Genomic DNA, 57,671 nt, shown 5'->3' with positions numbered 1-57,671 from the left:
GCCTGTCGTGTGTCCTGTAGAATGGTTTTAAAATCACTTCTCTAGGATAGGCCACATCTGTCAATTTGAATGTGTTTTTCTTACCTTCAACAGGAACCAGCCAGTCTGCAGGATTGACATCCTTTGTCATCAAAACCGGCACGTACATTGGATCCTGGGACTTCGGATCCGCCACTGGTCCTAAATCTCCGGACAGTACCACAGGTCCGTTAAAAACTGCCACTCTGTTCTTGTTATCAGGCATTGTTTCAAGCCTTAAAGAAAATGGGAAGCTGATCTCCACCACATCTCCGTTTTTCCATTTACGGCTCACCTTAACAAAACTACCCGGTTCGCTATTGACTTTTTGACTTTCACCGTTTACTTTAATATCAATACCTTTCAATGCCCAATGAGGATAACGGATCTGCAGTGCCAGTTCTACAGGCTTTTCGCATTCAAATTCCAGCCGTGTACCTTCTTCTTCGGGAAATGCCGTCAGCTGTTTAACTTTCAAACGTTTATCTTTCCAGTTTAATTCAGATGCAATAAATTGTACCAGATATAGTTCCTCGTTATTGTGATAATAAATATTCTTACTGTATTTTGAGTGATTTTCCATACCTGTTCCTACACAACATGTAAACCATTCCGGATCCTGATAAACTTTGAAACCACCCATATCCAGAGACAAATTATAGATTACATGACCCGATTCAGGATGCTGTGAAGACCTGATATGGTTGAACAATGCACGTTCGTAATATTCCATTACCGCAGGATCAGCTGTCCATTCGAACAGATGCTCTGACAGCTTTAACATATTATATACATTACAGGTTTCTGTAGTATTGTTACTCAGTTCATTGTTCAGTTTGTCCGGATAAGTCAGGTATTCATGATTGCCATTACCACCTGTTACATAGCTGTGGTGATGTACCATAATATTCCAGAAATTCACAGCTCCGTCGTGATCCAGCTGATCCCCGGTCAACTCATATCTTCTGGCCAGTCCAATAAATTTCGGAATTTGTGTATTGGCATGTTTCCCTGCCAGGATATCTTCGCCCTGTTCAATAGGATCTATGATGGCTTTATGCTGAAATACTCTTGAAAGCTTAAGGTACTTTTCATCTCCTGTATAGTTGTACAATTCTGCCAGTGTTTCGTTAATGCCCCCATGTTCGCAATGCAACATTTCCTGAATCTGATCGTCATTCAGGTCCTTAACAATGGTTGCCAGCCAGTCTGCAAATTTCACATTAATTTCGAGGGCCTTCTCATTGCCAAACACCTTACATACATGATCAAGTCCGTCCATCACTTTGTGTTCGGTGTAAAAAGGCACCCAGATACCATTGAGGTCGAAACCCTGAGCCCTGATGTTACCCTTGGCCACTTCATCTTCCAGAATTCTCTTGCCATTCGGGAAAGCCCCTATATAACCGTCGCCATCTGCCTGCTGACATTCATACAACTCATCAACAATGTAGTTGGCTCTACGCTTAAACTCTTCATTTCCTGTCGATTCATACATCAAGGTTATAGCCGAAAGATAATGTCCCAGACTATGACCGGCTATGGTTTCATCTTCCCATCCTCCATAATGCTCTGCTTTGGGTTTCAATCCGGCTTCTGATCTGAATTTAGCCAGCAAACGATCCGGTTCATAACTTAACAAAATCTGTTCATTCAGCTCTGTTGCATGCTTAAACTGTCCGTCTAAAAGCGTTACATCTTCTATTTTGAACGGCAATACTTTAAATGTAATCTTTTCCAAACCATTCTTTTTAACCGGCTCAGGAGATTTTGAGCATGATAAGAATAATCCTGTAATACTAACATAAGTAAGTACTGCTAAAATACTTAGAATCCTGTTCTTCATTTATAATCAATTTGATAATAATTATTGTATCATTATTTTGTTACTACTGTTCCCTTTACTGTTTAGGTGGACAAAATATAAACCATCTTGAACCAGTTTAGAACAATCAATGGTGCTATTCCCAGCACATATTTTATCAAGAATGCCCCAACCATTTAAATAAATTATTTTCATTGCTGGAGGCTTATCTAAATATCCCTTTAAAAGTAACACCAAAATATCATATGCTAAAATTTAATAGTAATGCAAACTATGCGAAAAAAAATGGAATTCATCCGAATAAATGTTGAAAATTCTGAAATATATGTACAAGTTCACATTTTATATAATTAAAAAATAAAAAACTATTCTTCTATTTATCAAATAGTTAACAATAAAGGCTAGTGAGTCTACATAAATTAATTATTCAATCAATAAAGCATATATTGGTGATCTAATAGAAGAATAATTTTGGGAACTGATTTCATTGAATTAGTGACGTAAGAAACAAAAGTGGATGAGGACTAAATTATCCGTCACCCACTTTGTTTAAAACTTCAATATCAAAATCAAGTAAAGATTAAAATCTTTATTTATTCTAATGTAGCAGTGATAATGAATCTGAAATAGTTATTTTCATTGGTAGTATCTCTATAACCAACACTAATTTTATAACTTGATCCAGCAGTCAATCCCGGAGCTCTGCCGATGTACAACATCTGATCAACAGTATTGGTTTCTGCGTAAATATTGAACCCAACCAATTCAGGATTCCAATTTGTCACAGCCCCAACATCATCAAGCCAGTATCCAGGAGGAGTGGCAGTGTAATCACTTGTAACATCCCATACGATGTTATCGGGATCTGTTATATCAATCGCATACATACGGATAGTACCACCATTTGCATCCAGGTTATTCAGGAAATCTTCTACACTTAATCCAAAAATCGTATTAATTGTTTCAGCGTACGTATTAAAGTCTATTCCAAAACTACTATAATCTCCATCAGGTATACTAATACTGGTAATAACTACTGTAGGATCTATAACAGACAGGTTAAATGCAAACCGGAGATACGTATCATAATCCGGCCCCGCTACAGCAAAACCAACGTTAAAATACAGCTCAGTACCTGCTGAAACATTTTCATTCATATTTACTATGAATGTTTTAGCTGTTTTATCAATATCAATACTGGCGGTTTGTGCTGTAGTACTAATACCTCCTGCTGTGTTATAATACCATCCGGTTGTCCCCTTGGTCATTGGGGTTTTGTCCCAAGAACTCCAGGTAGCACTTACACTTACATTATAAAACACAATGGAACCGTCGGCAAGGCCACTTATAACCTGATCCAGACTCATGTTCATTTTCTCCAAAAATTTGTCGGCATAGTCTGCCAGATTGATGGTCTGTGGTTCAATATGTCCTGCTGCAAATTCAAGATTTGTTGTGATAGTTGCTTCAGGATCGGTTCTTAAATACGGATTCTCATCCGGGGCGTACACATGTTTGCTTGTTGCATCCTCAATATTGTCTTCGCAGGATGTAAACACAATAATGAAGCAAGTCATTAAAACATATATTAAATTTCTTTTCATGCTGTTTAAATTTTAAAACGAATTTTACGTGTTTTACTCTCCATATCCCGGATTCTGAACCAGGTTAATATTACCATCCATGAAATCCTTTGGAATCGGATAAATATTATTATGAATATCTGAAGGATCTGCCAATGCATTTTTGCAGAACCATGATTTACCGTTGTAAACATTCTCGTTGGTTCCCTGGATATGAAAACGAATAAGGTCCTGACGGCGATGATGCTCTGCAACAAATTCCCAGGCCAGATCATCCAGTAAACCGCCTAATTCAACATCATCGCCTCCTTCGGTTGTTGTGATCCATACATCCTCCTCACCCATTTTGCCCTGATTCTCAAGATGTCCGTACTGGTAGACGCTACCTCCTTTTAACTGAGCCACAGTCCGAATAGCTTTCTCCGGATTGTTTTTAAACGCTCTGCTTCTTACTGCTGTAACCAAATCTGCAGCATCCTGTTCAGTTTCTCCTTTATAACCACCCAATCTAAGAAGACACTCTGCTTTTATCATATAAGCATCTGCAAGACGGAAGAACGGAACATCATCATAGCTAGAACCGTAATCTCCTGACAAAATCTCATACTTAATTAAACGTCCTCCTTCGAAAGGATAACATCCAGGATTATCAATACTGTGTATGGACTTGGTATAAATCAATGGTTCACCATCCACCATAATAGGAGAACCGCTTACATCATATTGCTGACCCAATGTCCAGCAGGCCTCATACCGCCCATCATCTTCATCGTATGTATCTAAGAACTGTGGTAAAACAGTACTCCCACCTGTAGCCCAGCCATTAAAATTCCATACAGCTCTACCAGCGGTGTGTATCCATTTATTGGCATAATAGTTTCCTCCGGCATAATTTTTGGCAAACGGAAGACCAAATATTACCTCAGGACTGGTAGAAATATCTTCTCTGAAATTATCCGAATAAGATGGAGCGAGTGCAAACTTTCCACTCCCAATAATTTCATTTATTTCATCAATAGCCTTGCCATAATATGAATTATCGCTGAATTCATTAAACCATGCGTTATGGTTCAAATACATCTTAGCAAGAACCATATTAACGGTGTAATCATTAATGAATCCCATATTCACTTCAGATCCACATTTCCCTTTAATATCATTCAACTCCTGAATAATAAAATCCCATGTTTGCTGCGGAGCAGCCTGATTCGGGAGCCAACCAGCAGGATGATCATACGTTGTATCCAAAGGAATATTCCTGAATAAATCGAACAGTATATAATAATATATTGCCCTATACCCTCTAAGTTGAGCTGATGACGATTCAGAAGCCTTGACGGCTTCATCTGCCAATAACTTATTACAAGAGTTTATTCCCACATATGAATAATTCCAGGCTGTCCAAAAGTGACCGATTTGAGAATGAAATTCGTGTTTGTGCATAGAAACATAGAGATCTCCCCAACCAATACCTATACGATACGGAGTACAATACAAGTCTGATGATTCTTCCATAATGTCGCAATACCCATTCCATTGCCAGTATACGTCACGAAGGCTGCTGTAAACAGGAGCAAATAAACTAGCTGCATCTTTTTCCGAAAATTCATATTTTTCCGCTGCAATGGTATCATAAATCGTCTCGCTCAGGTCTGTACAACCAGAAAAAACGATAACCATTGCCCCTAATACCGATGCCAATATAAACTGATATATTTTCGTTTTCATATTATTGTTTTTTAAAAAGTAATATTTAGACCAAATGTAAACGAACGGATTGACGGATACTTGTCCCGCCAGTCGATACCTGATGAAAGCACATCATTATTTGACAATTCAGGATCTAAACCACTGTAATTAGTTATACAGAATAAGTTATCACCCGAGACATAGGCCCTGATTTTTCTTACATATTTATTTCCTTTCAAAGGAACATCATACCCAAATGTAAGGTTGGTCATTTTGACAAAATCGCCATTCTCCAGATAATAGCTTACAATGGTTTGTTTTTGAGAAGAAGACAAGGTATATTCCCCTCCATAAGGTGCATCAAGAACAGATTCCAAACGATTATAAGCAATTGAATTATTTTCATAAAATGCTCTGGGTTCATTTAATATCTGAAATCCCAGCTGACTGGTCAAAAGAAAACTCAGGTCAAAGTTTTTATACCGGAAAGTATTGCTCCATCCAAGGTAAACTTTTGGAATAGCATTACCAAGATACTGACGGTACTTGTCATTATTTAACATGTTATCATTAAATTCCTCAGCCTCTCCTGTTTCAGGATTTTCAATTAACCATAATCCATTTTCGGAAACACCTACTGATTTCAAACCGAAAAAGTTACCGATTGATTTTCCAACCTCAAGCCGCTGAGTTGGTATAGTGATAGGTTCACCAAGCCACGCTTCGTCATGTTGATTTGCTGTTTCATACAGATCATTTGAAAGGCTCAGAAGCTTATTGTCGTTAAATGATGCTGTAACTGTAGATTCCCATTTGAATTCCATACCTTTTACAGGTGATCCATTAATGGCAATTTCTACCCCTCTATTACGCATTTCGCCAACATTGGCCAGAGTTTGGTTGTACAAATTTGGTGGCGTTGGTACATCGAACCACCAGAGCATATCAGATGTTTTCTTTGTATAAACATCCACCGATCCACCGATCCTATCATTCAAAAAACTAAATTCGAGCCCAACGTTATATTCCGTTGATTTTTCCCATTTCAGATCCGGGTTTGGATTTGATGCAATTATAAGGCCGGGATTCCACTGTCCATTTTCATAATAGTATTGGCTACCTAAACTGTAACGAGTTAATGAGAGGTAGGATGATTGCGGTATCACACCGGTAACACCAAAACCAGCACGTAACTTCAGGTTGTCAATCCAGTTAAGTGATCTCATAAACTCCTCATTACTGATTGTCCATCCTAACGAAGCAGACGGGAAGTTACCCCATTTATTATTTTCCCCGAATTTGGAAGAACCTTCATGACGTATACTGATCAAAGCATTGTATTTGTTGGCATATCCATAACTCACACGGCCAAAGAAACCAATTAAGGTATTATCATTTTTATAGCTCCCCATACCTGCGTCACCTTTCTTAAGAGCAGATCCAACACCTATATTATTGTACTCAAAGAAGTCATTCTGAAAATCGAAGTTATTCGCGTTGAATCCTTCATTTACATTATATTGATAGCTGTAACCAATCAATGCATCCAGCCTGTGCTCGTTAAAATGTGCATTATATTTAGAGGTCAGATCAAGGTAATCGGTACGCGAATCAGCAAGTGAATGGTAAGCATAGCCTGTATGATTTTCCATTTTCTGGCTGTAATATTCAGAAGTGTAATATCCTTTATCATGCCCCTTAGAACGCCGAGTGGCGAGCATCAAATTGGTTTGCCAACCTTTAACAGGTTCAAAAGTAATGTTACCGGTAATGCGGGTCCATTCTGAATCATAATTGCCTTTGCGTTCCTTTACCATACCAACAGGATTGTAGTAATAGTTAACCTGGAAGTTTTCAAAATAACTGCCATCCTCATTCCATATTGGCTCTGTTGGATTATGTATTATAGCCTGTCTATAAATATTTGATGCGCCTCCGTTACTGGCGTTGGTAGCACTGTTTTCATGTAAACCTTTAACCATATTAAGGTTGATTTTTAACATGTCATTCAGCATCCAGTGCGAAAGGTCAAAACTTATTCGCATTTCCTTATTATAGGTATCAATAATCACACCTTCTTCATTGCGATAATTAAAATCACCGGAGTAAGTAGTTTTACCTGTTCCTCCGGAAATATTCAGGTTATGATTATGCGTGAATGCATTCCTGGTCACTGCTTCCAGCCAATCGGTATCATAGCCTTTATCTTTAAAGCTGGTTAACTGCTGACGAATTTCATTTGGCCCCATAAAGTCAAGGGTCTTCCCGAAACTTGAAACAGACGTATAGCCGGAATAGATGGCTCTTGTTTTCGTATCACGCTTTCCTGACTTTGTTGTAATCAGAATAACGCCATTCGCTCCTCGTGTACCGTAAATTGCTGCTGCTGATGCATCCTTTAATACATCAATAGAAGCAATATTCTCTGGAGCAACAGTCCCCAGATTTCCTTCTATCCCATCGATCAACACCAACGGAGAATTACTTCCTTCAAGTGATAAAACCCCACGAAGACGAATAGTTGATTCGGCATTCGGGTCTCCATTTCCCTTTGTGATAGTTAAACCGGCCACTTTACCTTTTATTAATTCAGCTGCATCCTGAACTTTACCCTGAATAAAGTCCTCTGATTTAACACTGGCAACAGCACTGGTAATATCGCCTTTTCGTTGTGTTCCATAGCCAATTGCCACAACCTCGTCAATATCAATAGATCCTGATTCTAAAGTAACGTTAAGTACTTTCTGATCTGAAATCCTGATTTCCTGGGTCTTATAACCAATGTACGAAAAGCGGAGAATGTCGCCCTTTTCAACTTCAAGACTGTATTTACCATCCAAATCTGTGGCAGTACCATTAGTTGTGCCTACTACTAAAATTGTGGCTCCGGGAATTGTATTCCCTTCTGTATCCTTTACGGTTCCTGTTACTGTCATTGTTTGGGCAAAAACAAAAACCGGGAAAAATGCAAGTAGCAGAACAGAGAAAAATACTTTGTTTTTTCTTGCTAGAATTGATTTCATTTCACATCGTTTTAAATTTTGTAATTATAACTACCAATTATTAATTTCTGGAAAACTATGGCAGTTAAAGGATTTAAGTTACATTCATTAGTTTTTCATTTACGTCGAATCATATGTCAACTGCGACAATAAAAGAAAATACGGATTGTTAATCTGACTTTTTCATAATCGAATATTTTGGGTTAGTTAATAGTGATTCCACTCCATTTTAATGCAGCAAAAGAATTGCATCGATGTTTCATCAGATGCAAGTAACTCTAAATCAAACTGGATTACTTTAACGGATGTGCAAAAAACTTTAACAGATGTAAAAAATACGTAAAAGGGGTTAATTCCTGGTTTATATTAAACCTGTTACTACAATTAAAACATAAAGGACTAAAATAGAAAAAAGACAGTAGACTTAAAATGTAAAGCAGTTCCTCTAAAATCAGAAATAAAAAAAGCGATCAGAAATCTGACCGCTTTTAATGTATTGTGTTACCAGCTTCCACCGGCTCCGCCGCCGCCACCCATGCCGCCGCCGAAACCTCCGAAGCCACCTCCGCCTCCAAAACCACTTCCACCGGAAAAGTTTCCAAATGAACCTCCTCCTCGGCCACTACCCATCATTCCAAGTAGTAACCAGAAAGGCAGGCTGCTTCTGCGTCGTCCTCCAAACTGCTGCATGTTATTTCTACGGTTCGATCCAATAATGGCAAGAATTGCAATGATTAAGAAAAACAATCCACCAATCCCCCTGCCACTACCACTGTTTCTTCTGGCTCTATCAAGATACTGACTTCCCGTGAATTTTCCCGTAGTCAGCCCAATGAGTGTATTCGTAGCTTTGTCCAGACCTGCATAATAATTATCATCCTTAAAAAGCGGGATCATATCATATTCCACAATTTTTTTGGCTAAAGCATCCGGTACCACATCCTCAAGGCCATAACCTGTTGCGATATAGACCTGGCCTTTGGCATTATATATTTTAGGTTTTACGACGATTACAATGCCGTTATCTTTGCCTTTCATTCCAACGCCCCACTTTGTAAGTAAACGCGTGGCATAATCACTTATGGCATAACCATTCAGTGTATTGGTAGTTACAATTGCAATTTGAGTGGATGTCTCACTGTCATATCTCACAAGCTTTTGTTCCAGTTCTTGTTTTTCACCGTTGGATAATATCCCGGCAAAATCATTCACAATTTGTTTGGTTTTTGGCTTGTCAGGAATGCCATCCTGGGCCAATGTATTTAAACTCCCCAGAAAAAAGATAAAACTGAGTACCCAGATAGAGTGCTTTATTCTATTTGTTTTATTTTCCAAAAGATATTTCATCAGATAATTCGTTTATATCGTCTTTAGATACCGGAAAAAAGATTTTAAGTTTTTCACCGGCCATTGTTATAGCCTTTTCAAGACCTTCCGCGTATTTACCATCTTTAAATGCTTCCACCATTGCTTCCTTAGCATCTTCCCAGAAATTTTCAGGAACCTTACTGTTTATACCGGCATCGCCTATAATTGCGAGCTTCCTATCGTTCGTAGCAAGATAAATCAAGACACCGTTTCTAAGTTCCGTTTCATGCATTTTCAGCTTTTCGAATAATTCTGCGGCACGATCCAGTACATCCCCCTTACAGGTACTATCCAAATGGACCCTGATCTCTCCGGACGTTTTATTTTCTGCTTCGGCTATTGCGCTAACAATCCGCTTCTGTTGTTGTTCTGTTAAAAAACTTCGTGCTCCCATGTTTAAAATTTTACTTCAGGTGCCTGTGATGCGCCTTCCTGAGCCGAGAAATAAGGTCGTTTCTCCAACCCTGCCATATTGGCAAAGAAGCTGCCTGGAAAAGTTCTGATAGACGTATTAAAGTTTTGTGCGACCTGGTTAAACCTTCTCCTTTCTGTAGCAATTCTGTTTTCAGTTCCCTCCAACTGAGCCTGTAGTTCCAGAAAATTCTGATTAGCTTTCAGATCAGGATATTTTTCAACTACCACCATCAAACGACTTAATGCAGATGATAAGGCTTCCTGACTTTGCTGGAACTGTGCAAGTTGACTTGCGCTCATATTATCCGCGTTAATATTGGTACTTGTGGCTTTTGCCCTGGCTTCTACAACAGCAGTCAGAGTCTCCTGCTCATGTGCAGCATAGCCTTTTACCGTATTCACGAGATTTGGTATCAGATCCATTCTACGCTGATATACATTTTCAACCTGAGCCCATTGAGCTGATACGGCTTCATCGGCAACTTTTAGTTTATTGGTTTTTCCTACACCCCAGGATACCACTATAAAAATAAAGACTACTACAGCAATAATAGCGATTAACGATTTTTTCATTTCTTAAGTTTTTATTGTTTGTATTGCAATTTACAAGAATTATTCCAAATAACGCTTCCCGTCAAATTGTCTCAAATTGCTTAATACCTTTAATATTGTCGCTTTGATTAAATTATACTACTCTTGCCTTTTTTATTTATTTCAACCAAATTTTAACATCTGAAAACTGAATGGTTATTTTATTACCTTTGCATCAGATTGGTGTCTGGTTCATTTTCATGAACCGGATTAAAAGGGAACCCGGTGAAAATCCGGGACTGTTGCCGCAGCTGTAATCCCTGATGTGTTTCAGGCAATACTCGGCCACTTTCATCCTCCGAAGTTTTAACGCTGGAGGATTGTAGGGAAGGCGCCTGAAACGGGAAAGTCAGAAGACCTGCCAGTTGAATATTAATACATAACGGTCGGGCAAACCTGCATGTATTACTTAAAAAGCAATGTTTAATTACAAATTTCTTTTAACTGCCATAACTGGCCTTTTACTGTTCATTTGGAACACGAATGTTTGTGGACAAATGTTTTTTGTTACCGATACGCTGGAACTTGATGCATTTACCATTGAACAACCGAGGCAGCATACCTTCGACATAGGCAACAAAAAAGTCTATGCCGACACTCTTTTATTGGAGCAGTTTTCCGGATCATCACTTAACACATTATTAGGTACCCTGGCTCCGTTGAACCTAAAATCAGGTGGTACAACAGGCGCTGTTTCTACATTATCCCTGAGAGGAGCCGGTGGTGCTAGAACATTAGTAACATGGAACGGAATTCCCTTAAACTCCCTGACATCAGGCGATGTAAACCTCTCTCTTTTAAACACCTCAGCCTTTAATGAAATTCTTCTGAACTACACTGCGCCTTCTACTTTATACGGAGGGAATTCATTTGGTGGCGTACTGGAGTTAAACAATTATCCAAAATTTAACCCTGAATTATCTGCCGAACTAAGTCAGTATTACGGGAGTTTTAATTCTGGTTCAACTACAGCAGGACTGAAGTATTCGACCAGGAAGTTTTTCAGTCAAACCAACCTTTGGAATTATCATTCAGTGAACAACTTTCCGTACTTCGATAAGTACTATTATAAAACCATGAACCGGACATATGCCGATCATTCAAATTACGGATTAATAAGCAACAACAGCATCCGGATAGGATCGGAACAAATGATAACTGCCGGAATCTGGTATCAGGATAACGTGGCTAAATTACCGCCCGAAAACGGTACGCACCCCAACCTGAAACGCAGTAATCAGTCCGACCAGTCATTCAGAAGTTACCTGAAATGGAATATTGAACACCGCGACCTTTATGTAACGGTTAAATCCTATTTTCTGGACGAATTTTTGTTATACACGCAAAAACTCGCACCGGAAGATGTGAACTTCTCCATTTATTCTGAAATTCATCCGGTTAAGCTCGGACTTGATGCTGATGCACGTTATGTTTTCAGCGATAATCTCACAGCCGATTTTGGTTCAAGCGTATATCATAATCTGACAAAAGGGACGAATTATACTTCCGCTCCTGCAGAGACAAATCTGGCATTATTCTCCGCCTGGCGGTTTCATCTGGATCAACTCAGAATGGTGGCATCTGTACGTAAGGAATTTCATACCCAGTATGCTCCACCTGTCAGGTTTGGTTTTGGGGCCGATTACGGCATACTGAATGATGTATTAAAATTTCGGATCAACCTGAATCAAAAATACAGGGTACCGACATTCAATGACAAATACTGGCCTGGAAGCGGGAATCCAGATTTAAAGCCTGAAAAGGGCTACACGGCAGAAACAGGAGTTAATTTCACGAAACGGACGAGGGGAACTTCAATATCGGCAGACATATCTCTTTACCGAAATGATATAAATCAAATGGTTGTGTGGATACCAGCTGAAGACGGGCTGTGGCGGCCACAAAATTACACCTCGGTTTTAAGCCGGGGAATAGAAACCCGTGCCGGAATTTCCACCGTTTTGTTTCGATATTTACACTTCAAACAAGCTGCATCCTTCGACCTTAACCGGTCACAAAATGATAACTCAGATTTACAACTTATCTACACCCCAAAATACCGGGCAAATGCCACAACAATTTTGCAATTCAAAAATGTGAGCTCAGTACTGAACTTCTCATATTTGTCACGCAGACGGTATGATGAATCGTCTTTTACTTTGCCGGAATTTTACACATCCAACATTGCGATTCAATATGACATTCAACTAAATGCTTTTATCCTGTGTATTTCGGGGAAAGTAAATAATGTAATGAATCAGACAGAACCTTATGTAAAGGACTTTCCTGTACCGGGCAGGAATTATCTTCTCGGTTTGAAATTGAAATTTAATCATAAATATTAATCACAAATACAATATTCAATCATGAAAAAGTTAATTCATTTATTTTTAGTTGTACTCGTAGCAGGGCTTGTGGCCTGTGAGTCAGAAAACCCTCAACCTGAAGAAATCAGTGGATTGGGAAATGGAGCCTTCATTCTGAACGAAGGAAGTTTTGGTGCAAATAACGCGTCACTGTCATTCTTCAGCAAGGACTCAACAACCATGACCAACAACATTTACAAAAGCCTTACCGGAAACGAATTGGGGAACATTCTGCAAAGTATGACTATCATTGGAAATAAAGCATACCTTGTACTTAATGCAAGTCAGAAAATTGAAATACTTAACCTGAGTACATACGAGAATACAAGAATTACCAATTTAAGCTACCCCAGGTACATGATCCAGGCCGGAACTGACAAAGCTTACATCAGTAATGGTAACGGGTATAACCAGGATTACATTTACGTATTAAATACCGCAACAGATGTAATCTCGGATTCTATTAAAATTTCTACCGGCCCCGAAACATTTTTGAAAGATGGTTCAGATGTTTACGTCGCCTGTAAAGGCGGATACCTGACCGATAGTACTGTATATGTCATCAACGCCAATACAGATGAAATTACAGATACAATTCCGGTTGGTGAAGTTCCGGTTGAAATGGTTAGGGATGCGTGGGGAAGCATTTGGGTATTATGTAACGGAAGAATAGTATATGATACAGACTGGGTCACCGTTTTGAAGACCGTTCCGGGTTGCCTTAAAAAAATCGATCCGTTAACAAAAAGTGTGGAAAAAACCATCACATTTTCTGCTCCTGTTGCCGGCTTCAGTACAAATAATCTTGCCATCAACAACGAAGGAACCAAACTTTACATCAACGATGGAGATGTAAAGGAATACGATATTGAAAATGGTGTTCTAACCTCGCTTATTTCCAACACAAACTGGTACGGCATTGATGTTGATCCGCAAACCGGCTATATCTGGGGATCTCTGTTTTCAGGGAAAGTTCAGGTTTACAACACCGGCGGCAACAGACTTGCAGAGTATAATGTTGGAATATCGCCTAACGGAGTTGTTTTTGTAGAATAGTTTTTTATTATCAGCCCAACCTGCCTTGCAGGTATAAAAAAGCCTTAAGGAAATTCCTTAAGGCTTTTCTTAATTCATACCGTTATATTATTACTCTGCGGCTTCCTTTTTAAGGTGTTTATTAAAGAAATTAATCATCGCTTTATAAAAGTCGAACCTGTTTTCTTCGTTGTGGAATCCATGTCCTTCGTTTTCTTTAACCATATATTCCACATCTACACCACGTTTTGTTAATGCTGCAACAATCTGATCTGATTCGTCAATATTTACACGTGGGTCATTCTTACCCTGAGCCACAAATAATGGTGCTTTAATCTGATCCACATGAAATACCGGCGATACCTCAGCCATCATCAGGCTGTCTTTAACCGGATCACCCACCATCTCATACATCATATCCATCATTGGTTTCCAGTATGGTGGAACGGTATTCATAAACGTGAACATATTTGAAACGCCTACATAATCTACAGCAGCTGCATACAGGTCCGGAGTAAAAGTAACACCGGCAAGAGTTGCGTAACCACCATAGCTACCACCATAAATTCCGATTCTTGTAGAATCAGCTATTCCCTGTTTAATCAGCCATTCCACACCATCTGTAATGTCATCCTGCATGGTTCTTCCCCATTGTTTAAACGATGCTTCCCAAAATGCTTTCCCGTAACCTGTTGAACCGCGGAAGTTCATCTGAAGCACGGCATAACCGTTATTAGCCAGTAATTGTACCTCCGGATTAAAGCCCCAGTTATCGCGTGCCCATGGTCCGCCGTGAGGATTAACAACAACAGGAAGATCTTTTGGCTCATACCCTTTGGGTAAGGTCAGATAACCATGAATGGTCAGTCCGTCTCTCGATTTATATTCAATCGGTTTCATGTCGCACAGCTGAGTCGGATCCAACCATGGGCTCAACTCTGCCAGTTCTGAAAGATCGCCGGTAGTTTTATCGAAAAAGTAATATGCACCCCTGGTTTTATCGCTGAATGTACGAACCATAAACTTATCTTCTGCTTTATTTTCACTGGTGAACCGGACTTCAAGTCCAGGCAATTCAGATTCAACCTGTTCAACCATTTTCTTGTAACCATCATCCAGAAAATGAATATTACGTTTAGCGGTGGTGTAAGTTATAGCCAATAACTTTTTATCTTTTCTGGAGTATGAAATACCTGAAATATCGGCTTCGTCAGTAGCAAAAATAACGGAATCCTCTTTTGCATTGGCTATATCATAAACAACGGCAGCTGTTTTATCTCTGCCAAGATTTGACAAAGCATAAACCTTCTTATTGTCGAACGTAAAAAGCACCGGGCTTAAGGTTTCCTTGAAGTTCAAAGTAATTACCGGTCTAAATGGCTCTTCTTCAGTATCTCTGTATAAAATAGTCTGATTTACACCATCCGTGGCTACTGCTATTCTTAGTTTGCCGTCGTGGTCTGTCATCCAACCCATAATATTTCCCGGGTTTTCAGCAACCATCGTCATCTCACCAGTTACAATATTTAATCTGTATGGATCAAATACTCTCGGATTTCTCTTATTAAGGCCTATCAGGATTTCATCATCTATTTCTTCCAGGTCGTCAATAATCTGTGTTCTTACACCATCAAAAACAGTTAAACCTTTAAAATCATTTCCATCGAGGTTAACACCATAAAGGTGAAAGTTTTCATCACCACCTGTATCCTTCAAGTAAAGAATTCTTTGGTTGTTTGCCCACATATAACCTGCGATATCACGTTCCGTTTCATTGGTAATTCTGGTCGCACTATCTTCACCAATTTTTTGTACAAATACATTCATACGACTTTCGAACGGAGCCATATAAGAGAAATACTCCCCGTTTGGTGATAATTTAAAAGATGATTTTTCCGGATTTTTAAAAAAGTCCTCAACCGAAATTTTCTCTGCTTTCTGAGAACCAGGACTACAGGCCGTAAAGCCAAGCAAAAATACCATAGCTGCACTGATTAATGTAAGTTTCATGTGATTAATTTTTAGTTGATAATAAGGATATTCGATTAATAAAGTCTTCAATTGTCTATATTTGGGATTAGATATATAAAAGTCTGATGGTTAAATGCTTAAAAACGTACAATTAACCTATAAACACAAAGTTAAGACAATGAGTTCATTAAAGTGTAATAAAATCGGCGAATAAATGATTTTTAAAGGGTAAAAAAAACCCTGCGTTGGCAGGGTTTTAAAGTATTTTTCAGCAAAGTTTATACATCGATATTTGCATACGTAGCATTCTGTTCAATGAATTCACGACGAGGACCTACATCATCACCCATTAACATTGAGAAAATATGGTCCGCTTCTGCAGCACTTTCAATGGTCACCTGCCGAAGGGTTCTCATTTCCGGATTCATGGTAGTAGTCCAAAGCTGTTCAGCGTTCATCTCACCTAAACCTTTGTAGCGCTGGATATGCACACTCCCTTCATTTCCACCACCATAGTTTTCCACAAATCTCTGACGCTGAGGTTCGTTCCAGCAATATTCTTCAACCTTCCCTTTTTTACATAAGTATAATGGTGGCGTAGCAATATACAGATAACCACTTTTAATCAAATCTTTCATATACCTGAAAAAGAAAGTCATGATCAACGTTGCGATATGGCTACCATCCACATCGGCATCGGTCATGATCACTATCTTATGATACCTGAGTTTATCCACATTCAGCGCTTTACTGTCATCTTCGGTTCCAATTGAGACACCCAGTGCCGTAAAAATATTTTTTATCTCTTCGTTTTCAAAGATTTTATGCTGCATGGCTTTCTCCACATTAAGGATCTTACCCCTTAAAGGCATTATTGCCTGAAAACGCCTGTCACGCCCCTGTTTTGCAGTACCGCCTGCAGAGTCTCCCTCAACGAGGAATATCTCACACTGAGACGGATCCTTTTCTGAACAGTCCGCGAGTTTACCAGGTAAACCTCCTCCGGTTAACGCACCTTTGCGCTGAACCAGTTCGCGTGCCTTACGTGCCGCGTGACGTGCTGTTGCAGCAAGAATAACTTTCTCAACAATGGCTTTAGCCTCCTTCGGATGTTCTTCCAGATAGTTGGATAACATCTGACTTACCGCCTGGTCAACGGACAAGCTGATTTCTGAATTTCCAAGTTTTGTTTTGGTCTGACCTTCAAACTGAGGCTCAGCAACCTTAACAGATACGACTGCTGTTAATCCTTCACGAAAATCATCACCATTGATATCGAATTTTAACTTGGCCAACATTCCGGACTTATCGGCAAAGTTCTTTAATGTTCGGGTCAAACCACGACGAAAACCTGTCAGATGTGTTCCTCCTTCAATGGTATTGATGTTGTTAACATAGGAGTACACATTTTCTGAAAACGAAGTATTATATAAAATGGCAATCTCAACCGGAACATCATTCTTTTCTGTAGAAATATGAATAACCTCTTCTATCAATGGCTCCCTCGATTCATCAATAAAGGTTACAAATTCTGACAGCCCGTTCTCCGAGAAAAAAGACGTGCTTTTAGGCTCACCATTCTCATCCTTATTCCTAAGATCAGTAAGTTTTAATTTAATACCGGCATTCAGGAATGCCAGTTCACGTAAACGCGCAGCAAGTATATCAAATTTGTATTCTGTTGTAATAAAAATTGAAGCATCTGGTTTGAACGTGATGATGGTTCCGGTTTTATCGGATGTTCCTACTTCCTTAACGTTATATACCGGCTTCCCAATTTCATATTCCTGAACGAAAACCTTACCATTTTTATGTACTTCGGCCTTTAAATGTGTTGAGAGTGCATTAACGCAGGATACACCTACACCATGCAAACCGCCTGATACTTTGTACGAATCCTTATCAAATTTCCCTCCGGCATGTAATACAGTCATTACGACTTCGAGGGCTGATTTTCCCTCTTTTTTGTGCATTTCTACCGGTATTCCCCTTCCGTTATCTGTTACAGTAATAGAATTATCTTCGTTTATTATAACATCAATGTTATCGCAGTGTCCGGCAAGAGCTTCATCAATTGAATTATCAACAACCTCATAAACAAGATGATGCAGACCTTTTACACCCACATCACCAATATACATCGCAGGTCTTTTGCGCACTGCTTCCAGGCCTTCTAATACCTGAATGCTTTCTGCAGAATACTCTTTACCTTCAATTTTCTTTTCAATATCCTCACTCATAATAAGTTGTAGTTTAAACAAAAGGAACTATTTTCCTTTTTGTGCATCAAACAAAGATAACAAAACTTACCCTCCAACCGCCTTGATAAAGGGTTAAAAAGCAATAAATTTTCCACAAATTTTCCACTATTGCGACTGACTTAAAAAAGTTACCAATAAGGCCATAATAAAGGGATGGACAGAGACTTAGCAGCGAATTAAGAATTGCTTATGAATAATGTATGACACCACATCAGTCGGGTTTAAAAATAAATCTTTACTTTTGCCGCGTTGCAAGGTCAACAGGCAATTAAAAACTTGCATGTTTAACTAAAAATTAAATTATGTCATTAAAACGTAGTATTCAAGATCTGAGAAAGCGTAGAGCCCTTGTACAAAAGGGTGGTGGCGACAAAGCAATCGAAAAACAGGCTGCTATGGGAAAACTGACCGCCCGCGAACGTATTCTCGCTCTGCTCGACAAGGATTCATTCAACGAATACGACCTTTTCGTTGAGCATCAGTCTCGCGATTTCGACATGGACAAAAAAGTTCTTCATGGCGATGGTGTAATTATCGGAACCGGTACAATTTATGGTGCTCCTGTATGTATTTTTGCTCAGGACTTTACCGTTGCCGGAGGATCTCTTGGTCTGATGCATGCCCGCAAAATCACCAAGATAATGGATCATGCCCTTAAAATGAGGGTTCCCTTAATTGGTATTAACGATTCAGGAGGTGCCCGTATACAGGAAGGTGTAAACTCACTTGCCGGTTACGGAGAAATTTTCTATCGCAATACAATGGCTTCCGGTGTAATTCCTCAGATTTCAGTAATTCTGGGACCTTGTGCAGGTGGTGCTGTATATTCACCAGCACTGACAGACTTTGTATTTGTAGTAGACAATATATCCAAAATGTTTATTACGGGCCCAAGCGTGATTCAGACTGTATTGGGCGAAGAAATTACCATGGAGGATCTTGGAGGTGCACGTGTACATGCCGAAATTACTGGTAATGCTCATTTCTTTGCAGAAAGCGAACAGGAATGTTTCGATCAGATTAAAAAACTCATTACTTATATTCCCTGGAATAATACAACGAAAGCAAAAGCATTTCCTCCTAAAGATCCAACTTTTGAGAGCAGGATTGATGAAATTGTTCCCGGCGATCCGAAACAACCTTATGATGTGCGCGATCTGATCAAAGCAATTGTAGATGATTCTGATTTTATCGAAATCCAGGAACTATGGGCTTCAAATATTGTTATCGGATTTGGCCGCATGAATGGCGAAACTGTTGGCTTCGTAGCAAATCAGCCTCTTGTGCTTGCAGGAGTATTAGACTGTGACAGTTCAGATAAAGCAGCCCGTTTTATCCGTTATTGCGACTCGTTCAATATTCCAATCGTAACTCTTGAGGATATGCCAGGTTATCTACCGGGTGTAGACCAGGAACATTCCGGTGTTATTCGTCACGGAGCTAAAGTACTTTATGCCTATTCAGAAGCAACTGTACCTAAAATTACAGTTATCATTCGTAAGGCTTATGGTGGTGGTTACATTGCCATGAACTCACGCCACCTGGGAGCAGACTTTATGTTTGCATGGCCAACCGCTGAAATCGCCGTTATGGGTCCTGAAGGTGCAGCTAACATCATCTTCAAAAAAGAAATCATGGAAGCTGAAGATCCGGAAGGAATGCGCATTAAGAAAGTTGAAGAGTACCGTGAAAAATTTGCTAATCCATATGTGGCCGCTGCAAAAGGATATATCGATTCAGTAATTGAACCGGAAGAAACACGGGAATTACTCATCCACGCTCTTGAAGTTAGTAAAAACAAAGAGGATCATCGTCCGGCTAAAAAACACGGGATTCCTCCATTCTAAAATTTAAAGCTTGATTTATTATGGATGACAAACAAAAGTCAGAATTGAAATCTTTTAGGATCGGCGATACCGTTTATCACACCAAAACGACACGGAAATTTAATAACCGTAAGGTTTGGGAATATCCTGATCCTACCAAGATTGTTTCTTACATACCCGGTACTGTAGTTGCCATTGAAGCAAAAGAAGGCCAGAAATTAAAGTTTGGAGATACCATTTTGGTTTTCGAGGCCATGAAAATGCATACAAAAATTACAATGCCTTACGATGGAGAACTTGTTAAACTACACGTTGGGTTGGGCGACAAGTACCCTAAAGAATTTATTCTAGCTGATATTAAGTAATCAAATTTATCAGAATATGTAATCCCCGGTTTTTATGAGCCGGGGATTTTTTGGTTTTGGGGTTTATTTTAATTCATTTACCTTTGACAGGTATAAACACAAAACCCATAAGTAATGAAAAAGGTTGCAATTATCCTTTCAGGCTGTGGCGTTTACGACGGTGCAGAAATTCATGAATCTGTTTTGGCAATGCTGGCATTAGCCAAAAATGGCCTGGATTATTCAATTTTTGCTCCTGACAAGGTGCAGGCTCACGTTATTAACCATTTAACCGGAGAAGTGATTCCTGAATCCAGAAATGTGTTAATTGAATCAGCCCGGATTGCCCGAGGCGATATTTCGGCATTAACCGAACTTGACCCGGAAGATTATGATGCATTGTTGATGCCGGGAGGATTTGGTGTTGCTAAAAACCTGAGTTCTTTTGCGTTTGACGGGGCTGACATGGAGGTTGATCCCCAGGTTGCGGCCATTGTTAAGGCATTTGCTGAAAGCAAAAAGGTGATTGGAGCTCTGTGTATTGCTCCAACGGTAATCGCGAAAGTTTTGTCAAAGGTTGAGGTCACCATCGGTGAGGACGAAGAAACGGCACATGCCATTGAAACTATGGGAGCCAGACATATTCCTGCCGATTATACGGAGGTTGTCGTGGATAAAAACTATAAGGTTGTTACCGGACCATGTTACATGCTTGACAGTACTATTTTGCAGGTTGCAGAAAATGCCGAGAATGTGGTAAAAGCCATGATTGAATTGATGTAATTAATGTCTGAAAGCTTTCGTTTTAAGCAGTTCGAAATTGATCAGGAAGGAGCAGCTCAGAAAGTTGGCACCGATAGCGTACTTTTGGGCTCCTGGATAAAACAGCATTCGTGTAAATCAGTTTTAGATATAGGTTGCGGAACAGGTATATTGGCCCTGATGATGGCACAACGTTTCCCTGAAGCTCTAATAGATGCTGTAGAAATTGATGAGACAGCCTACGGATGTGCTGTGAAAAATGCAGAAAATTCTGTTTTCCAAAACAGAGTATCTGTTTATCACCAGAAAATTCAGGATTTTAATCCCGACAGAACTTACGACCTGATCATCACCAATCCTCCATTTTTTTCCGGCGGACATAAATCACCAACCTTACAACGCTCAGTTGCCCGGCATAATGATACGCTTACCCACGAAGAATTACTTTCGGTTAGTGCCTTATTGCTTAATGAAAAAGGGGCTTTGAATCTTATCCTTCCGGTTAAGGAAGCCGATAGTTTTAGTTTAAAAGCTGTTAAATACGGGTTATATAAAACCGGAATCTGCAATGTAATTCCAATACCTGATAAAGCTCCCAACCGGGTAATGCTTACATTAAAAAAAGAAACCACAAATCAACTTTCTGTTGAAAAAATCGTTTTGAGAAATACAGACAGAACATACAGTGAAGCGTATAAAAGTTTAACCAAAGATTTTTATTTAAACTTATGACGATTGATGTTGAAATATCAGCGGAACATGTAAATACAGCCAAAATCAAAGGAAAAACAGTTGTGGTTATTGATGTACTGAGGGCAACATCAGTCATGGCAACAGCTTTAGCCAACGGCGCAAAAAAGATTATTCCGGTAAAAACCGCTGAAGAAGTATTCCGTATAGCAGAAAAATACGAAAAGCCGGTTAAAGCCGGCGAACGTCATGCAGATAAAGTTCCGGGATTTGATGCAGGGAATTCTCCTTTCGAGTTTAATAACGAAAGCATACAGGGCAAAGTCATTATAATGTCGACCACCAACGGAACAAATGCCTTGCTAAAAACCACTGATGCGCAGGAAGTTATTATTGGTTCATTTATAAATTTAGAGGCAGTGGTAAATTATCTGGATCAGAACACAAATGACATTGTAATTTTATGTTCGGGGACAAATGGCGAATTTTCTTTGGATGATGCATTGTGTGCCGGAGCTGTTATAAATAAGTTAATGACCCAAAAAGATTATGTACTGACAGACATTGCAACGGCACATTTGCACCTTTTCAAAGCCGAACCGGATCTTCATAAAGCACTTGCGGAATGCAAACACTACAAAATTCTTAAAAAGAAAGGATTGCAGAAAGATTTGGATTATTGTCTTTCCCTAGATGTTTTAAATATTGTTCCTGTTTGGATCAACGGGGAAGTAAGGATATAAAAATACAGGAATACAGTTATACTGATTCCTGTTCATTTTCATGCAGATTTTTATTCTGTAATATACTTATTCAGAATGATGTGGGCAATTAATCCTACCACCATCAAAACGGCGGCAATAGCAAGATTCATATTGCTAGTTGTATTAAGAAATGCAGGAATAATTAAAAGTAATACACCGATTACCACTATAAAAATTCCTAAGTATTTAAGAAAATTTTTCATCAGAAAATGTATTTATGTTTGCGAATTAATTTGCTTTACAAAAAAACAACAAATCGGTTAAAAATAAAACTTTTAATTCATTTTATTTGTGAACGTAACAGAAGGGCAGGATATTATTTATGACAGCATTTAATAAATTAAGGTTTTCACTACAGGAATGGTATCAAAAGAATAAACGGGATTTGCCATGGAGACAAACTTCTGATCCGTACAAAATATGGATCTCCGAAATTATTCTTCAGCAAACGCAGGTAAAGCAGGGAATGGATTATTACCTCCGGTTTGTAAATCAGTTCCCTGATATTAATACACTTGCAAATGCAGATGAACAGGATGTTTTAAAACTCTGGCAAGGTCTGGGCTATTACAGCCGTGCAAGAAACCTTCACTTTGCGGCAAAACAGATTACCGAAAAATATAACGGCGTATTCCCAACGGATTATAAATCTGTTTTATCCTTAAAAGGTGTCGGAGAATACACTGCTGCAGCTATCGGCAGCATAGCCTTCAATCTTCCTTATGCAGTGCTCGATGGCAATGTTGCCCGGGTCATTTCAAGATTATTCGCCATTACCGAGCCGGTTAATTCCACGAAAGGGAAAAAGGTTTTAAATGAGCTGGCAGCAGAACTGCTGGACCGCCATGAGCCGGGAGAACACAACCAGGCCATGATGGAATTCGGAGCATTATATTGCATTCCTAAAAATCCGGACTGCAATGGCTGTGCTTTAAACGATGGCTGCGAAGCATTTCATAAAAATATGGTGGATAAACTACCGGTTAAAGAGAACCGGATCAAACAGCGCACCAGATATTTTCTTTACCTGGTATTTGAACATCAGGGACAAACCTGGATCACCAAAAGAAAGGGGAATGATATCTGGCAGGGACTGTATGAATTTCCTTTAATTGAAACGGACAATCTGGAGGACGAAACAGTTCTGATGACAATAAGTAATTATGCCAAAAAAGAATCAGAAAATAATGAAATTACTTTCCTTTCTGGAATGTATAAGCACATCTTGTCGCATCAGGTTATTTTTGCACGTTTTGCAGTAATAAACGATAAATTTCCCAAACAGGCTGAAGATGTGGTAAGGATAAAAAAAAGCGAGATAACAGGTTTTCCTGTATCCCGGCTTATTGAACGTTTTCTTGAAGACCGAAAGCTCTAAACTTCCGAAAGAATCTCGTAGAGGTTTTCAAATTTGGTCTTGTAATCTTCTACGGAACGTCGGATCACCTCGTAAGCTTCTTCCTTTCCATACGTATGTGTAATTTCCGCCTGAATAGGTTTCCCCGGCAAATCTTTGTATGTAAGAAAATAGTGCTGAAGACGGTCGATTACTTCACTGGAACAATCACTGATATCGTTATATCTGCCATACACCGCGTCGTTATCCAATACCGCAACAATTTTATCATCGGCTTCATTACCGTCAATAAATCTGAAACCACCAATTGGACGTGCATCAACCAGAATGTCGCCATGCGAAATAACCTTTTCGGTTAAAATACAAACATCCAAAGGATCCCTGTCCCCATGGACACCTTCTCTCCCCGTTTTTTCACGGCAATATTCCCCCACTTTTTCACTACAGTATGTCTGTGGAATAAATCCATAAAGCGCAGGGATAATGTTAGAATACTTCTGAGGCCGGTCTATTTTCAGGTAACCCGTTTTTTTATCCAGTTCAAACTTTACTGTATCCGTAGGAACCATTTCTACAAAACAAGTTAGTTTTTCTGGTGCCTCCTTTCCGATTTCTACTCCATGCCATGGATGAGATTTATACCTTAAACCCATCAGGCGGCCAATCGGATTCATTACTTTATCCATATAAATTTTATTAAGGTTTTAATGTTCACCATATAAACACCCTTTTAAAAAAAGTGTTCAGGCAATAGCAGCTTAGAAATGATTATTCCAAACTAAAATTAATACGGAATTAGTTAATTGCAAATACGTCCAAAAAAGGGTATTGAAAGTTTGATTGCCAGTGGCTCACTTTTTTGAAAGCGGGACTATTGTGATGCTAAATCTGATCTAATTTTTGCCACCAGTTTTTCAAATTCCTCTGTTGTGAATCCAGTGGTTTTATAGATTATATTTCCATCCTTATCTATCAGAAATGATCGTGGAATATACTTCGTAGCAAACTTTGCAAATACATCTCTGTCAGGATCGGGATAAAAAGGCATATCAAATTTTTTCATGGCTTTGAATTTATCCACTTCCTCCCAGGTATGTTCCCGCCCAAACACCATAAGGTCAAAATCGGGATTATTTTTATACACCTTCCATATCTGTTCCTCTACATGTGGCAATTCCTGTATACACGGACCGCACCAGGTTGCAAAAAACACAATCAGTACATATTTGCCTCTGTAGTCCTTAATATTTGCATTTTTTGTTTTGCTGACCGCAAATGTAAAATCCGGGACCCTGTCTCCTACTTCTACCTCTTTATCCTGGCCATATGCAAATACAGGAATCAGGAATAATAACACGAATATCTTTTTAATCATATGCTTTGCTTTATGTTGCTAAAGATAGCCAATAAATTTTCAGAATATTTTACCTTTAGATGGTTTAACAGAGTTCAATGCTTAATTTAGCTCAAAAATAAGTTATGGGTGATAAAAAATACCACTGTATGGAATGTGGTTGGGAAGGTGAAAATGTGGAATACGATCCGGTAGATACATGTATGGGTGCTGATGAAACAGAAATGTGTCCCGAATGTGGCAGTGTAAATATGCTACCGGTTTTTACTCAACCGAAACCGTGAAGTAAAATTTGCTCCCTTTGCCAACTTCGGACTCCATCCATATCTGTCCTCCCATTAATTCAACCAATCCCTTACAAATTGACAACCCTAATCCGGTTCCCGGAAGTTTATTTCTTCCTGTATCTTCTGCCTGACCGAATCTCTCAAAAATAATCTCCTGGGACTCCTTGTTAATTCCGATTCCGCTATCCGATACCGTTATTCCCAAATGCGTCTCATTCAGGTGATAATCAAGTTTCACATAACCGGAATTAGTGAATTTTATACTGTTATTGATAAGATTAAACAACACCTGCTTTAGTCTGATTGAATCTGTGTAAATAACAGGATCATAACCATTAGTAGAAATTTCAAACTGTACTTTATCTCTCTTCTCCCTGTAATGATGACTGTTTCTTATGGTTTCCTCCACTTCGTTTAACAACGAATTAATCTTTACTTTTTCCTTGTTAATTTCAACCTGACCTGATTCTATTCTTGCCACGTCAATAATATCGGATAGGATATTCAAAAGGTATTCGCCGTTTTTGTGAATTAAAGTGCTGAAGTCCTTTATTTGATCCAACTCCAACTCATCGTTGGAGATAAGTTCTGCAAATCCGAGAATAGCATTTAAAGGAGTTCTTATTTCATGCGACATATTAGCCAGGAAAGCCGATTTCAGTAAATCACTTTCCTCTGCTCTTTTTCTGGCTTCAAGCAACTCGGCCTCATACTTTTTACGATGTGTTACATCGTGAGCAAATCCCTGTATTAAAGTCTGGTTATTTTCGTTAATCAAAACATTGGAGCGGGTATACAGCCAAATGATTCTGCCATCTTTAGTCCTTACTTTATATTCACGCGATAATCCTTTTGAACCTTCATCGGCCACCCGCTGAATGATCTCAATTATCTCTGAATGGTGTTCAGGACAAACAACATCCAACAGATTCATTGTAAGAAGTTCTTCTCTTGAATAACCTAACACATCGGTTCCGGCCACGTTTACATCTACCAGGTTCCCTTTTGCATCGTGCAAATACACAACATCGAAGTTCCCGTTAAAAAGTGCATTATACCTCTGAAGCAAATACAAATATTCACTTTTAGGTACAACATCATCCTTAAACATGTTATAATCTTCACTGAAGATTATCGGCGAAACCGGCATATTATTATTTTTGTGTCAAAATAGCAAAAATATATGATTATTAATAAACACACATATTTAATTATTTGTATTTATAATCATTTTATTTAATATTATTAATTATCAGTCTCTGAGCGCATTGAGCCGACGTCAAACAAAAACGCATCACATGAAAAGTTTTACAACAAGGTCTTTAAACGTAGATTATCCTAAAAATGAACCATACAATGCATTGCAAATGCCGGTTTATAATGCGGTAGCTTTTGAATTTGATTCAGCGGAAGATATAGCCGATAATTTTCAGGGGAAATTACCGGCGCATGCCTACAGCAGAACCGGAAATCCAACTGTTGAATACCTTGAATTGAAATTGAAAACACTTACAAACAGCCATCAGGTCATAGCTATGGCATCAGGAATGGCGGCAATATCAACAACAATACTCACATTATGTGCTGCCGGAGATAATATTATTTCGGGAGCAAATCTTTTTGGACATACCTATGCTTTTTTCAATCAAACGATTAAAGCTTTTAATATCGAAAACAGAATTGTAGACTTCAAGAACAAAGCTGATATCATGTCCCGGATTGACCAAAATACGCGGTTAATTTATCTTGAATCAGTCACTAACCCTCAACTTGAAATTCCCGATTTTAATATGATATCGGAACTTGCCAGGGAGAACGGAATAATATTGGTGGTGGACAGTACGCTAACTCCTCCGAATATCTTTTCTTCAATACAGCACGGTGTTGATATTGAAGTGATGTCAACAACCAAATATATTTCGGGTGGCGCAACGTCTGTTGGTGGTGCAGTTATTGATAATGGCACATTCGATTGGAATAAAAATCCGAATCTGAAAGCCTATTCTGAGAAATTTGGTCCAAATGCATTTGCTGCAAAACTACGTAAAAACATATTCCGTAATATTGGTCCATGTATGTCTGCCCAAACCGCACATTACCAGATACAGGGTCTGGATATTCTTGAACTTCGTCTGGAACGCTGTTATGAAAACTGCATAAAACTGGGTGAATTTATGGAAGCAGAAACTTCAATTTTCCGCGTTGACTATCCCGGCCTTAAATCATCTGCATATTACAATCTGGCTCAAAAATATTTTACCGGAGTTCCCGGAACAATTATGACTTTTGATCTGGAATCGGAAGAAGCATGTTTCAGGTTTATGAACAAGTTGAATATTATACGACGTGCAACAAATTTAAACGATAACAAATCGTTGATTATACATCCGTGGTCAACAATTTATTGTGAATTTTCTGAAGAGAAACGTACAGGAATGGGTATCAGACCAACAATGATGCGCTTATCAGTTGGTATTGAAAGCAGTAAAGATTTAATTGAAGATATCCGTCAGGCACTAAGTTAGGTCAGAAAGGATAACCGATTGCAAGATTCAGTACCATATCGTTAGTAAACGATGGTGAACTCACCCAACGGTTTCCGGCAGGGCGGGCCGGGTCATATCCCCGAATTCCAAGATCCACACGGAAAACGAAAAAGCTGAAATCGAGCCGGGCTCCAATTCCATACGCCATAGCCAGCTGATTATAAAAGCTATTGAACCGGAACACGCCACCGGGCTGATCTTCGTTGTAATCCCTGATAGTCCAGATATTTCCGACATCAGAAAATAAAGCTCCCTCAACCACCCAAATCAGCTTAAACCTGTATTCCAGATTGAACTGCAATTTCAAATCTCCGGTTTTATTCATATAAATTGAATTGTCATCTTTAAATATACCGGGGCCCAATTGCCGTACCTGCCAACCTCTTACCCCATTGGCTCCTCCACCGAAATAGCGTTTCTCAAAAGGCAAAACATCACTGTTGCCATAAGGAAGGCCCAGACCAAATGCAGCGTGATAGACAATTGCATTCTTATTATCTATTCGACGGTTGTAGGTGCCTTCCAAATCAAATTTTACATATTGCGAATATTTGATGCCAAGAAAATTATAACCATTTTCGGGTCTAGCCGTTCCGGCTATCTGATCATACAAATACATGAAATTACCCGAGCTCTCGAAGCCAATTCTGAAATATTTGGAATCGCGGTATTTCCTAATATCCTGATCGTTAAATGCCACGTTATAACCTGCTCCCAGAATCACGTGATTCTCATAACTGTATTTCAGAAATGTTGGATTTATGTACTGCTTAAACGTATCAGTCATAAAAGGGATACTGACATAATTCAGATCAGGAAAAATAAACTGATGGCTCCAGTTACTTTTATTTTTTAAATTATACTGGGTTCCGAGACTGGCGATATAGCGTTCATAATCCGGACGCCGCTGAAAGTTAATCGAGGCCTTAAAGCTTGTATTCGATTTTATATTATCCACAAAGTAACTACTCAGAAATGGAAACAGAAAACGCGGATATTGAAGTGTTGTCTCAAAACCAAGTTCATCAGAATTAAAAGATGTTTTATCCTTTAATCCGGTCTGGGTTTCACGTGCCACACTAAACTTGGTATTGAACATCTCACCTCCTTTAAATAAATTTCTATGGAAAAGATCCAAGTTCAATGATGCGCCAATATTACCTGACTGATTTATAGCTTCAGGATTTACAGAATATCCTACTGCATTATTAAACGTAATCTGGATAAAGCAGTCCAGTGTTGGTTCAATAGTTTTATTTTCATTAAACCTGATATTGACATATCTTATGATAGGAATTGCTGCCAGCAAAGCATGCGTTCTTTCCACATTGCGATAGTTAAATAACTCTCCTCGCCTTATCAGATTATTAACAGACAGAATAAGCGGTTTAATTTTTAATTTATCCTGATACAGGATTTTTAGGCCGTTATACTCTGCTGTATCGAATGCTTCATAATAGGTAGCCGGTTCCTTTAATGCTTTTTGGGGATCAAAATCAGTAATAAAATAAATATCCCTGATGGTATATTGCAGATGCGTGGATTCCACCTTTTGGTTCAACGCATTAACTATTGTAGGATTACGCAAGATAAGTGTATCAACAATACTTAAAGGTTGTATGCTGCTGTCAGCCATATAATAGATGTAATCCCGGGAAAAATTGTAATACCCTTTTTGGCGTAATAAATTGGTAATTCGGTCACGCTCCTGGTTTAATATATCAACATCAAAATTGTCACCATCCCTTATCAGAGTATTTGCTGAATCTGCATCAACTAACGATTTTATATTTGGATCATCAATTCGCTCTTTATGATCCAGAATGGTAAATGGTTTATTTGGCGTTACATCGTAAATTACTTTTGCCTTGTGCTTTTTTTCAAGAAATATGGTGGTGTCCTCAACATCTGCATATAAATATCCCTTGTTATTAAGGTATTTTTGCAGCTCCTGCGCTGACCTTTCAACCAAAAATTCATCGTAAATAACAGGTTCCTCTCCTATTCTGCGGAACCATCTGTTCCACCACCTATCCATATTTGACCCGGACATATTATATAATCCAAGATGGAATTTAAAAAGACCTAAGATTTTAAGGTTCGGCTTTTGTTTGAGATAGGGTTTCAAATCTGAAGGATTCATTTCGAGTTCCTCAAAATTGATTTTTACATCGCTTAACAGATATTCATTCTCAGGCACATACTTGGTTGGTTTACATGCACCTAAAAGCAAAATGAATAGTAGTATTAAGATGTATTGTGGTCTCAAGCCCGACAGTTTTTTGTAAAAATAATGAATTTATTAAAGCTTTTACCTCACATAACTGATCGTAATTGTTGTTTTAATGTATCCCTGATCTCAAAGAAATTCTGTTGTAATATAATCATGTTGTCCACCATGAACCTAAAAATCTCCGGCCAATCCGGAGGATTAAGATAATCAACCCCCGTCTTTTCCACATAACCTCTCCCCACTTCCTGTCCGTTTTCCCTGATAAACGCAAAATTCCATATAACATTTTCAAGGTCCTGCTCTAAAATTACTTTAAAAGCTTCAACGTACTCATACACATCCAACCGACGAGCCTCATTTCTGTGGTTCACTTCAATTGCCACCCTGATCCATTCACGTCCCACATCAAACTTAAGATCTACATGGTTAATACCTGTATTATGCAGAACGAAAGGCACCTTCTGTCTTTTGAGTTTAGGATGTTTTCTGCAATATTCGTTGAATTTCTGCCAGAATTCAAGTTTAATTTCCTTTTCTTCTTCTTTACTGTACATCAGGTAATTATTCAGCCATACTATTCCATCCCTGCGCAATTAGGGGAATTTCCTGATCTCCTCTTGTTACTAAGTACGCTCCAAGCTCCGGCTTAGTAATATGACCAATCACCTTAACCCCTTCAATCATAACTACTTTGTCATAATAATCTATCGGCACGGTGAATAACAACTCGTAATCCTCTCCACCATTCAGAGCTGCAGTTACCAGGTTCATATTAAACTCTTCTGCAAGTTTTGCTGTCTGGTAATCAATCGGGATCCGGTCCTCGTAAACTCTGCATCCGCATTCGGATTGCTTACAAATATGTAATAATTCTGACGAAAGCCCGTCTGAAATATCCATCATCGAAGTGACCGGAATTTCTTTCTCACGCAGATTTTTGATAATATCCAACCGAACTTCAGGCTTTAGTTGTTTCTCAAGCACATATTCAAACCCTTCAAAATCGGGCTGAACACCTTTAACATCTTCAAGCACTTTTTTTTCGCGTTCCAGAAGTTGTAAGCCCATATAGGCAGCACCTAAATCTCCTGTTACACAAATAATATCCGTGTCTTTTGCTCCCGAACGATAAACAAGTTCATCTTTCTCTCCCTCTCCAATGCAGGTAATACTAATGGTTAAGCCGGTTAATGATGCCGAAGTATCACCACCGACCAAATCTACCTGGTAAGTTTCGCAAGCCAGCCTGATCCCACTGTATAATTCCTCAACCATTTCAAGGGTGAACCGGGAAGAAATGCCGATTGATACTGTAATCTGTTTTGGTGTAGCATTCATGGCAACAACATCCGACAAATTAACAACCACGGCTTTATACCCAAGATGCTTTAAGGGCGTATAAACCAGATCAAAGTGAATGCCTTCCAGCAGGAGATCTGTAGTAACAACGACCTGCTTATTCTTATAATCCAAAACAGCAGCATCGTCGCCAATACCTTTCAACGTTGATTTGTGGATTGGAACGATATCTTTCGTCAGATAATCTATCAATCCAAATTCTCCTAAATCTTTGATGCTTTTTTTATCAGCCATAATCTATCCTATAAATATCACTTCCTGATGAAGTGTTATTCCAAAATTATCTTTTACTTTTTGTCTTACGTGATCAGAAAGTGCTACAATATCATCAGCTGTTGCTTTGCCAGTATTTATGATAACCAAAGGTTGTTTCTCGTGCACCTGGGCTCCCCCAATTTTATATCCCTTTAAATTGCACTGATCAATAAGCCATGCAGCAGGAATCTTAAACCCGTTTTCAACTTCATACGATGGAATATCCGGGTTTTGTTCTTTTAATACAGAAAATATATCATCAGAAACCACGGGGTTTTTAAAAAAGCTTCCTGCATTTCCAGTCTTCTCAGGATCGGGCAACTTACTTTCCCTGATTTCAATGATGGATTGCCTGATATTCTGCAATGTCGGTTCACCGTATTTTTCTTTCAGGTAATTTGAAACATTGCCATAATTAAGAACAAAACCTGGCTTTTTTGAAAGCTTGAAGGTTACCCGTGTAACAATATATTTATCTTTCAAAGCATTCTTAAAAATGCTGTCCCTATAACCAAATTCACATTCTTCATTTAAGAACTTACTGATTTTACCAGTATTAAAATTCACGGCTTCCACAACATCAATCACATCCTTCGCCTCCACACCGTAAGCTCCAATATTCTGAACCGGCGATGCCCCTACATGACCTGGAATCAGTGAAAGATTTTCTACACCGCCGTATTCATTCTCCACACACCACCCCACAAATTCATCCCAGTCTTCCCCGGCTCCTACACGTACATAAACGTTGTCGTGATCTTCATATACAATTTCCTTACCTTCAATTCTGGAGTGAAGGATCAAACCGTCAAAGTTCTTAGTGAACAACACATTGCTGCCACCACCAAGAAAAAACACCGGATGTGACTTCAGATCTGTTTCCGACAAAAAGTCCACCAGATCATGCACCGCCTCATATTCAAAAAAATAGTTTGCGATAACATCCAGGCCAAACGTATTGTATTGTTTTAACGAAAATTTCCGATGCAACATACTAAGTTATATATACAGAAAAGTCTGCCCCTTATAGAGCAGACCTTTAATATCCTTTTGTTTAATATTAATAGCCCTGATTCATTGTAATCAGGAATTCTTCGTTACTACTGGTTTTTACCAGTCTGTCTTTCAGGAATTCCATTGCTTCCAGGGAAGTCATATCGCTTAAGAACTTACGCAGTATCCACATTCTGTTGAGGAATTCAGAATCAAGCAACAAATCTTCGCGACGTGTACTTGAAGCAATGATATCCACAGAAGGGAAAATACGACGGTTTGAAAGTTTGCGGTCAAGCTGCAATTCCATGTTACCGGTTCCTTTAAACTCTTCAAAAATTACATCGTCCATTTTTGAACCGGTCTCGGTCAACGCTGTTGCCAAAATAGTAAGTGATCCGCCTTCTTCAATATTACGTGCAGCACCAAAGAACCGTTTTGGTTTGTGTAATGCATTTGCATCCACACCACCGGACAACACTTTACCTGATGCCGGAGCTACAGTATTGTAAGCACGCGCCAAACGTGTAATAGAGTCTAAAAGAATAACTACATCGTGACCACATTCAACCATTCGCTTGGCTTTTTCCAACACAATGTTAGCAACTTTCACGTGACGGTCGGCAGGTTCATCAAATGTTGATGCAATAACTTCTGCATTTACGCTGCGTGCCATATCTGTTACTTCTTCCGGACGTTCGTCAATCAACAGGATTAACAAATAAACTTCCGGATTATTTTCCGAGATAGCGTTGGCGATGTCTTTCAACAGCACTGTTTTACCGGTTTTCGGCTGAGCCACAATTAAACCGCGCTGCCCTTTACCGATGGGAGAAAACATATCCACAACTCGTGTTGAAATATTGGAATGTTTTCCACCACATAAGTTGAACTTCTCATTTGGGAACAACGGTGTAAGGTGATCAAACGGAACCCTATCACGTATCTCATCAGGTGAGCGTCCATTGATGGTACTGATCTTTATTAACGGAAAATATTTTTCGCCCTCTTTGGGAGGACGGATAGTTCCGGTAACTGTATCACCGGTTTTTAACCCAAATAATTTAATCTGCGACTGCGATACATATATATCGTCCGGTGAATTCAGATAATTAAAATCCGAAGAACGCAAGAATCCGTAACCATCCTGCATGATTTCAAGAACACCGGAACTTGAAATAATTCCATCAAACTCAAAGTTCTTGTCTAATCCATCAGGAAGATCCTGTTGCTTTTTCTCCTTAGGCGCAGCAGGTCTCGTTTGCTGAGAACCTCCATTCCCATTATTATTGCTTTGCTGACGGGGCCTGTTATCCCCGTTTTGTTGCCAGGGTTGAGGCTTAGTATTGCCATTACCATTACCCGGTCTCTCTTTATTTGCCTTTTTAAATGAAGAAGTTGTGATCTCTCTTTTTTTCTCAACCTTTGGAGGTGCCTTGTAATCATCGTTACTTTGAGATTCATAACGCGTGTTGATCACAGGTTTGGATGATTCCTTTTCTTCTTTGGTATTTTTTTCTTCTTCAGGTTTAACGGCATTTCGTTTAACAAACTTCCCTTCAGAAGTTGCTGAAGCAGCAGCTTCTCCAGATACTTTTATTCGTGTTCTTCTGGGTCTTTGCTTTTTATCTGCATCTGCTCCGGATCCTTCTGAAGCCTTTACAGCCTGAACATCAAGAATTTTATAAATCAAATCCTGTTTCCTGTATTTTTCAACACTTTTGATATCCAGGTCTTTCGCAATTGCCCTCAAATCTGGTAAAAGCTTATTGCTTAACTCAATAATGTCATACATAATTAAATGATTATATCACTAGTAAATGAAAGGATAAATAAATTTATATGATTATCTTAGAAAAACGTTGTGAGTTTGAATCAAAAACGTTGTAGTCCTGTGGGTGCAAATATAAATCAAATTAACAATTGTGCAAAACTTTTTTAGCAACCCGACGGATTTTCAAATAAGGTTTAACAAAACTTATATCTCGTAATCATAATTTCACGTTACAATAATCTAACAACATCCTGATTTACATTTTGTTTATATCGATGCATATTTTCATTTAGCAGCATTGTAAATCAGAATATTTTGTTTTTTTAAAAATTGTCTTACTTTTGCAAAAGAAACAAACAAAATGACATTCTTCGAAACAAATACATGGTGGTGGCACAGATTATTTCTTAAATCCGGGAAATAAACTGGTCATTCTATGTTAAAAATATAAGACCTGTCGGAATTCCCGGCAGGTCTTTTTTTTTAGATTTTAAATTACAACATATATGAAGTCGATAAAGATTTTAGCACACACACAGGCATTACCGGCAGGAATAACCGACACGGAAACTCCTGTCAGCATTTACCTGAAGTTGCGGGACAAATTTCCCAATACATCACTGCTCGAAAGTTCAGATTATCACGGGAACCGTAACAGCCGCAGTTTTATCTGTTTCGATGTCAGAGGAGGATTTGAGGTCAACCAAAATCGGATAAAAATCCTATACGCTGACGGATCTAAAGAAGACAGGGAAATTACCGGTTCAGTTAAAGTTGTGGATGAGCTCAAAAAGTTTCTGGATTCATTCGACATTTTCAGATTGGGTGAAGACATGAATAACAACGGTATTTTCGGGTACAGTGCTTATGACGCAGTTCAGTATTTCGAAAACATCAAATTCAGTTCGCCCGAACCGGAAGGATACCATATTCCTGAGATGCGCTATTTCTTTTACCGTTATATTATTACGTTCGACCATTTTAACAACCGGATATATCTGACCGAAAACCTTATGGAAGGTGAGGACAGGACACTGGACAGAATTAAGGTGATCCTGAACGATAAAAAACTGGGCGCCCATAAATTTCACCCTTCAATGGATGAAGTCTCCAACCTGACAGATCAGGAATATATGAATATGGTTACGCACGGAAAGTCGCACTGCTTCAGAGGCGATGTTTTTCAAATCGTACTTTCAAGACGGTTTTCTCAAAAATTTAAAGGTGATGAGTTTAATGTGTATCGTGCTTTAAGAAACATCAATCCCTCTCCTTATCTGTTTTATTTCGACTTTGGCGGATATAAAATATTCGGATCATCCCCGGAGGCGGAAATTAAGGTTGAAAAAGGCAAAGCAATTATTAATCCGATTGCCGGGACCTTTAAAAGAACCGGAAATGACGAACAAGACAGAATTCTGGCAGATAAACTTTGTAAGGATGAAAAAGAAAATGCCGAGCATGTAATGTTGGTAGACCTGGCAAGAAATGATCTGAGCCGTAATTCGGATCATGTTATAGTTGAAACCTATCGGGAGGTTCAATATTATTCTCACGTGCTTCACCTAGTTTCCGAGGTGAGTGGCAAGCTGAACAAAGGCACGAACCCTATCGAAGTTTTAGGAAACACATTCCCGGCAGGAACATTATCTGGAGCACCAAAGTATAAAGCAATGGAACTGATTGATAAATATGAATCTGAAGCAAGAGGCTATTATGGTGGAGCCATCGGTTTTCTTGGATTCAATGGCGATGTGAACCATGCCATAATGATTCGTTCATTTTTATGTAAAAACAATACACTTTATTATCAGGCCGGTGCAGGAATCGTTTCAGAATCGAAGGAAGAAAGCGAGCTTAACGAAGTTAATAATAAGCTGGGGGCTTTGAAGAAAGCAATAGAAACAGCCAAAGAAATATAGTTAGAGACACAGGTATCAGGACACAGGTATCAAGATTAACTAAAATAATTTAGGATGCATAATTATCTGGAGTTAAAAATATGGCAACAAGCCAGAAGTTTGGTAAAATCTATTTATACTTTAACAGAATCAATAGATCAAAATCAACAATATGTTTTAATTAGTCAGATGCAACGTGCAGTTTTATCTATACCATCAAACATTGCCGAAGGTGCAGGAAGACATACAAATAAAGAATTTGTTCGATTTCTTTCAATCGCAAACGGCTCAGCATTTGAATTAGAGACACAATTATTTTTATGCATTGATCTGGGTTATGTGTCAGAAGAAAATATTAACCCTATCATCAAAGATCTTAAAGAAATTCAAAAAATGATCTATCGTCTCAGTGAATCACTAAAACAGAATCTTGAGTCTTGATTCCTGATACTTGATACAATAGTTAAATATATAAATTATCAAAAGATGAAAATATTAGTGCTTGATAATTACGACAGTTTTACATACAACCTGGTACATTATTTAAAGGAATTAAGTACTGCGCAGGTTGATGTATATAGGAATGATGAAATTTCAGTTGAGGAAGTCGGGAAATATGATAAAATACTTCTTTCTCCCGGACCTGGCATTCCTGACGAAGCAGGAATTCTTAAACCCCTGATTAAACGATGGGGTGAAAGCAAGTCCATTTTTGGTGTCTGTTTGGGATGTCAGGCTATCGCAGAGGTTTATGGCGGAAGCATCTACAACCTGAACAAGGTTTACCACGGTGTGGCAACTACCATGCGAATTACTGATAAAGAAGAATTGCTTTATCAAAATGTTTCAGAAGAATTTGAAGCGGGTCGTTATCATTCGTGGGTTGTAAGCAAAGAAGACCTTCCCAAAGAAATGCATATTACCTCTGTTGATGACAAAGGTGCAATTATGGGAATACGCCACCAGGCACATAATGTCAGAGGCGTACAATTCCATCCTGAGTCAATACTAACACCAGAGGGAAAGAAAATGATTAAAAACTGGTTAGAAAATTGCTGAGATGAAAAAGATATTACAACGACTTGCAGAACATCAAACGCTGACTAAAAAAGAAGCGAAAGAGGCTTTGTACGCCATTTCGAAAGGAGAAGTTAATAATTCTCAGATTGCAGCATTCCTTACCGTATTCATGATGCGTTCCATTACGGTAGACGAATTGAGTGGATTTCGCGAAACCCTTCAGGAGTTGTGCCTTCCAGTTGATTTTAGTGATTTTAATACTATTGATTTATGCGGAACCGGAGGTGACAGTAAAAATACGTTCAACATCTCAACCCTTTCTTCTCTTGTGGTTGCCGGTGCTGGTGAAAAGGTTGCTAAACACGGAAATTACAGCGTTTCATCTTCGTGCGGATCCAGCAATGTGATGGAATATTTCGGCTACAAGTTTACCGACGACGTGGATAAACTGAAAAATCAGATTGATAACCACAACATCTGTTTTTTGCATGCCCCATTGTTTCATCCGGCCATGAAAGCTGTAGCGCCAATACGCAGAGAGCTTGGGATGAAAACCTTTTTTAATGTGCTTGGTCCTATCATTAATCCGTCGAAACCGCAAAACCAGATGGCCGGCGTTTACAACCTCGAAACAATGAGGATGTACAATTATATTCTTCAGCAAACGGATACAAACTACATTATTATACATTCGCTTGACGGCTATGATGAAATTTCACTCACCGGAGATTTCAAGATCACGACCAACGTAACCGAAGAAGTGATGCGACCGGAAGATCTTGGGTTCAGACAACTGAAAGAGGAAGAATTATTTGCAGGACATTCCGTAAAGGAAGCTGCCGAAATTTTCGAATCCGTTCTTTCCGGCCAAGGAACCGAAGCCCAGAATAACGCCGTTTTGTCGAATGCCGGAATGGCCCTGAAATGCATCAGAAATTCCAAAACACTAGAGGGCTGCATAGAAGATGCGCGCGAATCACTTATGGGTGGTAAAGCGCTAAACGTACTAAAACAGATTACGAACTGATCATGAATATTCTCGATAAGATAGTAGCCAATAAAAAAGTAGAAGTTGCCGAAAAAAAGGTGATGATTTCTGAAAAACAGCTGGAGAAAAGCATCAGTTCCGCTTCTATTCCGTCTTTAAAAACATTTTTACAGGATCCGGGAAAGTCGGGAATTATCTGCGAATTTAAACGTAAATCACCTTCAAAAGGACTGATAAATGGGAATGCGCAGGTTCAGGATGTAACCCGAAATTACGAACAAGCAGGTGCCAGTGCTATTTCGGTTCTAACGGACAAAGCATTTTTCGGAGGAACCGCACAGGACCTCACCGATGCACGCGATGTAACAACGATCCCAATTCTTAGAAAAGACTTTATTATTGATCCGTTTCAAATTCTGGAAGCCCGTGCAATAGGGGCAAGTGCTATCCTTTTGATTGCAGCGATACTTGAGAAAGATGAAGTAAAATCAATGGCTCAGTATGCATACTCCCTTGGCCTTGAAGTTTTGTTTGAGGTTCATAATGCTGAAGAACTTGAAAAGTACGATCCCATCATCGAAATTGTCGGCGTCAACAATAGAAACCTGAAAACCTTTGAGGTTAATATTGACACCTCGGTTGAAGTTGGAAAGTTTATTCCTGAGAATTGTGTTAAGGTAGCCGAAAGCGGAATCAGCGATATAAAGAACATTCAATACCTGAAGCAATTTGGTTTTGAAGGTTTTCTTATTGGCGAAAATTTCATGAAAACCAATGATCCGGGGCAAGCTTGTATTGATTTTATAAAAACATTAAAGACACAGGTATCAAGACACCAGAATCAAGATAAAAATTAATATGATGTATAATTATCTGGAGTTAAAAATATGGCAACAAGCCAGAAGTCTGGTAAAGACAACTTAACAACTGACTGACTCCATTAAACAAAATCATGATACTTGATACCTGATACTTGATTCTAAAATTCAAAAAATGAAAATTAAGGTATGTGGGATGCTATATAAGGACAACATTAAGGATGTTTCCGCATTAAATCCGGACTTCATGGGTTTTATATTCTATCCCAAATCGCCGCGCTATGTGGTCGGCAAACTTAATCCTGAAATTAAGGAGTCATTGCCTCCATCAATCATTAAGACAGGAGTTTTTGTGAATGAAACATTTGAAAACATTCTGGATTTGGCTAAAATATATGACCTGACAGCATTGCAGCTTCATGGAGAAGAAACACCTCAATTTTGCGACCGGTTACACGATCTGGGATTTATAATTATCAAAGCTTTCCGGATTGATGAACATTTCGATTTTAATCAGTTGAAGTCTTATGAAGTAAGTTGCGACTATTTTTTGTTTGACACCAAAACTTCGGCATACGGGGGTAGCGGAACGAAATTCGACTGGCATATTTTAAACCGTTATAACAATAGTAAACCTATCTTCATGAGTGGAGGAATAGGCCCCGGTGATGAATCTGCAATTTCCGATCTGGGCAATCTGAATATTTATGCATTGGATTTGAATAGCAAATTTGAAACTGAACCCGGATTAAAGGATGTTAACCAACTTACTACTTTTTTGACAAACATCAGGGCGAATGAACCTAAATGGGACTTTTAACCGCCTTATTATTAAAATATTGATTGCACAATAAAATTTATAAAATGAGAAGAATACATTCTAAATATCTTGCAAATCAGGAAGGATTCTACGGCGATTTTGGAGGAGCATACATACCCGAAATGCTACAACCCAATATTGACCAACTTCTGGAAACATATGAACCCGTTATATTTTCGGAAGCGTTTCAAAAAGAATTTGCAGAATTACAAAAGGATTATGCCGGCAGACCAAGTCCACTTTATTATGCTAAAAATCTGAGCAGGAAGTATAATACAAAGATTTATCTTAAGAGAGAAGATCTGAACCATACCGGTTCACATAAGCTTAATAATACCATTGGCCAGATACTGCTGGCAAGGCATATGGGTAAGAACCGTATCATTGCAGAAACCGGTGCCGGACAGCATGGTGTAGCTACAGCTACGGTTTGTGCCCTAATGGGACTACAATGCATTGTTTATATGGGTGAAACCGACATTAAACGACAGGCCCCGAATGTTGCCAGAATGAAAATGCTGGGAGCAGAGGTCAAGGCAGCTACCTGTGGGAATAAAACGCTTAAAGATGCTACCAATGAAGCAATACGTGACTGGATTAATCATCCGGAAGATACATATTATCTGATCGGATCTGTAGTAGGACCTCACCCCTATCCCGATATGGTTGCACTCTTCCAGTCGGTGATCAGTGAAGAATTAAGATGGCAACTAAAAGAGAAAACCGGCAATGAGAAACCGGATCATGTCATTGCTTGTGTTGGTGGAGGAAGTAATGCTGCTGGTTCATTTTATCATTTTCTGAATGATGAGGATGTAAACCTGATTGCGGTAGAAGCTGCAGGATTGGGAGTTGATACAGGAGAAACTGCCGCTACAACCAAAACAGGTGACACCGGTATTATTCATGGAAGCAAAACTCTCCTAATGCAGGATAATGACGGGCAAATCATTGAGCCATATTCTATTTCTGCCGGACTGGATTATCCTGGAATTGGTCCTTTACATGCCAATCTGTTTAACAGCGGAAGGGCTGAATTTCTGAGCGCCACCGATCAGGAAGCATTAAATGCCGCTTTTACCCTGACCGAAATTGAGGGCATTATTCCTGCACTGGAATCAGCGCATGCATTGGCAGCACTTGACCTAAAAAAGTTTGGCCCGGATGAAACAGTTGTAATAACAATATCAGGCCGCGGAGACAAAGATATGGAAGCTTATATGACTGAAATGATGAAACGAAACATCCTTTAATACAAATCAATGAACAGAATAGACATCCTTTTTCAGAAAAAGAAAAACAATATATTATCGGTATTTTTCACTGCCGGTCATCCGAATCTCAATGATACTGTTACCATCATTAAAAAGCTTGAAGAATCAGGTGCAGATATGATTGAGATTGGAATGCCATTTAGTGATCCGTTAGCCGATGGTCCTGTTATTCAAAAAACAAGTGAACAAGCCTTAAAAAATGGTATGACCCTGAACCTTCTTTTTGAACAATTAAAAGATATCCGTGATAAGGTAAAAATCCCACTGCTTTTAATGGGCTACCTGAACCCTGTATTTAAATACGGTATTGAACGTTTTGCGAAAAAGTGCCTTGAGGTTGGTATCGACGGGCTAATCCTCCCGGATCTTCCACTCAACGAATATTTAAGAGATTTTAAAAAACTGTTTGAAGCCTATAATCTTCATAACATATTTCTTATTACACCACAAACGAGTAGTAACCGCGTGAAACAAATTGATGAATTGACCGGTGGATTTATATATATGGTTTCATCAGCATCAACAACCGGCACAACAACTGGCATCAACGAACAACAAACTGCATATTTCGAGCGCATTAAAGATCTTAAACTTAATTCACCAAGATTAATTGGTTTTGGGATTAAGGATAAACCAACCTTTGAAAATGCATGTAATTATGCAAACGGAGCTATTATAGGAAGTGCATTTGTACAGTCATTGGAAATGAACAGAGATATAAATATAAATATTGAAAGATTTATAAAATCAGTTATCAACTTATAAGATCAATTTATGACTGTCGATTATACAAATTACAAATTCACATATACTTGTAATACAATAATTTAATCCGAAAATCACAAACAGATACTATAAACACAAAATATATATTCTAACTATTACAATAGGACTTAAAACACTGACTATATGCGCATTAAATATAGTTATAGCAATCATATATTAGAAAATATAATTCTTTTTCTAATATAAGAACCATTTTATTCGTCTATTTGTACCAGTTTTAAATTACACATCACGCATTCTATATATGTCGATTACTATATATATTCTGTGTGAAACAAAATTTTAATATACACTTAAATATAAGTTTTTAAGGAATTTAAACATACGACAATGGGTATTTTCCCTACTATGAAAAAAAAGGTAATTTAAGTAGTATCACCAATTGCCACACCCTTTATTGTACTCTAAATTTGTTTTTAGAATTAATGCTAACCTACAATTGCGGTCACGGGGCTTGACTCAATTGAAATTCGTACTGTTTGGCTCCCAGGAACTATTTTGTCAGAATAAAAGAAAGAAAATGTGACTGACAGTAGGCTTGCCTGTGTCTTTTAGCGAAATTCCAAACCAGATTTGGTCATATTAGATACATTAAAAGAACCTCTTAAGATAAAGATATCAGCATGAATAAACCAAAATTTCCTCAGTCTAAAATTAAAAAGATTCTCCGGGAACATGAGGTCGGATTAACGGTACAGGAGATACTCAAAAAGTATAATATCAGCATGGCAACCTTCTACAACTGGAAGAAAAAGTATGAAGGTTTAAACCTTGCTGAAAGCTGTAGAATTCTGGAACTGGAAGAAGAAAATGACAGACTGAAACGCATGTTTGCAGAGCTCAGTCTGGAGAACATGTCGTTACGTAAAAAACTGGAGAAATTATCATAATATAATGATTAGCTATCAGGATTTTACATTGGCTCATATATCAAACTAATAAAATATTTCAAGTGAGTATTATTCAATATAAAATATTAAATTTGTTAACTGACCATTATACCGGTTATTGTACCGGTACTTCTGAATATTTTATATCCCATTATCCTCAACATAATATAAAACATCCTCATCATGATTAAAGAACGTGAACCCATCCTTGAAAAAACCAGCGTCTTTATTCAAGTCTTGCTAACCGTTGCAACATTTATTGCAGCTCATTGGTTGTCTGACAAGTTTATTCGTCCATTGCCTAAAGATGTTACAGACTATCAGTATTTGACAATACTTGTTGTTTTAATTTGGTTTATTTTGCTGGATCAGTTTGGACTGGGCAAAATGTTACGGTTTAAGATGTATTCAACGCTTTTCTTAGAGTATTTTACTGCACTATTAGTAGGAAATATATTACTTTATACAGCTATTGTATTATTGGATTTCGATAATATTTCAAGAGGTGTATTGGGAGTTTTTGCTCTTTTAAATTTACTAGCATTATTCTCGTTTAAATTTTTCCTTTACTCAACAATGAAATTTTTCAGGCGTAGAGGCTACAATACCAGATTAGTATTAATTATTGCAGACGAACACTCTGACTATTTTATTGAGAGATTATTAGAAATCCCTGACTGGGGGTATAAAATCTATGGAATTCTAACTACAGATGAACAGATTATATCAAAATATAGTAAGGAATGTAAAATCTACGAGTCTGATGTTGAATTATCTGATATCATTGATAATGTAGCTATCGAAGAGGTTATTTATTGTAAAAGTTTTTTTGATCAGAATGAAATTCAAAACTATATCTATACTTGTGCAGAAGTAGGCGTTGTTTTTAGAATGCAGTCACAACTATTGAGTTTTGTAAAGGTACAATCGAAAGTATCCTATTTAAGTCAAATGCCCTTTTTGACCTTTAGAAATACTCCAGATAATTATATCGCTTTAAAAATGAAGGTACTGAGTGATGTATTAATCTCTGGATTTATATTAATACTTATCTCTCCTTTAATGCTAATTATTGCAGCTTTAATTAAACTTGATGGAGGGCCCATATTCTTCAAACAAAAAAGAATGGGCTTACATGGAAAACATTTTTACTGTTTGAAATTCAGAACGATGGTTACAAATGCAGAAGAATTAAAAGCCAAACTAATGCATCTAAATGAACAGGAAGGACCCGTATTTAAGATTAAAAATGATCCCCGCATTACTAAGATAGGACAATTTTTACGAAAAACCTCTTTAGATGAGCTGCCACAATTTATAAATGTTCTACGAGGAGATATGTCAATTGTAGGTCCCAGACCACCTATACCTTCTGAAGTCAAACAATATGAAAGATGGCAATCCAGACGATTAAGTATGAAACCAGGGATTACCTGTATTTGGCAAGTATCCGGACGGAATAATATTCCCTTCCATGAATGGATGAAAATGGATATGCAATATATTGATAACTGGTCTTTGAAACTTGACTTTCTCATATTACTTAAAACAGTAAGAGTTGTATTAACTGGTGATGGACAATAGATAATTTATGCTTTTTCAATTCTTAAAATTTTTTCAACTTATTTATTAAACCATGTTTAAACATTATTATTTTACAAAATGAGAACAATAAAATTCATCTTTTTAGCCCTACTATTAGTCTTAGTTTGCTCCTGTCGGAATGTTAAAAATATAACTTATTTTCAAGATATCTCAGACAACCAATTAATAGCTTCTTCCATAAGTCATACTCCTACATACAAATTGAGAGGAAATGACAATTTATATGTTAGCATTAAAACCGTTGATCCAGAAGTGAATCAATTATTTAGTCCCGCTGGTCAAGTCGGCGGTTATATGACAGGGACCCAACAGATGTACGGAGATCAAGTATCGCAATATATAAACGGTTATCAAGTGGATTCCTTAGGAAATATAACTCTTCCTATTCTTGGTAAAATAAAAATAAGCGGTCTAACAATTGATGAAGCCCGTAAGAAAATACAAACAGTCTCTTTGGAATATTTACAGAATCCAGTTGTTGATGTAAAAATCTTAAGTTTTAGAGTAAATGTTAGCGGCGAGGTTAAAGATCCGGGAATATATTATAATTATCAGGGATCTTTAAACGTCTTAGAAGCTTTAAGTTTAGCAAATGGGATTACAGATAATGCAGATATTAAAGAAATACTAGTTTTGAGAGAGAAAGGTGATTACACTGAAACTTTCAAATTGGATTTAACACACAAAGACTTTATTAATTCTGAAGGATTTTACTTAAATCCATACGATATCATATATGTTAAACCAAGTTCAAATAAGAAAATTGATTTAAATATTCAAACATATCAATTATTTTTAACAACAATAACTACAATCGCTGGATTAACATTTTTGTATCAACCATTTCAATTCAACAATTAATATTCTATTATGAAAAATCTAGAAGGTTCAGCTTATAGTTTAAACGAAGAAGCATTTAGAGATTCAAATGGTTCCTTAAAACGGTATGTTAAAAATTGGCCATGGTTTTTACTTTTTGGGCTAATTGGTATTATCATCGGCTTTATTTCTTTTAAATTAACTCCGACTTCTTATCAAGTTGAAAGCAAAATATTAATTAAAGGGGAAAACAATCCTTTACAATCTAACATTAAACTAGACAACATTCTTGGAACTAATACAAGCTCAAACATGTCTAATCAAATAGAGATATTACAGTCATTCACAAACTATAAAAGAGCTCTTGAGAATCTTAATTGGCAAACGACATGGTACCTTTTAAATAGCCCTTTTGATATCGAACTTTATAAAAGCGAACCTGCTGAAGTTGCTATACCATTAGGTTCAAACAACTTATATGGCCCCAGTATTTTCATTTCTATTTTGGACGATACTTCGTATAGAATAAAAATTGATGATAAAAACGAATATTCCCAACAGATTAATATTGATCAAATAATAGAGTTTGGGAAACCTTTTAAAAGTGATTATTTCAACTTTATTCTATATAAAAATGAAAACACAAGAAAAGGAGACTTTTACTTTAAGTTTAATAACATAAACAGAATGGCTCAAAATTATCTTGAAAGAGTGAATGTTGAAATCCCTAACATAAATTCTGAAGTAATTAAAATGCAAGTTACCGGAAATATTCCTAAAAAAGAAGCGGATTTTTTAAATGAACTAAATAATGTTTTTATTTTGCTTGGAGTTGAAGAAGAAGAAAAAAACTCTGAGAATTCATTGAACTTTATTACAGAACAGCTTGCAATGATTAAAGATTCTTTAACAAATTCCGAAAAGGTTTTTAGCGATTATCGAAAAAAAAATAAGGTTGTTGACCTTAGTCAGGAGGCAAACTTTATTTATCAAAAGTTAGAAGAAATTGAGACTGAAAAATATGAATCTGGTAACCGACTAAAATATTATAAAAATCTGCAGGAATATTTAGATGATTCTGAGAGGTTAAAGCAAATTAGCTCGCCGTCAGTTGCTGGAATAAACGATGATAACTTGTCTTCAATGCTACAAAAATTAACCGAACTGTATAACAGACGTGAAATATTATCTTATAGCGTTAAAGAAAAAACTCCTAGTTTTATTCTTTTGGAGAAAGAAATAGACATGATTAAAAACAGTCTAAATGAAAATCTATCAAATCTTATTTCAAATACTAAAACCGAAATCAGTTCAATAAACTCAAGATATAGTGAAATTCAAAATAGACTAAAAAATCTACCTGATACTGAACGAGAATTAATTGGTATTCAACGCAATTTTGAATTAAACAATACGATGTATAACTATATGTTGAAAAAGAAAGCTGAAGCGGAATTGTCACACGCATCAACAGCTCCGAAAGTTCAAATAATTGACAAGGCCTTACCAGAAGCATCTACTGTTGTAGGGCCCAACATGTTAATTAATGTTGCATTAGGAGCTGGTACAGGTTTATTTATTCCATTTTTATTTCTATTTTTAACGGATATATTCAGATCAACTATTAGTTCCAAAGAAGAGGTGGAACTCATTTCAGATTTAACAATATTAGACGGTATAATCTCATCAGGGAATAAAAAGCAACTCCCCGTTGTTGATAATCCAAGATCTGGCATAGCAGAGTCATTTAGAAGACTAAGACATAATATAAAGACTCTAGTTCCCAATCCAGACAAATGTATAATTTCAATAAATTCAATTCTACCTGAAGAAGGGAAATCTTTTATATCCTCAAACTTAGCAGTAATCTTTGCTATGGCCAATAAAAAAGTATTACTTGTAGGAGGTGATATTAGAAAACCTAAATTAGACGTTCTTTTTGACACCTCCAATGATAATGGCCTAACCTCATATCTTAACGGTGATAGCGATTTTGATAGTATTATTAGTAAAACACAAATACCTAACCTGTATATTGCACCTGCGGGCGAAGTGCCAGAAAACCCAAATGAATTATTGGAAAATGGCAGATTTGAGACTTTTATCAAAGTTGCAAATTCCAAGTTTGATTATATAATATTAGATAATGCACCATTCTCTTTAGTTACAGATGGCATTATAACATCTAAAATAGCAGATTTAAGCCTATTTATCTTAAGAATAGACAAAAGTCCCAAAAGAAATATTAAAGATATTCATAACATCATCGATATTAATGGGATGAAGAATGTTGCAATAGTAATGAATGGCATTCACATTAATGGAGTTTCAAAAGGTTATCTTAAAAAAGGGTATGGCAGCTACGAAGATGTTCGCAAAAAAAAATAATGTGACAATTTCATTTCTGAATAATGAAAGATAAATTTCCTTTTGCTGCTTTTAAATCAAGTAAGTTAAAGCAAGCTAGCACGCTATTAGCAGTAAATATTATTGGCATCCCAATTGGTATAGGAACAAGTGTCATTGTTACAAATTATTTAGGCCCAAAGGAATATGGAGACTACAAGTTTATTACAAGCGTTTTCGAATTTGCAATGATTATTTTCACATTTGGTTTATACCAAGCAAGTAACAGACTTCTTGTAATAAATTCAGATGAAAAAACTGCAAAAGAGATTTATGGAACTTCTCTGATAATAACTGCCTTTTTATTTGTAATATCCAGTATCGCAATTGCAACATACACCCTATTGGATAGTAACATTGAAAGCAAAGGACTTACAAATACGATTTTGTTTCTTGTTCCTTTTGGATGGGTATTTCTTTTAAACAGATATTTTGGCACTTTATTATATGCAGATAATAAGATCTATTTACTCAGTATAATTAGATTGTTTCCTAAAATAGGTTTTCTAGTTGCATGCTTCTTTCTTATTAAATTTTTTACCAGCACAACAAACAGTATCCTTTTAGTTTGGGCTCTTTTTCTTTTTACTCAAATCATTGTGTACTTATTCGTACTAATTAAAATAAAATTATCATTTAAGAATTTTATTACGAGACTGCGAGAAATTTGGCATCAACTTAAAATATTTGGGTTTAATGTTTATTTAGGAAGTGTTGTTTCTTTAGGATTTGCTCAACTAGCAACCTTGTTAATAAGTTATTTTGGGCATGATAATAGTGGTGTAGGATTTTATACTTTGGCAGTAACTATAACAATGCCTCTTACGTTCATCCCAAATACAATTGCAACATCCCATTATAAGGAATTTTCAAATTATAATAAAATACCAGTAAAGTTAACCAGAATTACAATTCTGCTGAGTATAGTAAGCCTATTTGCATTAGTTATTTTGATTTCACCTTTTGTTAAAAGCTTTTATGGCAGCGCATTTTCTCCGGTTATCCAATTAAGCTATTTTGTTGCTTTAGGTGTTCTTTTTCATGGATTTGCAGATTACTTTAATAGATTCCTTGGTGCAAATGGGCAGGGTAAAAGTCTTAGAAATACTTCATTCATTGTTGGGGTTAGTACTTTAATTTTAAGCGTGATTTTAATCTCAATGTTCGATGAAAAAGGAGCAGCAATAGCAAGATTATTTTCTGGACTAATTTATTTAATTACCATTTTATACTTTTATTTTAATTATATTAAAAAAAAATCTAACTGAATATGAATAGAATTAAAGTTAATATAGGAGGTGATATTTATTTAGGTCGAGGTGTAGAGGATATTGCAATATCCAATCCTAGTGAGCTTTTTGGTAATAATATTTTTAAATTGTTTGCTGAATCCAATTTAAATGTATTGAATTTAGAAAGTCCAATAACAGAATGTTCATCTGAAAACAAGATTTTAAAAACAGGACCACATTTAAAGGCAAAACCGCAAAGTTTAAAGGCTTTAAAAACACTAAATATTGATCTTGTAACCCTTGCGAACAATCACATTTATGATTTTGGAGATACGGGACTTGATGATACTTTATCGCATTTAAAGATTAATAACATTGATTCCGTAGGAGCAGCAAAAAATTTAAGAGATGCTCAGAAGATATATTACAAAAAAGTATCTAACATTGACCTGGCATTTATCAATTTTGCTGAAAATGAATGGTCAAGTGCTACGTATAACAGAGGCGGAACAAATCCTTTAGATCTTATTGAGAACAGCCAATCAATAAAAGATGCAAAGCTTAATGCAGATTTTGTTATTGTAATTGTCCATGGAGGACATGAAAACTATCAGTATCCAAGTCCCAGAATGGTAAAGCAATTCAGGTATTATGCAGATCAAGGTGCTGATATTGTTATATGTCATCATGCACATAGAATTAGCGGTTATGAACTCTATAACTCTGTGCCAATTTTTTACGGTATTGGTAATTTCTTGTTTGATAGTAAGTCTGACCTGCCTGGTTGGAACCATGGATTTGTACTTTCCATATCTATTGAAAAAGACAAAAAATTGTCATGGGAAATTTTACCCTATTCTCAATGTATTAACACGATTGGTGTTGAATTACTTCATAATGATGAGAAGAATGAAATTCTAGATACTATTGACGATATTAACAAAGTAATCTCAGATAGTGAAAAGCTAGAACAAAAATTTAATCATTTGGCAAAGTCTAGTGAAGCATTCGTGCTTTCAATTTTTAGTACTTCAAATATTTTAAATTCATCTTTTATTAAACGAGTAATTAGAAGATTGAAGTTAGAACGTCTTTTCCTTAGAAAAAATCAAATAAAATCAATTTTAAACTATACAAGATGTGAGGCACATTATGACGTTACAAAAAAAGTTCTGGAGAACTATTTAAACCCAAAATAACTATTGAAACAAATTTACTCTAAATATCAAATATAATGAAATTAGCGATACATAATAGGTTAGGAAGTTTTAGTGACGGATGGATTAAATATTGCCAAGAGAATAAAATCCCATTTAAAATTGTTAATTGCTATGACAATGATATAATTGACCAATTAGAAGATTGTGATGGTCTGATGTGGCATTGGGATCAAAATGATTACCGTGCACCACTTTTTGCCAGGCAACTAACTATTGCTTTAAACAAAAAAAATATTAAAGTATTTCCGGATATTAACACATCATGGCATTTTGATGATAAGTTGGGACAAAAATACTTAATGGAAGCCTTAGGGGCACCTTATGTAAAGTCATATGTTTTCTATACAAAAAAAGAAGCACTTCAATGGATTAAAACAACATCATATCCAAAGGTTTTTAAGCAACGTGGAGGTGCTAGTGGGATTAATGTTTTGAAAGTTGAGAATTCCTTTCATGCCAAAAAACTTATATCTAAAGCTTTTGGAAATGGATTCACTCATTTTAATAGAAAGACAAGAATAAAAGACAAACTTTGGCTACTGAAAAGAGATAAAAATCTTAAGGCTCTAAAAGGGCTAATTAAAGGTATCATTAGGTTATTTGTACGAAGTGAATTAGAAAAATTATCATCCAATGACAAAGGATATATATTTTTCCAGGAATTTATTCCAAATAATACCTTTGATACAAGATATATTGTTGTTGGAAACAGATGTTTTGGGACGAGAAGATATTGTCGTCCAGGAGATTTTAGAGCATCTGGGAGTGGATTATATGATAACAGTCCTAATATCTTTGATAAAAGATGTATACAGATTGCTTTTGATATAGCAAAAAAAATAGATGCTCAATCAATAGCATTCGATTTTCTTTGGAAAGAAGACATGCCTGTAATTTGCGAAATCAGCTATATATACTGTAGAGACATAATAGCTAATTGTGATGGATATTGGGATGAAGAATTAAATTGGATAAAAACTGAGATAAACGCAGAGAAATTTATTATTCAAGATTTTATTAATTCTATGAAATAATCAAAAAATCAAATTCTAGAATTTTAAACAACTTATTCACTTAATGAAAATTGGAATACATAAGACTCCGGGTAGCTTCAGTGATTCTTGGCTAAAATACTGCAAGGAAAATAATATTTCTTACAAGTTGGTCAATTGCTTTGCTTCTGATATAATAGAACAACTAAATGACTGTGATGGATTAATGTGGCACTGGGATCAAAACTGCTACAAAGCAGCTTTATTTGCAAGACAGTTAACATTCTCTTTAGAAAAAAAAGGAATTCATGTCTTCCCTAGTATAGATACATCTTGGCACCATGATGATAAAGTTGGTCAAAAATATCTGTTAGAATCAATCAAAGCTCCTTTTGTTGATAGCTTCGTTTTTTATAGTAAAAATGATGCATTAAAGTGGATAGAAAAAACGTCGTTCCCAAAAGTATTTAAATTGAAAGGGGGAGCAGGATCGATAAACGTTAAACTTGTAACTAATAAAAAGAATGCATACAAAATAGTGAGAAAAGCCTTTGGGAAAGGCTTTTCTCACATTGATAGGATTCAACGTTTGAAAGATAGAGTCTGGGCATTAAAAAGAGATAAAAATTTAAAATCATTAAAAGAATTTGTTACTGGTATTATTCGTCTTTTCGTGTCAAGTGATGTAGAAAAATATACCGGGAATAGTAAAGGCTACGTATATTTTCAGGAATTTATTCCTGAAAATAAAACGGACACACGTATAGTTATTGTAGATGATCGTTGCTATGGCATGATAAGATTTTGCCGTAAAGGAGATTTTAGAGCTTCAGGGAGTGGATTAAAATCATTCAATCACAACGACATACCTACTTCGTGTATAAAAATAGCATTCGAAGTATCGCAACAATTAAATATGCAAGCTGTTGCATTTGATTTTATCAACCATAATGGTAGTTATAAAATTATTGAAATTAGCTATTGCTTTGTTACTACGCAGTTTCCAGGTTACTGGGACAAAAAATATGTATGGCATGATGAAAGTTCAAGTCCTCAGATTTACATGATTGAAAAATTTATTTCAAATCTTCCAGCTTAATAAAATGCCCAAAAACGTTATTTAGGAATGCAAGATTATTACAATTCTAAAATTAATTACTTCTTTGATCACCTTTTTATTTTTGTTTTGGTTATCTATACAGGTTCAGCTACAACATTTGTAAGATCTTTAAATTCTTGGGGTAATTTAATAGCTTTCGGTATTCCTATATTATTTGCTACAATCATATTTATTAAAAAAAATCTTTCATTAAATACAAAAATACTATATATTATAATAGGCTTTACATTATATTTTATAGCATCAACTTTAAAATTTAGAGAAATACATCCTAGATTCTTTAGTAATACAATTATAAGCTTTCTTTTAACATTCATCATGCTAAAGTCTTTTGGAAAAACATATTTCTTTATTTATGAAAATATCATAACCTTTCTCACAGTAATTAGTCTTTTCTTCTGGATACTTCTACAGATAGATCCAATGTATTTAGCTTCTACTCTAAAAAAAATATCCTTTTCTGAGCCTGGCTCTGACAACGTCTTATACAATATTATCATTTATACAGTAAATGATTTGAATGTGATGCAAAATTATGTTATTCACATTGGAAAATTATCACTGATAAGAAATGCCGGTTTTGCATGGGAGCCTGGTGCTTATGCTGTTTTAATTGATTTAGCTATCTACATCAATTTGATAAGAACTAAATTTAATTTCAAGCACAACTTTAAACTTCTTATTTTAATATTCGGTTTATTCTCAACACTCTCAACAACAGGACATTCTATATTGTTATTGCTTATCCTATTTAGTCTGTATAACAAACATACAAAGTATTTGATAGCGTTTTCTCCCGCCTTGATAATCATTACTCTTTTACTTTTTAACCTCCCATTTATGAAACAAAAAATTGTTTCTCTTACGGAATACAATACTGAAGAGTTGGTCTTAAAATCAGCACAGTTTGGATATAAATATGATCCACAGCGTTTTGAATCATTTTTAATTGATTGGAAAGATTTCATTAATAATCCGGTCATTGGATATGGAGGTCATACTGATGCACAATGGACTAAAAAAATGGGGGCCAATATTGGGTCGATTTCTGGTATTGGTAAAATTTTCGCAAGGTATGGTATAGTAGGTGTCTTCTTTTTCTTTTATTCATTAATAATGAGTTCAAAGATGCATTCAGAATTGTTTAATTTTAAAGGATGGCTCTTCCCTACTTTGATGATTTTAATGATTTCAATTAGTTATTCATTGATAGAGCACCCTGTTTTTATGTGTTTTTGGCTTTCAATTTACTTTTTAAACACGGAGCAGAATTCAAATATTTATACTAAAAAAGATTTTAAATGAATAATAAAGTATTAATTACCGGTGGAGCAGGTTTTATTGGTTCATATCTAACAAATTTACTTTACGAGAATGGTTATGAAATAATCATTATTGATAAATTACTTACTCAAATACATGGTAAGGATCCTCAAAATTCTTACCTCCTAAATTCAGTTAAAGGCAAAGCTATTTTATATCAGGAAGATATCTCAAATAGTAATTCCTTATCTGAAATAGTTAAAAGTGTTGATTATATAGTACATTTAGCTGCAGAAACTGGAACAGGACAATCAATGTATGAACTTGCGAGTTATGTAAATACTAATTCTTTAGGAACGGCAACACTTCTTGAAACAGTTGTAAAGACACCAAATAATATTAAAAAATTTATTCTAGCCTCATCAAGAGCTGTTTATGGAGAAGGAAAGTACAAGTGCCAAACGCATGGGATAGTATACCCAAAAGATAGAAACATAAAAGATCTCAAGAAAGAAGATTTCGAATGTAAATGTCCTATTTGCGAAAAGAGCCTACAACTAATGGCAACTACTGAAGATAGTTTACTATATCCTAAATCAATCTATGGCATAACAAAACTTAACCAAGAGCAGTTGGTTGAATCATGCTGTAGTAGTTTAAACATCCCATATACAATTTTCAGATTTCAAAATGTATATGGGAAAGGGCAGTCACTAAAAAATCCTTATACTGGAATTCTAGCGATCTTTTCCAATCTTCTTCAAAATAATGAAGAAATAAACATTTTTGAGGATGGATCTGAATCTCGTGATTTTATACATGTTAAAGACATCGTGGATGCAATATTTTTAGATATACAAAGTCCAATTAAAAATCAAATTTATAATGTTGGCAGAGGAATCTCTACCAGTGTAATTGAAATAGTAGATATTTTAATTACACTTTTCGGAACAAATAATACTTCTAAGATAACTGGAGCATTCAGAGTTGGAGACATCAGGCATAACAAAGCCGATATTTCCAAAATAAGTGCGAATCTAGGTTTCAACCCTAAAATTACACTCGAACATGGGATTAATGAATTTGTTGAATGGATTCAAAATACGTCAAATGCTTTTGATGAATTAAATTATCAAAAAAGCGTTGAGGAAATGCAAAAACTTAATTTATACTATGAAAAGAAATAAGATACTTTATCTGGATGCTTCCGAAACAATTTATACTAGGGCAATCGTTGACGAATTAAATCTAATTTTCTCTAGTGTTGATTGCTTTTTTTATGAAGAAATCTACCGGCATCCTATATTTAAAGGGCGATTCTTTGACAAAGACAAAGCTTCAAATTTAAGAGACCAGCATTTGAATAATTTTTTAAATTATATAAAAGCAAACAAATATGATATTATCTTAGTTAAAGCACCTTTTAATTTACCTGTAAGTTTTTTTCAAAAGCTCAGATCTCAGTTTAAATCAGTACCTATAATTAACTACAACTGGAGTTCAATCAAGAAATTCAATTTTTTACCTTATAAAGAGATTTTTACAAAAGTCTATTCTTTCGATAGGGAGGATTGTGAAAAAGAAAATTTGGAATATTATCCACTTTTCTTTTTAAAACAATTTGACACAATTTCCCAAAATGCACACAAAAAAATATATGACGTTTCCTTTATTGGATCAGGTTATTCTCCTGGCAGATTAGAATTCTTGAATAATTTTGTTAACACAAAAGAATTCAACACCCATAATATTTACTTATATATTTATACACCTCAAAAACTAAAGAGTCTTAAAGTATATTTTCGATATAAAAAATTAAGAGACCATTGTTATTGGCACCAACTTTCTAGTAATGGACTATTTAATATTACAGCACAATCATTATCAATGATTGATCATCCAATGACAATTCAAACTGGATTGACTATTAGAACATTTGAAACACTCGGAGCAGGATTACACCTGTTCACTACAAATTTAAAAATAAAGGAAGAACCTTTTTATGATAGTAATAGAATCACCATTATTGATACGGACTTTAACAATTTTGACTTCCAGATTCCAATAAAAAATAATGTTGACTGGAGTGAACATTTTTTGCAGTATCGTATAGATAGCTGGATTAAACATATCACTAAAATATAGTGAGTTAATGAAGATACTTTTATTTATAGATAGTTTGGAAAGAGGAGGAGCTCAAAGACAATTCATCGAGCTTGTTAAAGGATTATACTTTAAGAAAGAAATTCAATTTGAGCTCGTATTATTTTCCGACAATATTCATTATACAGAAATATTTAATTATGATATTAAACTTCACATTTTTAAAAGAAACGGGAGCATCGATTTTACCTTATTCAGAAATATACTAAGTGTAGTAACGACTTTTAAGCCTGATGTTATTCATTCTTGGCATTTCGTGTGCAACTATTATTTGCTTCCAATTATAATATTAAAAAAAATAAAATTTATAGACGGATCTATACGAGATGCGAATACTATTAAACCTAACCAACTAAGATGGTATTTAAATAAAATTTCATTCAAGTTAGCGACAAAGTGTGTCTCAAATTCTCGCGCAGGATTAAAAGCTTATCAATGTAAAAATGGGCTAACAATCTATAATGGAATAGATTTAGATAGGTTTTCAACCCAAAATAATCCAACAAATTATGATGAGATCCTAAAAGATAAAAACAACATAATAATTGCAATGGTTGCAAGATTTGGAAAATCAAAGGATTATAACACATATTTATCCGCAGCAAATGAAATTACAACATTATATAAAAATGTCTTTTTCTTCGCTATTGGCGACGGTCCCTTTTTGAAGGATTTTATGAATAAATTTAAGGGAAACAATAATATTATATTTACCGGCCGAATCTCTAATGTTGAGAACATAATTATACATGTTGACGTTGGTGTACTTCTATCGGACCCCCGATTTCACGCAGAAGGTATATCAAATTCAATCATGGAATACATGGCTGCCATGAAACCGGTAATCGCTTCTAAAAGCGGCGGAACACCTGAAATAATAGTATCGAAAGATATTGGAATAATGGTGCCCCCTCTATCAAAAGAAAATTACAAAGATGCCGTTATGTATCTTATCGAAAATTCGAGGAAAAGAAAAGAAATTGGACTAAATGCTTATAATCATTTGGTTCATAATTTTAGTTTCAAAAATATGATTAATGAATACCTAAAATTATATCAGAGAATTTATTAAATGTCTATTCGGTCGGAATTAAAATATCTACATAATAACAGTAAAGGGAAATTCTTTATAGTTCTTTTTAGGCTTAGTTCAAAGTTTACACGCAACAAAGTTTTAAGAATTATCGGTATTCCTATTAGAATATTTTATAAAATATTTATACAAAATATTTTAAATATTGATATCCCAGATACTACTCAAATAGGTTTCGCCCTCAATTTATATCACGGACAAGGAGTAGTTATTAATGAAAAAACAATCATTGGAAATTTTGTAACATTAAGGCATAATACAACAATTGGAAACAAAAATGAACATTCAAAGTGCCCAAAAATTGGAGATAACGTAGATATTGGATCTAACTGTGTTATTATTGGGAATATAACAATAGGTAACAATGCCGTGATTGCTGCCGGATCTGTTGTTATCAAAGATGTCCCTGATAACTCTTTAGTTGCAGGGAATCCAGCAGTTATAAAAAAAACTAATATCAAGTAACATGATAGCAAAAGCAATCGTTAAAACACACATGATTTACCGTGGATTTATTGATAGAATTTTAGCAATATTCTATAAACGTTGTATGCATAGTTGTGGAAGAAACGTCAAGATTAAACCATCCACATC

Annotated in this window: 50 protein-coding genes and 1 riboswitch (2 of these 51 running past the window's edge); of the genes, 32 read left to right on the top strand and 18 right to left on the bottom strand. The window is 36.5% G+C overall.

The window, feature by feature from the left end; translation table 11 throughout:
• The 7 genes from ACE01N_RS02835 to ACE01N_RS02805 all read right to left on the bottom strand — a co-directional run.
• A protein-coding gene (locus ACE01N_RS02835) for a beta-L-arabinofuranosidase domain-containing protein (protein ID WP_380584603.1) crosses the window boundary here: on the bottom strand, positions 1-1,864 show its 5' portion. 503 nt of this gene lie to the left of the window's left edge; the window shows 1,864 of its 2,367 coding nt (coding positions 1-1,864); the start codon lies at positions 1,862-1,864; its stop codon lies beyond the left edge, outside the window.
• A gap of 572 nt (positions 1,865-2,436) precedes the next feature.
• A complete protein-coding gene (locus ACE01N_RS02830) occupies positions 2,437-3,447 on the bottom strand; it encodes a DUF4859 domain-containing protein (protein WP_380584601.1) in 1,011 nt (336 codons plus the stop codon).
• A gap of 33 nt (positions 3,448-3,480) precedes the next feature.
• Positions 3,481-5,154, bottom strand: a complete 1,674-nt coding sequence (locus tag ACE01N_RS02825) for a RagB/SusD family nutrient uptake outer membrane protein (protein WP_380584599.1) — start codon at positions 5,152-5,154, stop codon at positions 3,481-3,483.
• Positions 5,155-5,165: 11 nt separating this feature from the next.
• Positions 5,166-8,138, bottom strand: coding sequence for a SusC/RagA family TonB-linked outer membrane protein (locus ACE01N_RS02820; RefSeq protein WP_380584597.1), 2,973 nt, complete (start codon positions 8,136-8,138; stop codon positions 5,166-5,168).
• Between the two features lie 480 nt (positions 8,139-8,618).
• Positions 8,619-9,464, bottom strand: a complete 846-nt coding sequence (locus tag ACE01N_RS02815; RefSeq protein ID WP_380584595.1) for a TPM domain-containing protein — start codon at positions 9,462-9,464, stop codon at positions 8,619-8,621.
• Complete coding sequence (locus ACE01N_RS02810; RefSeq protein WP_375727646.1) at positions 9,442-9,879, bottom strand: TPM domain-containing protein; 438 nt, start codon at positions 9,877-9,879, stop codon at positions 9,442-9,444. Before ACE01N_RS02810 ends, ACE01N_RS02815 begins: the two co-directional genes overlap by 23 nt.
• A 2-nt stretch (positions 9,880-9,881) precedes the next feature.
• The gene (locus tag ACE01N_RS02805) at positions 9,882-10,472 is read right to left on the bottom strand and encodes a LemA family protein (protein ID WP_380584593.1); all 591 of its coding nucleotides are present in this window, start codon (positions 10,470-10,472) and stop codon (positions 9,882-9,884) included.
• Between the two features lie 182 nt (positions 10,473-10,654).
• Positions 10,655-10,870, top strand: a riboswitch (cobalamin riboswitch).
• A 39-nt stretch (positions 10,871-10,909) separates the two neighbouring features.
• Between ACE01N_RS02805 and ACE01N_RS02800 the strand changes: the two genes are divergently transcribed.
• Positions 10,910-12,835 carry a TonB-dependent receptor plug domain-containing protein gene (locus ACE01N_RS02800; RefSeq protein ID WP_380584591.1) on the top strand — a complete coding sequence of 642 codons (1,926 nt, stop codon included), beginning with the start codon at positions 10,910-10,912 and terminating at the stop codon, positions 12,833-12,835.
• A 21-nt stretch (positions 12,836-12,856) separates the two neighbouring features.
• Positions 12,857-13,912 carry a YncE family protein gene (locus ACE01N_RS02795; protein WP_380584589.1) on the top strand — a complete coding sequence of 352 codons (1,056 nt, stop codon included), beginning with the start codon at positions 12,857-12,859 and terminating at the stop codon, positions 13,910-13,912.
• 90 nt (positions 13,913-14,002) lie between these two features.
• Here the strand turns inward: ACE01N_RS02795 and ACE01N_RS02790 are convergent, their stop codons facing one another.
• Complete coding sequence (locus ACE01N_RS02790; protein WP_380584587.1) at positions 14,003-15,901, bottom strand: S9 family peptidase; 1,899 nt, start codon at positions 15,899-15,901, stop codon at positions 14,003-14,005.
• A gap of 239 nt (positions 15,902-16,140) precedes the next feature.
• Positions 16,141-18,102, bottom strand: a complete 1,962-nt coding sequence (gene gyrB, locus ACE01N_RS02785; protein WP_380584585.1) for a DNA topoisomerase (ATP-hydrolyzing) subunit B — start codon at positions 18,100-18,102, stop codon at positions 16,141-16,143.
• Between the two features lie 323 nt (positions 18,103-18,425).
• Here gyrB and ACE01N_RS02780 point away from each other — a divergent pair, with 323 nt between their 5' ends.
• The 5 genes from ACE01N_RS02780 (at position 18,426) to ACE01N_RS02760 (ending at position 22,488) form a co-directional block, all read left to right on the top strand.
• A complete protein-coding gene (locus tag ACE01N_RS02780; protein WP_380584583.1) occupies positions 18,426-19,970 on the top strand; it encodes an acyl-CoA carboxylase subunit beta in 1,545 nt (514 codons plus the stop codon).
• A 20-nt stretch (positions 19,971-19,990) separates the two neighbouring features.
• Positions 19,991-20,314, top strand: a complete 324-nt coding sequence (locus ACE01N_RS02775; protein ID WP_375727653.1) for a biotin/lipoyl-containing protein — start codon at positions 19,991-19,993, stop codon at positions 20,312-20,314.
• A gap of 114 nt (positions 20,315-20,428) precedes the next feature.
• The gene (elbB, locus tag ACE01N_RS02770) at positions 20,429-21,076 is read left to right on the top strand and encodes an isoprenoid biosynthesis glyoxalase ElbB (protein WP_380584580.1); all 648 of its coding nucleotides are present in this window, start codon (positions 20,429-20,431) and stop codon (positions 21,074-21,076) included.
• A 3-nt stretch (positions 21,077-21,079) separates the two neighbouring features.
• Positions 21,080-21,787, top strand: coding sequence for a tRNA1(Val) (adenine(37)-N6)-methyltransferase (locus ACE01N_RS02765; RefSeq protein ID WP_375727655.1), 708 nt, complete (start codon positions 21,080-21,082; stop codon positions 21,785-21,787).
• Positions 21,784-22,488 carry a 2-phosphosulfolactate phosphatase gene (locus ACE01N_RS02760; protein ID WP_380584578.1) on the top strand — a complete coding sequence of 235 codons (705 nt, stop codon included), beginning with the start codon at positions 21,784-21,786 and terminating at the stop codon, positions 22,486-22,488. Before ACE01N_RS02765 ends, ACE01N_RS02760 begins: the two co-directional genes overlap by 4 nt.
• A gap of 50 nt (positions 22,489-22,538) precedes the next feature.
• Here ACE01N_RS02760 and ACE01N_RS02755 read toward each other — a convergent pair whose 3' ends face one another.
• A complete protein-coding gene (locus ACE01N_RS02755; protein ID WP_375727657.1) occupies positions 22,539-22,712 on the bottom strand; it encodes a hypothetical protein in 174 nt (57 codons plus the stop codon).
• Positions 22,713-22,831: 119 nt separating this feature from the next.
• Between ACE01N_RS02755 and mutY the strand changes: the two genes are divergently transcribed.
• Positions 22,832-23,887: an A/G-specific adenine glycosylase gene (gene mutY / locus ACE01N_RS02750; RefSeq protein ID WP_380584575.1), complete on the top strand. Its 1,056-nt coding sequence runs from the start codon at positions 22,832-22,834 to the stop codon at positions 23,885-23,887.
• On the opposite strand, the gene ACE01N_RS02745 is transcribed toward mutY, so the two are convergent.
• Together ACE01N_RS02745 and ACE01N_RS02740 are read right to left on the bottom strand one after the other, a co-directional pair.
• Complete coding sequence (locus ACE01N_RS02745) at positions 23,884-24,552, bottom strand: inorganic pyrophosphatase (RefSeq protein ID WP_380584573.1); 669 nt, start codon at positions 24,550-24,552, stop codon at positions 23,884-23,886. The genes mutY and ACE01N_RS02745 overlap by 4 nt on opposite strands.
• 185 nt (positions 24,553-24,737) lie before the next feature.
• The gene (locus tag ACE01N_RS02740; RefSeq protein WP_380584571.1) at positions 24,738-25,241 is read right to left on the bottom strand and encodes a TlpA family protein disulfide reductase; all 504 of its coding nucleotides are present in this window, start codon (positions 25,239-25,241) and stop codon (positions 24,738-24,740) included.
• A 104-nt stretch (positions 25,242-25,345) separates the two neighbouring features.
• Here ACE01N_RS02740 and ACE01N_RS02735 point away from each other — a divergent pair, with 104 nt between their 5' ends.
• The gene (locus ACE01N_RS02735; RefSeq protein WP_380584569.1) at positions 25,346-25,504 is read left to right on the top strand and encodes a hypothetical protein; all 159 of its coding nucleotides are present in this window, start codon (positions 25,346-25,348) and stop codon (positions 25,502-25,504) included.
• Here ACE01N_RS02735 and ACE01N_RS02730 read toward each other — a convergent pair.
• Complete coding sequence (locus ACE01N_RS02730) at positions 25,485-26,657, bottom strand: PAS domain-containing sensor histidine kinase (protein ID WP_380584567.1); 1,173 nt, start codon at positions 26,655-26,657, stop codon at positions 25,485-25,487. The two genes, ACE01N_RS02735 and ACE01N_RS02730, sit on opposite strands and share 20 nt — an antisense overlap.
• Before the next feature lie 148 nt (positions 26,658-26,805).
• On the opposite strand from ACE01N_RS02730, the gene ACE01N_RS02725 reads away from it, so the two are divergent.
• Positions 26,806-28,032, top strand: coding sequence for an aminotransferase class I/II-fold pyridoxal phosphate-dependent enzyme (locus ACE01N_RS02725; RefSeq protein WP_380584565.1), 1,227 nt, complete (start codon positions 26,806-26,808; stop codon positions 28,030-28,032).
• Position 28,033: 1 nt separating this feature from the next.
• Here ACE01N_RS02725 and tamL read toward each other — a convergent pair whose 3' ends face one another.
• The 5 genes from tamL to rho form a co-directional block, all read right to left on the bottom strand.
• The gene (gene tamL / locus ACE01N_RS02720) at positions 28,034-30,322 is read right to left on the bottom strand and encodes a translocation and assembly module lipoprotein TamL (protein ID WP_380584563.1); all 2,289 of its coding nucleotides are present in this window, start codon (positions 30,320-30,322) and stop codon (positions 28,034-28,036) included.
• 47 nt (positions 30,323-30,369) lie between these two features.
• Positions 30,370-30,840: a DUF4268 domain-containing protein gene (locus ACE01N_RS02715; protein ID WP_380584561.1), complete on the bottom strand. Its 471-nt coding sequence runs from the start codon at positions 30,838-30,840 to the stop codon at positions 30,370-30,372.
• 7 nt (positions 30,841-30,847) lie between these two features.
• On the bottom strand, positions 30,848-31,879 hold the full coding sequence (gene thiL / locus ACE01N_RS02710) for a thiamine-phosphate kinase (protein ID WP_380584559.1): 1,032 nt from the start codon (positions 31,877-31,879) through the stop codon (positions 30,848-30,850).
• Between the two features lie 3 nt (positions 31,880-31,882).
• Entirely contained in the window at positions 31,883-32,893 is a 1,011-nt protein-coding gene (gene murB, locus ACE01N_RS02705; RefSeq protein WP_380584557.1) for a UDP-N-acetylmuramate dehydrogenase, read from the bottom strand.
• Between the two features lie 67 nt (positions 32,894-32,960).
• Positions 32,961-34,688, bottom strand: a complete 1,728-nt coding sequence (gene rho, locus ACE01N_RS02700) for a transcription termination factor Rho (RefSeq protein ID WP_380584555.1) — start codon at positions 34,686-34,688, stop codon at positions 32,961-32,963.
• A gap of 485 nt (positions 34,689-35,173) precedes the next feature.
• On the opposite strand from rho, the gene ACE01N_RS02695 reads away from it, so the two are divergent.
• The 22 genes from ACE01N_RS02695 to ACE01N_RS02590 all read left to right on the top strand — a co-directional run.
• Positions 35,174-36,589, top strand: coding sequence for an anthranilate synthase component I family protein (locus tag ACE01N_RS02695; RefSeq protein ID WP_380584553.1), 1,416 nt, complete (start codon positions 35,174-35,176; stop codon positions 36,587-36,589).
• Positions 36,590-36,643: 54 nt separating this feature from the next.
• A complete protein-coding gene (locus tag ACE01N_RS02690) occupies positions 36,644-37,009 on the top strand; it encodes a four helix bundle protein (RefSeq protein ID WP_380584551.1) in 366 nt (121 codons plus the stop codon).
• 45 nt (positions 37,010-37,054) lie between these two features.
• Positions 37,055-37,627 carry an anthranilate synthase component II gene (locus ACE01N_RS02685; RefSeq protein ID WP_380584549.1) on the top strand — a complete coding sequence of 191 codons (573 nt, stop codon included), beginning with the start codon at positions 37,055-37,057 and terminating at the stop codon, positions 37,625-37,627.
• A gap of 1 nt (position 37,628) precedes the next feature.
• Positions 37,629-38,615: an anthranilate phosphoribosyltransferase gene (gene trpD / locus ACE01N_RS02680; RefSeq protein WP_380584547.1), complete on the top strand. Its 987-nt coding sequence runs from the start codon at positions 37,629-37,631 to the stop codon at positions 38,613-38,615.
• Positions 38,616-38,617: 2 nt separating this feature from the next.
• Positions 38,618-39,433: an indole-3-glycerol phosphate synthase TrpC gene (gene trpC / locus ACE01N_RS02675; RefSeq protein WP_380584545.1), complete on the top strand. Its 816-nt coding sequence runs from the start codon at positions 38,618-38,620 to the stop codon at positions 39,431-39,433.
• A 136-nt stretch (positions 39,434-39,569) separates the two neighbouring features.
• The gene (locus tag ACE01N_RS02670) at positions 39,570-40,214 is read left to right on the top strand and encodes a phosphoribosylanthranilate isomerase (protein WP_380584543.1); all 645 of its coding nucleotides are present in this window, start codon (positions 39,570-39,572) and stop codon (positions 40,212-40,214) included.
• Positions 40,215-40,258: 44 nt separating this feature from the next.
• Positions 40,259-41,467 (top strand): tryptophan synthase subunit beta, encoded by a 1,209-nt coding sequence (gene trpB / locus ACE01N_RS02665; RefSeq protein WP_380584541.1) that lies wholly within the window; start codon positions 40,259-40,261, stop codon positions 41,465-41,467.
• Between the two features lie 9 nt (positions 41,468-41,476).
• A complete protein-coding gene (gene trpA / locus ACE01N_RS02660; RefSeq protein ID WP_380584539.1) occupies positions 41,477-42,253 on the top strand; it encodes a tryptophan synthase subunit alpha in 777 nt (258 codons plus the stop codon).
• Positions 42,254-42,897: 644 nt separating this feature from the next.
• Complete coding sequence (locus ACE01N_RS02655) at positions 42,898-43,164, top strand: transposase (RefSeq protein ID WP_380584537.1); 267 nt, start codon at positions 42,898-42,900, stop codon at positions 43,162-43,164.
• Positions 43,165-43,347: 183 nt separating this feature from the next.
• Entirely contained in the window at positions 43,348-44,748 is a 1,401-nt protein-coding gene (locus tag ACE01N_RS02650; RefSeq protein WP_380584535.1) for a sugar transferase, read from the top strand.
• 78 nt (positions 44,749-44,826) lie between these two features.
• Complete coding sequence (locus tag ACE01N_RS02645; RefSeq protein ID WP_380584533.1) at positions 44,827-45,630, top strand: polysaccharide biosynthesis/export family protein; 804 nt, start codon at positions 44,827-44,829, stop codon at positions 45,628-45,630.
• A gap of 9 nt (positions 45,631-45,639) precedes the next feature.
• A complete protein-coding gene (locus tag ACE01N_RS02640) occupies positions 45,640-47,976 on the top strand; it encodes a GumC family protein (protein ID WP_380584531.1) in 2,337 nt (778 codons plus the stop codon).
• A 23-nt stretch (positions 47,977-47,999) separates the two neighbouring features.
• Positions 48,000-49,262, top strand: coding sequence for an oligosaccharide flippase family protein (locus tag ACE01N_RS02635; protein ID WP_380584529.1), 1,263 nt, complete (start codon positions 48,000-48,002; stop codon positions 49,260-49,262).
• Positions 49,263-49,264: 2 nt separating this feature from the next.
• Positions 49,265-50,425: a CapA family protein gene (locus ACE01N_RS02630; protein WP_380584527.1), complete on the top strand. Its 1,161-nt coding sequence runs from the start codon at positions 49,265-49,267 to the stop codon at positions 50,423-50,425.
• A gap of 35 nt (positions 50,426-50,460) precedes the next feature.
• Positions 50,461-51,480, top strand: coding sequence for an ATP-grasp domain-containing protein (locus tag ACE01N_RS02625; protein ID WP_380584525.1), 1,020 nt, complete (start codon positions 50,461-50,463; stop codon positions 51,478-51,480).
• Between the two features lie 43 nt (positions 51,481-51,523).
• Positions 51,524-52,537, top strand: a complete 1,014-nt coding sequence (locus ACE01N_RS02620) for an ATP-grasp domain-containing protein (protein ID WP_380584523.1) — start codon at positions 51,524-51,526, stop codon at positions 52,535-52,537.
• 27 nt (positions 52,538-52,564) lie between these two features.
• Entirely contained in the window at positions 52,565-53,863 is a 1,299-nt protein-coding gene (locus ACE01N_RS02615) for a hypothetical protein (RefSeq protein ID WP_380584521.1), read from the top strand.
• On the top strand, positions 53,860-55,008 hold the full coding sequence (locus ACE01N_RS02610; RefSeq protein WP_380584519.1) for an NAD-dependent epimerase/dehydratase family protein: 1,149 nt from the start codon (positions 53,860-53,862) through the stop codon (positions 55,006-55,008). The genes ACE01N_RS02615 and ACE01N_RS02610 overlap by 4 nt, the downstream gene beginning before the upstream one ends.
• A complete protein-coding gene (locus tag ACE01N_RS02605) occupies positions 54,995-55,966 on the top strand; it encodes a WaaS/CpsH family glycosyltransferase (protein ID WP_380584517.1) in 972 nt (323 codons plus the stop codon). The genes ACE01N_RS02610 and ACE01N_RS02605 overlap by 14 nt, the downstream gene beginning before the upstream one ends.
• Positions 55,967-55,973: 7 nt before the next feature.
• Positions 55,974-57,056 carry a glycosyltransferase gene (locus ACE01N_RS02600; protein ID WP_380584515.1) on the top strand — a complete coding sequence of 361 codons (1,083 nt, stop codon included), beginning with the start codon at positions 55,974-55,976 and terminating at the stop codon, positions 57,054-57,056.
• Complete coding sequence (locus ACE01N_RS02595; RefSeq protein ID WP_380584513.1) at positions 57,057-57,542, top strand: serine O-acetyltransferase; 486 nt, start codon at positions 57,057-57,059, stop codon at positions 57,540-57,542. It begins immediately after the preceding gene.
• 1 nt (position 57,543) lies between these two features.
• Positions 57,544-57,671 carry the start of an acyltransferase gene (locus ACE01N_RS02590; protein WP_380584511.1) on the top strand. 475 nt of this gene lie beyond the right edge of the window, so only the first 128 of its 603 coding nucleotides appear in the window; it begins with the start codon at positions 57,544-57,546; its stop codon lies beyond the right edge, outside the window.

Source organism: Quyinboa ferrireducens, assembly GCF_042436675.1.
Taxonomy (GTDB): Bacteria; Bacteroidota; Bacteroidia; order Bacteroidales; family UBA5342; genus JBHJHP01.
The sequence above is the reverse complement of the archived record's forward strand: the minus strand, read 5'-3'. Positions and strand labels throughout refer to the sequence as shown.

Bases quoted from the DNA above. Each gene is read 5' to 3' on its own strand.
- ACE01N_RS02830 (WP_380584601.1), bottom strand. From the start codon at position 3,447: ATGAAAAGAAATTTAATATATGTTTTAATGACTTGCTTCATTATTGTG.
- ACE01N_RS02825 (WP_380584599.1), bottom strand. From the start codon at position 5,154: ATGAAAACGAAAATATATCAGTTTATATTGGCATCGGTATTAGGGGCA.
- ACE01N_RS02820 (WP_380584597.1), bottom strand. From the start codon at position 8,138: ATGAAATCAATTCTAGCAAGAAAAAACAAAGTATTTTTCTCTGTTCTG.
- ACE01N_RS02815 (WP_380584595.1), bottom strand. From the start codon at position 9,464: ATGAAATATCTTTTGGAAAATAAAACAAATAGAATAAAGCACTCTATC.
- ACE01N_RS02810 (WP_375727646.1), bottom strand. From the start codon at position 9,879: ATGGGAGCACGAAGTTTTTTAACAGAACAACAACAGAAGCGGATTGTT.
- ACE01N_RS02805 (WP_380584593.1), bottom strand. From the start codon at position 10,472: ATGAAAAAATCGTTAATCGCTATTATTGCTGTAGTAGTCTTTATTTTT.
- ACE01N_RS02800 (WP_380584591.1), top strand. From the start codon at position 10,910: ATGTTTAATTACAAATTTCTTTTAACTGCCATAACTGGCCTTTTACTG.
- ACE01N_RS02795 (WP_380584589.1), top strand. From the start codon at position 12,857: ATGAAAAAGTTAATTCATTTATTTTTAGTTGTACTCGTAGCAGGGCTT.
- ACE01N_RS02790 (WP_380584587.1), bottom strand. From the start codon at position 15,901: ATGAAACTTACATTAATCAGTGCAGCTATGGTATTTTTGCTTGGCTTT.
- gyrB (WP_380584585.1), bottom strand. From the start codon at position 18,102: ATGAGTGAGGATATTGAAAAGAAAATTGAAGGTAAAGAGTATTCTGCA.
- ACE01N_RS02780 (WP_380584583.1), top strand. From the start codon at position 18,426: ATGTCATTAAAACGTAGTATTCAAGATCTGAGAAAGCGTAGAGCCCTT.
- ACE01N_RS02775 (WP_375727653.1), top strand. From the start codon at position 19,991: ATGGATGACAAACAAAAGTCAGAATTGAAATCTTTTAGGATCGGCGAT.
- elbB (WP_380584580.1), top strand. From the start codon at position 20,429: ATGAAAAAGGTTGCAATTATCCTTTCAGGCTGTGGCGTTTACGACGGT.
- ACE01N_RS02765 (WP_375727655.1), top strand. From the start codon at position 21,080: ATGTCTGAAAGCTTTCGTTTTAAGCAGTTCGAAATTGATCAGGAAGGA.
- ACE01N_RS02760 (WP_380584578.1), top strand. From the start codon at position 21,784: ATGACGATTGATGTTGAAATATCAGCGGAACATGTAAATACAGCCAAA.
- ACE01N_RS02755 (WP_375727657.1), bottom strand. From the start codon at position 22,712: ATGAAAAATTTTCTTAAATACTTAGGAATTTTTATAGTGGTAATCGGT.
- mutY (WP_380584575.1), top strand. From the start codon at position 22,832: ATGACAGCATTTAATAAATTAAGGTTTTCACTACAGGAATGGTATCAA.
- ACE01N_RS02745 (WP_380584573.1), bottom strand. From the start codon at position 24,552: ATGGATAAAGTAATGAATCCGATTGGCCGCCTGATGGGTTTAAGGTAT.
- ACE01N_RS02740 (WP_380584571.1), bottom strand. From the start codon at position 25,241: ATGATTAAAAAGATATTCGTGTTATTATTCCTGATTCCTGTATTTGCA.
- ACE01N_RS02735 (WP_380584569.1), top strand. From the start codon at position 25,346: ATGGGTGATAAAAAATACCACTGTATGGAATGTGGTTGGGAAGGTGAA.
- ACE01N_RS02730 (WP_380584567.1), bottom strand. From the start codon at position 26,657: ATGCCGGTTTCGCCGATAATCTTCAGTGAAGATTATAACATGTTTAAG.
- ACE01N_RS02725 (WP_380584565.1), top strand. From the start codon at position 26,806: ATGAAAAGTTTTACAACAAGGTCTTTAAACGTAGATTATCCTAAAAAT.
- ACE01N_RS02715 (WP_380584561.1), bottom strand. From the start codon at position 30,840: ATGTACAGTAAAGAAGAAGAAAAGGAAATTAAACTTGAATTCTGGCAG.
- thiL (WP_380584559.1), bottom strand. From the start codon at position 31,879: ATGGCTGATAAAAAAAGCATCAAAGATTTAGGAGAATTTGGATTGATA.
- murB (WP_380584557.1), bottom strand. From the start codon at position 32,893: ATGTTGCATCGGAAATTTTCGTTAAAACAATACAATACGTTTGGCCTG.
- rho (WP_380584555.1), bottom strand. From the start codon at position 34,688: ATGTATGACATTATTGAGTTAAGCAATAAGCTTTTACCAGATTTGAGG.
- ACE01N_RS02695 (WP_380584553.1), top strand. From the start codon at position 35,174: ATGAAGTCGATAAAGATTTTAGCACACACACAGGCATTACCGGCAGGA.
- ACE01N_RS02690 (WP_380584551.1), top strand. From the start codon at position 36,644: ATGCATAATTATCTGGAGTTAAAAATATGGCAACAAGCCAGAAGTTTG.
- ACE01N_RS02685 (WP_380584549.1), top strand. From the start codon at position 37,055: ATGAAAATATTAGTGCTTGATAATTACGACAGTTTTACATACAACCTG.
- trpD (WP_380584547.1), top strand. From the start codon at position 37,629: ATGAAAAAGATATTACAACGACTTGCAGAACATCAAACGCTGACTAAA.
- trpC (WP_380584545.1), top strand. From the start codon at position 38,618: ATGAATATTCTCGATAAGATAGTAGCCAATAAAAAAGTAGAAGTTGCC.
- ACE01N_RS02670 (WP_380584543.1), top strand. From the start codon at position 39,570: ATGAAAATTAAGGTATGTGGGATGCTATATAAGGACAACATTAAGGAT.
- trpB (WP_380584541.1), top strand. From the start codon at position 40,259: ATGAGAAGAATACATTCTAAATATCTTGCAAATCAGGAAGGATTCTAC.
- trpA (WP_380584539.1), top strand. From the start codon at position 41,477: ATGAACAGAATAGACATCCTTTTTCAGAAAAAGAAAAACAATATATTA.
- ACE01N_RS02655 (WP_380584537.1), top strand. From the start codon at position 42,898: ATGAATAAACCAAAATTTCCTCAGTCTAAAATTAAAAAGATTCTCCGG.
- ACE01N_RS02650 (WP_380584535.1), top strand. From the start codon at position 43,348: ATGATTAAAGAACGTGAACCCATCCTTGAAAAAACCAGCGTCTTTATT.
- ACE01N_RS02645 (WP_380584533.1), top strand. From the start codon at position 44,827: ATGAGAACAATAAAATTCATCTTTTTAGCCCTACTATTAGTCTTAGTT.
- ACE01N_RS02640 (WP_380584531.1), top strand. From the start codon at position 45,640: ATGAAAAATCTAGAAGGTTCAGCTTATAGTTTAAACGAAGAAGCATTT.
- ACE01N_RS02635 (WP_380584529.1), top strand. From the start codon at position 48,000: ATGAAAGATAAATTTCCTTTTGCTGCTTTTAAATCAAGTAAGTTAAAG.
- ACE01N_RS02630 (WP_380584527.1), top strand. From the start codon at position 49,265: ATGAATAGAATTAAAGTTAATATAGGAGGTGATATTTATTTAGGTCGA.
- ACE01N_RS02625 (WP_380584525.1), top strand. From the start codon at position 50,461: ATGAAATTAGCGATACATAATAGGTTAGGAAGTTTTAGTGACGGATGG.
- ACE01N_RS02620 (WP_380584523.1), top strand. From the start codon at position 51,524: ATGAAAATTGGAATACATAAGACTCCGGGTAGCTTCAGTGATTCTTGG.
- ACE01N_RS02615 (WP_380584521.1), top strand. From the start codon at position 52,565: ATGCAAGATTATTACAATTCTAAAATTAATTACTTCTTTGATCACCTT.
- ACE01N_RS02610 (WP_380584519.1), top strand. From the start codon at position 53,860: ATGAATAATAAAGTATTAATTACCGGTGGAGCAGGTTTTATTGGTTCA.
- ACE01N_RS02605 (WP_380584517.1), top strand. From the start codon at position 54,995: ATGAAAAGAAATAAGATACTTTATCTGGATGCTTCCGAAACAATTTAT.
- ACE01N_RS02600 (WP_380584515.1), top strand. From the start codon at position 55,974: ATGAAGATACTTTTATTTATAGATAGTTTGGAAAGAGGAGGAGCTCAA.
- ACE01N_RS02595 (WP_380584513.1), top strand. From the start codon at position 57,057: ATGTCTATTCGGTCGGAATTAAAATATCTACATAATAACAGTAAAGGG.